This window comes from Parabacteroides sp. AF17-28, assembly GCF_003479205.1.
Classification (GTDB): domain Bacteria; phylum Bacteroidota; class Bacteroidia; order Bacteroidales; family Tannerellaceae; genus Parabacteroides; species Parabacteroides acidifaciens.
In genome coordinates this window covers 1-57671 of record NZ_QUGV01000020.1, presented here as the reverse complement: position 1 = coordinate 57671, position 57671 = coordinate 1, and the positions used below count along the sequence as shown (strand labels likewise).

General features: G+C 45.2%; 53 protein-coding genes and 2 tRNA genes (1 of these 55 running past the window's edge). 30 read left to right on the top strand and 25 right to left on the bottom strand.

All coding sequences use genetic code 11. The annotated features are described in order from the left end of the window. The 4 genes in view from DWW90_RS14460 to DWW90_RS14445 are tightly spaced (at most 55 nt apart) and all read left to right on the top strand, a layout consistent with a single transcriptional unit that may run on beyond the window. On the top strand, positions 1-23 hold the 3' portion of the coding sequence (locus tag DWW90_RS14460; RefSeq protein ID WP_122345477.1) for a S46 family peptidase. It extends 2134 nt beyond the left edge of the window; 23 of the gene's 2157 nt are visible here — the last part of the coding sequence; the start codon falls outside the window, past its left edge; the stop codon is at positions 21-23. Between the two features lie 55 nt (positions 24-78). Continuing rightward, complete coding sequence (gene dnaG / locus DWW90_RS14455; protein ID WP_122345456.1) at positions 79-2214, top strand: DNA primase; 2136 nt, start codon at positions 79-81, stop codon at positions 2212-2214. 5 nt (positions 2215-2219) lie between these two features. After that, positions 2220-3146 carry an ABC transporter ATP-binding protein gene (locus DWW90_RS14450; RefSeq protein ID WP_122345476.1) on the top strand — a complete coding sequence of 309 codons (927 nt, stop codon included), beginning with the start codon at positions 2220-2222 and terminating at the stop codon, positions 3144-3146. Beyond that, complete coding sequence (locus DWW90_RS14445) at positions 3143-4462, top strand: ABC transporter permease (RefSeq protein ID WP_122345455.1); 1320 nt, start codon at positions 3143-3145, stop codon at positions 4460-4462. The genes DWW90_RS14450 and DWW90_RS14445 overlap by 4 nt, the downstream gene beginning before the upstream one ends. A gap of 47 nt (positions 4463-4509) precedes the next feature. On the opposite strand, the gene DWW90_RS14440 is transcribed toward DWW90_RS14445, so the two are convergent. Together DWW90_RS14440 and DWW90_RS14435 are read right to left on the bottom strand one after the other, a co-directional pair. Beyond that, positions 4510-4580 (bottom strand) — tRNA-Gln (locus tag DWW90_RS14440). A gap of 39 nt (positions 4581-4619) precedes the next feature. Next, positions 4620-4690, bottom strand: a tRNA-Gln gene (locus DWW90_RS14435). 216 nt (positions 4691-4906) lie between these two features. On the opposite strand from DWW90_RS14435, the gene rsfS reads away from it, so the two are divergent. The 3 genes from rsfS to DWW90_RS14420 all read left to right on the top strand — a co-directional run bounded on the left by rsfS (position 4907) and on the right by DWW90_RS14420 (position 8253). Then, a complete protein-coding gene (gene rsfS / locus DWW90_RS14430) occupies positions 4907-5266 on the top strand; it encodes a ribosome silencing factor (protein ID WP_115499869.1) in 360 nt (119 codons plus the stop codon). A gap of 34 nt (positions 5267-5300) precedes the next feature. Then, complete coding sequence (gene ftsH, locus DWW90_RS14425; RefSeq protein ID WP_122333004.1) at positions 5301-7295, top strand: ATP-dependent zinc metalloprotease FtsH; 1995 nt, start codon at positions 5301-5303, stop codon at positions 7293-7295. Between the two features lie 124 nt (positions 7296-7419). Then, the gene (locus DWW90_RS14420; RefSeq protein ID WP_122333005.1) at positions 7420-8253 is read left to right on the top strand and encodes a phosphatidate cytidylyltransferase; all 834 of its coding nucleotides are present in this window, start codon (positions 7420-7422) and stop codon (positions 8251-8253) included. Here DWW90_RS14420 and DWW90_RS14415 read toward each other — a convergent pair. Further along, a complete protein-coding gene (locus DWW90_RS14415; RefSeq protein ID WP_122345454.1) occupies positions 8240-8974 on the bottom strand; it encodes a porin family protein in 735 nt (244 codons plus the stop codon). The genes DWW90_RS14420 and DWW90_RS14415 overlap by 14 nt on opposite strands. A 154-nt stretch (positions 8975-9128) precedes the next feature. On the opposite strand from DWW90_RS14415, the gene DWW90_RS14410 reads away from it, so the two are divergent. Beyond that, positions 9129-9299 carry a DUF362 domain-containing protein gene (locus DWW90_RS14410; protein ID WP_115499873.1) on the top strand — a complete coding sequence of 57 codons (171 nt, stop codon included), beginning with the start codon at positions 9129-9131 and terminating at the stop codon, positions 9297-9299. 101 nt (positions 9300-9400) lie between these two features. On the opposite strand, the gene DWW90_RS14405 is transcribed toward DWW90_RS14410, so the two are convergent. After that, on the bottom strand, positions 9401-9760 hold the full coding sequence (locus DWW90_RS14405; protein ID WP_115499913.1) for a DUF3276 family protein: 360 nt from the start codon (positions 9758-9760) through the stop codon (positions 9401-9403). A gap of 224 nt (positions 9761-9984) precedes the next feature. On the opposite strand from DWW90_RS14405, the gene nusB reads away from it, so the two are divergent. The 5 genes from nusB to DWW90_RS14380 all read left to right on the top strand — a co-directional run bounded on the left by nusB (position 9985) and on the right by DWW90_RS14380 (position 13430). Further along, positions 9985-10911, top strand: a complete 927-nt coding sequence (gene nusB / locus DWW90_RS14400) for a transcription antitermination factor NusB (protein WP_122333007.1) — start codon at positions 9985-9987, stop codon at positions 10909-10911. Between the two features lie 62 nt (positions 10912-10973). Continuing rightward, positions 10974-11285 carry a preprotein translocase subunit YajC gene (gene yajC, locus DWW90_RS14395; RefSeq protein WP_115499875.1) on the top strand — a complete coding sequence of 104 codons (312 nt, stop codon included), beginning with the start codon at positions 10974-10976 and terminating at the stop codon, positions 11283-11285. Between the two features lie 12 nt (positions 11286-11297). Further along, positions 11298-12311: a YbbR-like domain-containing protein gene (locus tag DWW90_RS14390; RefSeq protein ID WP_122345453.1), complete on the top strand. Its 1014-nt coding sequence runs from the start codon at positions 11298-11300 to the stop codon at positions 12309-12311. After that, positions 12304-12885 (top strand): dephospho-CoA kinase, encoded by a 582-nt coding sequence (coaE, locus tag DWW90_RS14385; protein ID WP_122333009.1) that lies wholly within the window; start codon positions 12304-12306, stop codon positions 12883-12885. Before DWW90_RS14390 ends, coaE begins: the two co-directional genes overlap by 8 nt. A 110-nt stretch (positions 12886-12995) precedes the next feature. Then, positions 12996-13430 (top strand): DUF5606 domain-containing protein, encoded by a 435-nt coding sequence (locus DWW90_RS14380; protein ID WP_115499914.1) that lies wholly within the window; start codon positions 12996-12998, stop codon positions 13428-13430. 340 nt (positions 13431-13770) lie between these two features. Here DWW90_RS14380 and lon read toward each other — a convergent pair whose 3' ends face one another. Further along, a complete protein-coding gene (lon, locus tag DWW90_RS14375; protein WP_115499915.1) occupies positions 13771-16233 on the bottom strand; it encodes an endopeptidase La in 2463 nt (820 codons plus the stop codon). Between the two features lie 128 nt (positions 16234-16361). Here lon and DWW90_RS14370 point away from each other — a divergent pair, with 128 nt between their 5' ends. Then, a complete protein-coding gene (locus tag DWW90_RS14370; protein WP_122345452.1) occupies positions 16362-17078 on the top strand; it encodes a tRNA1(Val) (adenine(37)-N6)-methyltransferase in 717 nt (238 codons plus the stop codon). Here DWW90_RS14370 and DWW90_RS14365 read toward each other — a convergent pair. Next, on the bottom strand, positions 17063-18034 hold the full coding sequence (locus tag DWW90_RS14365; RefSeq protein WP_115499879.1) for a diacylglycerol kinase family protein: 972 nt from the start codon (positions 18032-18034) through the stop codon (positions 17063-17065). The two genes, DWW90_RS14370 and DWW90_RS14365, sit on opposite strands and share 16 nt — an antisense overlap. 195 nt (positions 18035-18229) lie before the next feature. Here DWW90_RS14365 and DWW90_RS14360 point away from each other — a divergent pair, with 195 nt between their 5' ends. The 3 genes from DWW90_RS14360 to gldH all read left to right on the top strand — a co-directional run bounded on the left by DWW90_RS14360 (position 18230) and on the right by gldH (position 21529). Continuing rightward, a complete protein-coding gene (locus DWW90_RS14360; RefSeq protein WP_122345451.1) occupies positions 18230-19417 on the top strand; it encodes an aminotransferase class I/II-fold pyridoxal phosphate-dependent enzyme in 1188 nt (395 codons plus the stop codon). Between the two features lie 152 nt (positions 19418-19569). Continuing rightward, positions 19570-21078, top strand: a complete 1509-nt coding sequence (locus tag DWW90_RS14355; protein WP_122345450.1) for a regulatory iron-sulfur-containing complex subunit RicT — start codon at positions 19570-19572, stop codon at positions 21076-21078. After that, positions 20993-21529, top strand: a complete 537-nt coding sequence (gene gldH / locus DWW90_RS14350) for a gliding motility lipoprotein GldH (RefSeq protein ID WP_122331335.1) — start codon at positions 20993-20995, stop codon at positions 21527-21529. The genes DWW90_RS14355 and gldH overlap by 86 nt, the downstream gene beginning before the upstream one ends. A 2-nt stretch (positions 21530-21531) precedes the next feature. Here gldH and rodA read toward each other — a convergent pair whose 3' ends face one another. The 14 genes from rodA to DWW90_RS14280 all read right to left on the bottom strand — a co-directional run bounded on the left by rodA (position 21532) and on the right by DWW90_RS14280 (position 37370). Continuing rightward, positions 21532-22980 (bottom strand): rod shape-determining protein RodA, encoded by a 1449-nt coding sequence (gene rodA, locus DWW90_RS14345; protein WP_115499882.1) that lies wholly within the window; start codon positions 22978-22980, stop codon positions 21532-21534. Further along, positions 22970-24844, bottom strand: a complete 1875-nt coding sequence (gene mrdA, locus DWW90_RS14340) for a penicillin-binding protein 2 (protein WP_122345449.1) — start codon at positions 24842-24844, stop codon at positions 22970-22972. Before mrdA ends, rodA begins: the two co-directional genes overlap by 11 nt. After that, positions 24834-25352 (bottom strand): rod shape-determining protein MreD, encoded by a 519-nt coding sequence (gene mreD, locus DWW90_RS14335; RefSeq protein WP_115499884.1) that lies wholly within the window; start codon positions 25350-25352, stop codon positions 24834-24836. The genes mrdA and mreD overlap by 11 nt, the downstream gene beginning before the upstream one ends. Continuing rightward, entirely contained in the window at positions 25345-26199 is an 855-nt protein-coding gene (gene mreC, locus DWW90_RS14330; RefSeq protein WP_115499885.1) for a rod shape-determining protein MreC, read from the bottom strand. Before mreC ends, mreD begins: the two co-directional genes overlap by 8 nt. Positions 26200-26306: 107 nt before the next feature. Next, complete coding sequence (locus tag DWW90_RS14325) at positions 26307-27326, bottom strand: rod shape-determining protein (RefSeq protein ID WP_115499886.1); 1020 nt, start codon at positions 27324-27326, stop codon at positions 26307-26309. 90 nt (positions 27327-27416) lie between these two features. Next, positions 27417-28940: a bifunctional phosphoribosylaminoimidazolecarboxamide formyltransferase/IMP cyclohydrolase gene (gene purH, locus DWW90_RS14320; protein ID WP_122345448.1), complete on the bottom strand. Its 1524-nt coding sequence runs from the start codon at positions 28938-28940 to the stop codon at positions 27417-27419. A 145-nt stretch (positions 28941-29085) separates the two neighbouring features. Continuing rightward, a complete protein-coding gene (locus tag DWW90_RS14315) occupies positions 29086-29280 on the bottom strand; it encodes a hypothetical protein (RefSeq protein WP_115499888.1) in 195 nt (64 codons plus the stop codon). Positions 29281-29374: 94 nt separating this feature from the next. Further along, on the bottom strand, positions 29375-30286 hold the full coding sequence (locus DWW90_RS14310) for an outer membrane beta-barrel protein (protein WP_122345447.1): 912 nt from the start codon (positions 30284-30286) through the stop codon (positions 29375-29377). Between the two features lie 20 nt (positions 30287-30306). After that, positions 30307-30771 carry a hypothetical protein gene (locus DWW90_RS14305; protein WP_115499890.1) on the bottom strand — a complete coding sequence of 155 codons (465 nt, stop codon included), beginning with the start codon at positions 30769-30771 and terminating at the stop codon, positions 30307-30309. A gap of 15 nt (positions 30772-30786) precedes the next feature. Further along, a complete protein-coding gene (locus DWW90_RS14300) occupies positions 30787-31323 on the bottom strand; it encodes a hypothetical protein (protein ID WP_122345446.1) in 537 nt (178 codons plus the stop codon). A gap of 17 nt (positions 31324-31340) precedes the next feature. Beyond that, on the bottom strand, positions 31341-31835 hold the full coding sequence (locus DWW90_RS14295; protein WP_115499892.1) for an RNA polymerase sigma factor: 495 nt from the start codon (positions 31833-31835) through the stop codon (positions 31341-31343). 95 nt (positions 31836-31930) lie between these two features. Further along, positions 31931-33811, bottom strand: a complete 1881-nt coding sequence (locus DWW90_RS14290) for a WG repeat-containing protein (protein WP_122345445.1) — start codon at positions 33809-33811, stop codon at positions 31931-31933. A gap of 758 nt (positions 33812-34569) precedes the next feature. Continuing rightward, on the bottom strand, positions 34570-35331 hold the full coding sequence (locus DWW90_RS14285) for a LytTR family DNA-binding domain-containing protein (RefSeq protein WP_115499900.1): 762 nt from the start codon (positions 35329-35331) through the stop codon (positions 34570-34572). Continuing rightward, positions 35328-37370 (bottom strand): histidine kinase, encoded by a 2043-nt coding sequence (locus DWW90_RS14280; RefSeq protein WP_122345444.1) that lies wholly within the window; start codon positions 37368-37370, stop codon positions 35328-35330. The genes DWW90_RS14285 and DWW90_RS14280 overlap by 4 nt, the downstream gene beginning before the upstream one ends. A gap of 189 nt (positions 37371-37559) precedes the next feature. Here DWW90_RS14280 and DWW90_RS14275 point away from each other — a divergent pair, with 189 nt between their 5' ends. From DWW90_RS14275 to DWW90_RS14255, 5 genes are all read left to right on the top strand, one after another. Then, positions 37560-38243 (top strand): response regulator transcription factor, encoded by a 684-nt coding sequence (locus tag DWW90_RS14275; RefSeq protein WP_122331343.1) that lies wholly within the window; start codon positions 37560-37562, stop codon positions 38241-38243. After that, the gene (locus DWW90_RS14270) at positions 38240-39511 is read left to right on the top strand and encodes a HAMP domain-containing sensor histidine kinase (protein ID WP_122345443.1); all 1272 of its coding nucleotides are present in this window, start codon (positions 38240-38242) and stop codon (positions 39509-39511) included. The genes DWW90_RS14275 and DWW90_RS14270 overlap by 4 nt, the downstream gene beginning before the upstream one ends. 60 nt (positions 39512-39571) lie before the next feature. Further along, positions 39572-40024: a PepSY-like domain-containing protein gene (locus DWW90_RS14265; RefSeq protein ID WP_115499904.1), complete on the top strand. Its 453-nt coding sequence runs from the start codon at positions 39572-39574 to the stop codon at positions 40022-40024. Between the two features lie 27 nt (positions 40025-40051). Beyond that, on the top strand, positions 40052-40999 hold the full coding sequence (locus tag DWW90_RS14260) for a PepSY-like domain-containing protein (RefSeq protein ID WP_122345442.1): 948 nt from the start codon (positions 40052-40054) through the stop codon (positions 40997-40999). A gap of 171 nt (positions 41000-41170) precedes the next feature. After that, positions 41171-41620 carry a PepSY-like domain-containing protein gene (locus DWW90_RS14255; RefSeq protein ID WP_122345474.1) on the top strand — a complete coding sequence of 150 codons (450 nt, stop codon included), beginning with the start codon at positions 41171-41173 and terminating at the stop codon, positions 41618-41620. A gap of 9 nt (positions 41621-41629) precedes the next feature. Here DWW90_RS14255 and DWW90_RS14250 read toward each other — a convergent pair whose 3' ends face one another. Continuing rightward, on the bottom strand, positions 41630-42262 hold the full coding sequence (locus tag DWW90_RS14250) for a DUF3256 family protein (protein ID WP_122345441.1): 633 nt from the start codon (positions 42260-42262) through the stop codon (positions 41630-41632). 82 nt (positions 42263-42344) lie between these two features. Here DWW90_RS14250 and DWW90_RS14245 point away from each other — a divergent pair, with 82 nt between their 5' ends. Together DWW90_RS14245 and DWW90_RS14240 are read left to right on the top strand one after the other, a co-directional pair. Further along, positions 42345-42542 carry a transcriptional regulator gene (locus DWW90_RS14245; protein ID WP_122345440.1) on the top strand — a complete coding sequence of 66 codons (198 nt, stop codon included), beginning with the start codon at positions 42345-42347 and terminating at the stop codon, positions 42540-42542. Next, entirely contained in the window at positions 42530-42811 is a 282-nt protein-coding gene (locus DWW90_RS14240; RefSeq protein ID WP_122345439.1) for a virulence protein, read from the top strand. The genes DWW90_RS14245 and DWW90_RS14240 overlap by 13 nt, the downstream gene beginning before the upstream one ends. A 3-nt stretch (positions 42812-42814) precedes the next feature. Here DWW90_RS14240 and DWW90_RS14235 read toward each other — a convergent pair whose 3' ends face one another. After that, entirely contained in the window at positions 42815-43711 is an 897-nt protein-coding gene (locus DWW90_RS14235) for a DMT family transporter (RefSeq protein WP_122331348.1), read from the bottom strand. A 33-nt stretch (positions 43712-43744) separates the two neighbouring features. Continuing rightward, positions 43745-44494, bottom strand: a complete 750-nt coding sequence (gene truA / locus DWW90_RS14230; RefSeq protein ID WP_122331349.1) for a tRNA pseudouridine(38-40) synthase TruA — start codon at positions 44492-44494, stop codon at positions 43745-43747. Positions 44495-44620: 126 nt separating this feature from the next. Here truA and DWW90_RS14225 point away from each other — a divergent pair, with 126 nt between their 5' ends. Continuing rightward, a complete protein-coding gene (locus DWW90_RS14225; protein ID WP_115499909.1) occupies positions 44621-46219 on the top strand; it encodes an aspartate:alanine exchanger family transporter in 1599 nt (532 codons plus the stop codon). Positions 46220-46377: 158 nt separating this feature from the next. Continuing rightward, on the top strand, positions 46378-48510 hold the full coding sequence (locus DWW90_RS14220; RefSeq protein WP_122345438.1) for an HRDC domain-containing protein: 2133 nt from the start codon (positions 46378-46380) through the stop codon (positions 48508-48510). Positions 48511-48592: 82 nt separating this feature from the next. On the opposite strand, the gene DWW90_RS14215 is transcribed toward DWW90_RS14220, so the two are convergent. After that, positions 48593-49171: an RNA polymerase sigma-70 factor gene (locus DWW90_RS14215; protein ID WP_122331352.1), complete on the bottom strand. Its 579-nt coding sequence runs from the start codon at positions 49169-49171 to the stop codon at positions 48593-48595. Positions 49172-49708: 537 nt separating this feature from the next. Between DWW90_RS14215 and DWW90_RS14210 the strand changes: the two genes are divergently transcribed. From DWW90_RS14210 to DWW90_RS14195, 4 genes are all read left to right on the top strand, one after another. Further along, the gene (locus DWW90_RS14210) at positions 49709-50596 is read left to right on the top strand and encodes a FecR family protein (RefSeq protein WP_115501370.1); all 888 of its coding nucleotides are present in this window, start codon (positions 49709-49711) and stop codon (positions 50594-50596) included. 173 nt (positions 50597-50769) lie between these two features. After that, a complete protein-coding gene (locus tag DWW90_RS14205) occupies positions 50770-54153 on the top strand; it encodes a TonB-dependent receptor (RefSeq protein ID WP_122345437.1) in 3384 nt (1127 codons plus the stop codon). Positions 54154-54164: 11 nt separating this feature from the next. Next, complete coding sequence (locus tag DWW90_RS14200) at positions 54165-55931, top strand: RagB/SusD family nutrient uptake outer membrane protein (RefSeq protein WP_122345436.1); 1767 nt, start codon at positions 54165-54167, stop codon at positions 55929-55931. Between the two features lie 77 nt (positions 55932-56008). After that, on the top strand, positions 56009-57481 hold the full coding sequence (locus DWW90_RS14195; RefSeq protein WP_122345435.1) for a sulfatase: 1473 nt from the start codon (positions 56009-56011) through the stop codon (positions 57479-57481). A gap of 91 nt (positions 57482-57572) precedes the next feature. On the opposite strand, the gene DWW90_RS20855 is transcribed toward DWW90_RS14195, so the two are convergent. Next, on the bottom strand, positions 57573-57671 hold a 99-nt coding region (locus DWW90_RS20855), incomplete at its 5' end, for a putative oxidoreductase C-terminal domain-containing protein (protein WP_147382438.1).

Sequence of the window (57671 nt, the reverse complement as noted above, 5' to 3'; positions counted from 1 at the left end):
TGGATGAGATGGAGATCGAATAGAACATAAAGAATATTTATTGATTATATTTGCCGTCTAAATGAAGGAAGGAACTAAATGATAGATCAACCTACCATAGACCGGATATTGGATGCAGCAAACATTGTGGATGTTGTCTCTGAATTTGTTACACTCCGGAAACGAGGGATAAACTATGTAGGATTATGTCCGTTCCATAGTGACAAGTCGCCCTCTTTCTATGTGTCGCCGGCAAAGAACATCTGTAAATGCTTTGCCTGCGGCGAAGGCGGTACGGCTGTTCACTTCATCATGAAGCATGAACAGCTGACTTATTTTGATGCGCTACGCTATCTTGCCAAGAAATATAACATCGAGATACAGGAACGGGAGCTGTCGGAACGCGAAAAACAGGTGCGCAGCGATCGCGAAAGTATGCTGATCGTCAACAGTTGGGCGCAAAAATATTTCACCACCCAGCTGTACGAACACCAGGAAGGGAAAGCTGCCGGCCTGCGTTACTTTGCCGAACGCGGTTTCCGGGAAGATACCATCCGCAAATTCCAGTTAGGCTACAGCCTCGACCAACGGGACGCCCTCTATAAAGCGGCTACTAAAAGCGGTTACAAAAAGGAATTTCTCGAAAAAACGGGTTTGGTGATTGCCTATGACAATGGCGGTGTGAACGACCGGTTTCGCGGACGTGTCATATTTCCGGTCCATACGCTAAGCGGCAAAGTGGTTGCTTTCGGCGGACGTGTCCTGAAGAAAGACGAAAAGACCGCCAAATATGTCAACTCGCCCGAAAGCGAGATTTACCATAAGAGTAACGAACTCTACGGCATCTATTTTGCCAAACAAGCCATCGTCAAGGCCGACCGCTGTTTCCTGGTGGAAGGTTATACGGATGTGATCTCCATGCACCAGGCAGGTGTGGAAAATGTCGTTGCCTCGTCGGGAACGGCCCTGACACAGGGGCAAATCCGCCTGATCCACCGTTTTACCAGCAATATTACAGTCCTCTATGACGGCGATGCAGCCGGTATCAAGGCCGCCTTGCGCGGTATCGACCTGCTGCTGGAAGACGGGATGAACGTAAAAGTGGTGCTCCTGCCGGATGGCGAAGACCCGGATTCGTTTGCCCGCAAACATAATGCAACCCAGTTTGCCGAGTTTATCAAACAGAACGAAACGGATTTCATCCGCTTCAAAACCCGGCTGCTTTTAGACGATGCCGGGACAGACCCGATCAAACGTTCATCGCTGATCGCCGACATTATCAAAACGGTTGCCATCCTCCCCGACAACATCGCCCGCTCCCTCTATATCCGGGAATGCAGTGCCATGATGGAGATAGACGAGATGCTCCTGTTGAACGAAGTAAACAAAATCCGCCTTAACAAGGAGGAAAGGCAGGCAAACCAGCCGTCTTCATTCAATCCGGCGCCTCCGGTCAGCAACATACCCGAATATCCGGATATTCCCGGATATCAGCCGTATCCGGAAGAAATACCGTCAGGACAGGAACCGGAAAGTTTCCTCCCGCCCGACGATACGATCCCGCCGCCACCGCAGGAAGAATACGAGTTGGGTGGGACGGATAACAACATGCCGCCTCCACCGCCACCGCCCGCCGCTCCATCGGTAAACATACCGGTGCAGCCGAAGCGCTCGCCCTATGAAGTGTATGAAGTTGCCTTACTGCGGTATATCGTACGCTATGGCGAACGCATCCTGTTCCAGTACACGGACGAAGAGACAAATGAAGAGGTGGTTATCCGTGTTGCCGAATATATCCGTTCGGAGTTGGAGCGCGACGACCTCACCTTCTACACGCCTCTTTTCAAAGGTATGATGGATGAAGCGGCCGACCGTTGCCAGTCGGAAGGGTTCGTGGCGCACCGTTATTTCCTGGCCCATCCGGATCCGAATGTGAGCCGCCTTGCCGCCAACCTGATCAGTGAAAAGTATCAGCTCAGCAAGTATCACACCAAATACAGGGAACTGGAAACGGAAGAGGAGAAACTCGATTCGTTAGTGCTCCGCGAACTCTACGGCTTCAAGGATGCTTACATCCTCAGCCAGATCAAGGAAGTACAGGCACAGATCAAAGAGGCGCAAACGAAAGGGGACATGGACCAGGTATTCGAGCTGATGAAAAAGCTCACCCGCCTGAACGAGATAAAAAATGTATTAAGTAAAGAATTGGGAGAAAGAATCATATTAAAAATGTAATGCCTATGAACTTTTTAGAAACGGAAGACGTGGTAAAGCAATACGCCAACCATCTCGCCCTTAACAAGGTCAGCATCCAGGTCCCCGAAGGGAAAGTCTTCGGATTGTTAGGGCCGAACGGCGCCGGGAAGACCACACTGATCCGCATCATCAACCGCATCACCGCCCCCGACAGCGGCCTTGTCCGCTTCAACGGACGCGAGTCGCAACCGGAAGACATCTACCAGATCGGCTATCTGCCGGAAGAACGCGGCCTTTACAAGAAAATGAAAGTCGGTGAACAGGCCATCTATCTGGCACAGCTCAAAGGACTCTCCTACCAGGAAGCACGTACGCGGCTGACGCACTGGTTTGAGAAATTTGACATCATGCCTTGGTGGAACAAGAAACTGGAAGAGCTATCCAAAGGGATGCAACAAAAGGTGCAGTTTATCATCACCATCATCCATGAGCCTAAACTGCTCATATTCGACGAACCGTTCAGCGGTTTCGACCCGGTGAATGCCGAATTGCTGAAAAAAGAGATACTGGAGCTGAAAGATGGCGGACACACGATCATCTTTTCCACACACAACATGTCGTCCGTTGAAGAGATATGCGATAATATCGCCCTGATCAACCGCTCGCAGGTGGTTCTTTCAGGCAATGTGACAGAAGTGAAAAGCCGTTTCCGTACCAACAATTTCACCGTCCGTTTCCATACCGAATCGGGAAGATTGCAGGAAATACCGGAAATGTTCAGCCTGCTGACAGAAAAGGACCTCGCCGGAACAAGTGAAGTGCGCATCCATAAAGAACCGGAGATATCCAACTCCGCCCTTCTTTCCGCATTGGCCGGACAGACCGAGATTATTTCCTTCACGGAAGAGATTCCTTCGATGAACGACATATTTATTAACACCGTTTCCGGTACAAATACTACGCAAGCATGAATAAGATAGGACTTATTATCAAAAGAGAATACCTTCGTCGTGTCAGCAAAAAATCATTCCTGCTGCTGACTTTCCTGACGCCGTTCCTGTTTGCCGCCCTGGTGTTCGTCCCGTTGTGGCTCTCTACCATCAAAGGGGATGAGGCCAAACAGGTAGCCATTATCGACGCAACCGGCAAATATGCGCCTCTGTTCAAAAACACGGAAGAATATACCTTTATAACCGAAAAAGGTTCCAGCCTGGAAGAGTATCGTAAAAATCCGGACAAGGAAATATTCGCCTTTCTGAATATCACAGACGATTTGTTGCAAAACCCGGCTGCCGCCACGCTCTACTCCAAGAAGCAAATCCCGATGGGGTTGAAGAATACGATCGACAAGACATTGTCCGAATATCTGAAAGATGAAAAACTGGCTTCATACAACATCGACAACCTGAAACAGATCATCGAAGACAGCAAGATCAATTTCAATATCAAGACGATCAAATGGGATGAAGACGGGGGCGAGAAAAGCACCTCTGCCGAAGTCGCTTCAATCTTAGGCATGATCCTGACATTTATCATCTATATGTTCATTATTATGTACGGTTCGATGGTGATGCAAGGCGTGATGGAAGAAAAGACGAACCGTATCATAGAAGTCATGATCTCGTCCGTCAAACCATACGACCTGATGATGGGTAAAATCATCGGTATCGGTTTCGTCGGGCTGACACAAGTATTCCTGTGGGGCATCCTGACAAGCGTTCTGATATCCGGAAGCCTCTTCTTCTTCGGTGGCAGCGCTTCGCCTGAAGATGTCATGACGGCGCAAATGGCCGCGCAAGGTGTAGGAGACATGGCTGCCGGTTCTTCCGACATAAGCATTCAGATACAGGAAATTATCAATTCCATCAACTTCGGTATGATCGGCATTTGTTTCGTACTCTATTTTATCGGAGGATATTTGCTGTATGCAGCTCTGTTTGCCGCTATCGGCAGCGCCCTGGAACAGCAGGAAGACACGCAACAGTTCATGACACCGATTATGCTTTTGATGGCGTTCAGCTTGTATGCCGGCATCTACAGTATGAATAATCCGGACGGTCCGTTGGCATTCTGGTGTTCGATGATTCCGTTTACCTCTCCTATCGTGATGATGGTCCGCCTGCCATTCGACATTCCGGTATGGGAACTGGTCGTTTCATTTGCCTTGTTGTTCGCAACGGCGATATTCATCGTTTGGTTCTCTGCCAAAATCTACCGTGTAGGAATCCTGATGTATGGTAAAAAGCCGAGTATCAAAGAAATGATCAAATGGGTAAGATATAAATAACCCGATAAAAAAAGTCCGTCACTCAAACGAATGACGGACTTTTTTTGTTGTTCAACCAGGACTCGAACCTGGACTAACAGGACCAGAATCTGTTGTGCTGCCATTACACCATTGAACAAAGTGTTTCTGACTAAAGGAATCGTTTATTTTCGTAAAGTTGTTCAACCAAGACTCGAACTTGGACTAACAGGACCAGAATCTGTTGTGCTGCCATTACACCATTGAACAATTTGAAATAACTAACTCCCTTGTTAGCGAGTGCAAAAGTACATACTTTTTCAAAATAAACAAACGTTGCGACAATATTTTTTCATTCATAAACTTTTTTCTTTGCCTGCTTGTTTTGATTTTGCAAGTATATACATATATTAATAGGGGGAAATCACCGACATAATAAATTTAAGAAGTATATTTGCGTCCTTGAATATTACTAATAAAAAATAGATGGATCAAACAGAAGCATTAGTTAAAACGATTGTAGAAGGCCTACAGGAAAAGAAAGGCAAAAATATTGTAACCGTAGACTTAACCCGATTATCCGGCGCAATTTGCCAACATATGGTGATCTGCGAAGGGAACACTCCTACCCAGGTTTCCGCATTATCTGATTCAGTTTGGGATTTTGCCCGTCGCGAGGCAGGTGAAAAACCGCTTTCGATAGATGGTTCACAGCGGGCCGAATGGATCGGGATGGATTATGGCACGGTTCTTGTACATATATTTCTACCGGAACTACGCGAGTTTTATAATTTGGAGAACCTTTGGTCGGATGCCAAATTGACTCAAATTGCCGATCTCGATTAATCACCGGTCTCACATAGCATAGAGATAATCATATATGGAAAATAAAAACGACATGTTTAACAAAGCACCGAAGAACAATAAGCAAAAGATGTTCAAATTCAATCTCTATTGGATGTACGGACTTATCTTTATGATGCTTATCGCTTTATATCTTACAAACGATTCTTCGGCTTCTAAGGAATTAGGCTGGACAGAATTTCAAAAGCTGGCTCAAGAGAACGTATTTGACCGGATGGTCGTCTACAATAAAAAGAATTTAGTTGAAGCGACAGTTAAGAACGGCCAGAAAGGTCTGGTTTTTAAAAGAGACAGCGCAGCATTGGGCACCAACCCGAAAGTGTATGTCAAAATACCATCGGCTGACAAATTTTCGGATTTCTACGACAAGGCTGTCGCTGATAACCATATCAATACACAAGTCAGCTTTGAAGAAGGAGACGATGCGATCTGGAATTTCCTTGTTTCGTTCGGTCCGATCCTGCTGATCATCGTTGTCTGGATCTTCCTGATGAGGCGTATGTCGGGAGGAACGAGCGGCGGTCCCGGCGGTGTATTCAGTGTTGGAAAAGCCAAAGCGCAACTATTCGACAAGGATAACGACGGGAAAGTGACATTCAAAGATGTTGCCGGCCTGGCCGAAGCCAAACAGGAGGTGGAAGAGATTGTTTCCTTCCTCAAAAACCCTGAAAAATATACGGAATTAGGAGGTAAGATTCCTAAAGGCGCATTGCTCGTGGGTCCTCCGGGAACAGGTAAAACACTATTAGCTAAAGCTGTAGCAGGAGAAGCAAACGTTCCGTTCTTCTCGTTGTCAGGTTCCGACTTCGTGGAAATGTTCGTCGGCGTGGGCGCATCCCGCGTACGCGACCTGTTCCGCCAAGCCAAAGAGAAAGCTCCTTGTATCGTTTTTATCGACGAGATCGATGCCGTAGGTCGTGCCCGCGGTAAGAACGCGAACATGAACAGTAACGACGAGCGCGAGAACACATTGAACCAGTTGCTGACGGAAATGGACGGTTTCGGTTCCAACAGCGGTGTGATCATCCTGGCTGCAACCAACCGTGCCGATATTCTGGACAAGGCGTTATTACGCGCCGGACGTTTCGACCGCCAGATACATGTGGAATTGCCGGACTTGAACGAACGTAAGGAAATATTCGGCGTACATCTGCGTCCGATCAAAATAGACGAAAGCGTAGATGCCGAGTTTTTGGCACGCCAGACACCCGGTTTTTCAGGTGCGGATATAGCCAACGTATGTAATGAGGCCGCTTTGATTGCCGCCCGTAGCGGTAAAAAGTTTGTCCAGAAGGACGACTTTATGAATGCGGTGGACCGCATCGTCGGAGGTCTGGAAAAGCGAACCAAAATAACGACAGCCGACGAACGTCAATGTATCGCCAACCACGAAGCAGGGCATGCGACATTGAGCTGGTTGTTAGAACATGCCAATCCGCTGGTGAAAGTGACGATTGTTCCCCGCGGCAAAGCATTAGGTGCCGCCTGGTACTTGCCGGAAGAGCGCCAGATCACAACCCGCGAGCAGTTGTTGGACGAAATGTGTGCGACTTTGGGAGGACGTGCCGCCGAAGAACTTTTCTTAGGAAAAATATCGACCGGTGCTTCCAATGACCTGGAGCGCGTAACCAAGCAGGCCTACGCAATGGTTGTTTATTTCGGTATGAGCGAACGGCTGCCGAACCTGAATTACTACGATTCGAGCGGCCAGGACTGGGGCTTCACCAAGCCATATAGCGAAGAGACGGCACGTCTGATCGACCTCGAAGTACAGAAGATCGTCAACGAACAGTACGAACGGGCCAAAAGTATCCTGAAGGCATATGCCGAAGGACACAATCAGCTGGCACAGGTATTGTTGGAACGCGAAGTTATTTATACGGAAGACGTCGAACATATCTTCGGTAAACGCGCCTGGGTTTCCCGTTCGGAAGAAATCCTCGAACTACAGGAAAAAGCCAATGGCAAAAAAGAGGAAGCAAAAGAAGCAAATATAGCAGAAGCAAACTAACAAATAATTCCATGCCCATCCGTCTTCGGTTTCATGGGCATCCATTTCCGGTTTCATGGGCATGGAATTAATTTATTCCTTATATTTGTACCGATAATAAATCAATAAACAAAACACTACTGCCTTGAGAAATCTGATTATACGAGCGTTAACCGGCATAATATTCGTAGTGGTACTGGTCAGTGCCATTTGCGTCCATCCTATTTTCTTCCTCATTCTCTTTTGTGTCATAACAGGATTAACCCTTTGGGAATTCGGTGGGCTGGTCAAACATTATGAAAATGCGGACCTGCAACGGACGATGAACGTTGTGGGCGGCGTCTATCTGTTCATAGCGACTTTCGTCTATGCGAACGGGCTGGCGGACGGAAAAATATTTCTTCCTTACCTGCTTTTCATTATGCTGACGATGATTGCGGAACTTTATTATAAAGCGCCGAACCCGATCAACAACTGGGCATTTACACTGTTTGCCCAAGTATATTGTGCCGGATCTTTTTCCATGCTGAACTTTATCGGGGCGGAACCCGGAACACCCGGCGTCATGAGCTATACGCCGCTTTTCATCATGGCCATTTTTATTTTTGTCTGGCTGGACGACACCGGAGCTTATCTGGTCGGTTCCCTGATCGGAAAAAGAAAATTGTTTGAACGCATCTCCCCTAAAAAGTCGTGGGAAGGTTTCTTCGGCGGGTTAATCCTCGTATTGGCTTCTTCACAGGTCTTTGCCTGGTATGCACCGGAAATCAGCCGGTATAACTGGCTCGGGCTGGCTGCGACAGTCGTTATATTCGGGACTTGGGGAGACTTGATCGAATCGTTGCTGAAACGTACGCTCAGTGTGAAAGATTCCGGAAACGTATTACCGGGTCACGGCGGAATGCTGGACCGTTTCGATAGTGTCATGCTGGCTGTTCCGGCCTGCTACATCTATATCGAACTCTTTATTCGAAATTGAAGGTCAACGTCACCATCCGGGAAGTTGCCTTGGAAAGGGAATTCGGATATTTGATCAATTCCGGGTCCGTCAGGTCGCCTCTGTCTTTTTCCAGCAAGTCGACAAGTCCGAAGCTGAATTTAAGTTCCGGACATAGTTTAAAGAACGGAAGATAAATATCACATCCGATACCGAACTCAACGCCGAAGTCCGTTCCTTTCAACAGGATCGGATTTCCTTTTTTACGTCCTAAGTCGAACGCGCCGTAGATACCGCCAATCAGATAAGGCCGGTAGTTATTCACACGAAAAGCGCTGTACTTCACATCCAACGGGAAAGTCAGATAATTGGAACGGACAGATGTGGAATACTGGCTTATCACCGGATTATCTTCTGTCCCCTCTACTCCTTCCATCTCCGGACGACGAAACACAAATTTCTTATCGCCAAAATGGATTGTCGGCGTAAAGCGCAGGCTGAAATAAGGATTCAGGTACATATCTCCGATCACACCGACACTGAATCCGGGCGAATAGCTCGGAATCTCGGCAAACCAGGTTTCACCATCCGCGGCAACACCGGTATTGGTCAATATCAGATCCTGTGCATGAATACCCACATGAAAGCCCAAATGGAACCACTTCAAATCCGCATAGGGCTGGTTCTTTACCTTTTCTTTCTGCCCCATCACAGTGGTAACAGTTAGAAAGAATACACATATAATAAATAGTAGACGTCTCAATTCTTTTCGTAATTTTGAATTATAACGGGAAAGAACCCGACTTATTGCAAAAATGCATTTATTTCGACAAAATAAAGGGGCAGATCTTTTTTTAATACAAAGAAAGCTCTATTTTTGCACGAACTAATAGTTATCAATTTAAACGTTTAAAAAAATGGCTTACGTAATTAGTGACGATTGTATCGCTTGCGGTACTTGTATTGACGAATGTCCGGTAGGAGCAATTTCAGAAGGTGATAAATATCATATCGACCCTGAAATGTGTACTGATTGTGGAACTTGCGCAGATGCTTGTCCTACTGAAGCAATCCATCCGGAAGCATAACCGCAACAAAATAGGCTTCCTTTTACAGGGCCTATAAAGATAACGGGCTGTTTCCTTCCGGAACAGCCCGTTATTATTTTACTCCATTTTCCCCAATTCCGTCAGAAATCGATATCCAGCTTTATTTCATCTGACTCATCAGCCAGCTGGTCGTTATCCGACACTTCTACCGGGCTTCCTCCCGCCCTGCATTGTTTAATGTAATTGATTACATCATTCATTCCATCCATGAACTTATCAAAGTCCTCTTTGTACAGGAAAATCTTATGTTTTTCAAAAGAGACCTGAGTACCGACCTTCGGCTGCACCTTCTTACTTTCCGTCACAGCCAGGAATAAATCGTCTTTCAGGTTCTTCTTTACATCCAGATAATAGATTCTTTTTCCTGCTTTAATGGTTTTAGAGTATAAAATCTCTTTGTCACCACCTTCAACCTGCATTTTCTTCACCGAGTCTTCCATTATAGCAAACATTCGTTAAACACCCACCCATTTATCATAACTTGCTTCAAATATGTGCATTTTTTTTTAAACAACAACTATTTTAACGCATCAAAATGCACATAAAAAATCAAGTTCTTACAAAATAATCGCGAATGCGTATAAAATTAAGCGAAGCAAAGAGCTTTTATCAAAAGAATGACTAACTTTGCAGCCTAATTTATAACAAGTAGTTCCTTCAAACGATGATCAACAGAATTTTAATCCGCATTAAAGTTTTACAGATAGTATATTCTTACTATCAAAATGGAAACAACGACCTCAAAGTAGCGGAAAACGAATTGCTTTTCAGTCTTAGAAAGTCTTATGACTTATATCATTATTTCCTTCTTCTAATTGTCGCTGTAACTAATCTGCAAAAACGCATCCTGGACGTCCGTAAGAACAAATACATGCCGACAGATGCGGAACTGAATCCGAACACCCGTCTGGTAGACAATCGTTTCGCCGCCCAGATTGCAGAAAACGAAGCCTTGCAGAAGTATGTGGCCGAACAGGGTATCTCATGGGATAACGACGAAGACTTCATCCGGATGGTGCTCGATCTGATCCTTTCATCCGAACAGTACAGCGAATATCTGAACAACGAGAACGATTCATACGAAACAGACAAGGAGTTCTGGCGTACCGTGTTCAAGAAACTGATCTGCGGCAACGAAACCATCGACGATTACCTGCAAGACAAAAGCATCTACTGGAATGACGATATCTCCATCATCGAAACATTCACGCTGAAAACGATCAAGCAATTCGATGAAAAGGCCGGAAGCAAACAAAAATTGTTGCCGATGTTCAAGGATCTCGAAGACCAGTCGTTCGCCATCAAACTGTTCCGCCAATCACTGATGAACGGCAGCCAATACCGCGAACGCATCAACAGACACATGAAGAACTGGGAAACCGAACGTATCGCCAATATGGACCTCATTATCATGCAGGTCGCACTGGCCGAAATCATGACATTCCCGTCGATCCCCATCAATGTGACACTGAACGAGTATATCGACACCGCAAAATACTACAGCACACCCAAAAGCGGCACGTTTATCAACGGCATTCTGGATTCTGTAGTCAGCGAGTTAAAAAAAGAAAAGTTATTGCTCAAAGATTAATTATTATCCTTACATTTGTGACAGTATCGAATTGATATTAACTTATTAATGTTTATAGTTATATGAGCTTACTTACTATTTTACTCCAGGCAGCTGCTGGAGGTCAGCAGTGGTCTGGTATTTTGATGATGGTTGTCATTGTTGCGATCTTCTATTTCTTCATGATCCGTCCGCAGCAAAAGAAACAAAAAGAAATTCAGAAAGCCCGCGAAGCATTGAAAGCGGGAGACAAAGTGATCACAGCCGGAGGTATCTACGGAAAGATTAAGGAAATCGGTGACACATATATGTTGATTGAAATTTCTGATGGTGTACGCATCCGTGTAGACAAAACTTCTGTTTTTGCATCTGCAGAAGACGCACAGCAAAAATAAACAACGGGACCTATGTCACGACTTGGACAAATAAATCAAACATTCAAGTCTATCCGGATAGAGATTAAGGCTTTTCTTCACCGACAGAAGTGGAAAGAAGCCTTGATCTTTTTCTTTTTTGTACTGCTTGCATTAGGTTTCTGGCTACTCCAGAGCTTGCAGCAAGAGTATGAAATAGACATCAACATTCCGGTCAAATACAAGAATGTACCGCCTGACATCTCTTTTACGGAAACGCCGCCTGAAGCCATTACCGTAAAAGTGAAAGATAAGGGGAGTGTGTTGCTGAACTACTCCTTCGGACGGTCGTTTGCCCCGATCGAAGCGAACATGAAAGATCAACCGGAAAAGACCGGAAAACTGGTCATCAACCGGAAAAGCATCGAGAGTGACATAAAGAAACAACTGATCGCTACCACTTCACTGGTCAGTTTCGAACCTCAACAGATCGAGGTGGCTTACAGCAAACGTATCAAAAAGGATATACCGGTCGTATTCAACGGAACGATCCGGACAAACGCGGGCTTCAAAATATCCGGCGATATTACCATTACGCCTCATAACATCAGCGTCTATGCCAGTGACGTCGTGCTGGATACTTTGAAAGAAGTCAAAACGGTCTTTACCGAAATCAAGAAAGGGAACAAGACCATCACACGCAACGTCCAGCTACAAAAAATAGACGGTACGACATTCGATCCGGCAAGTGTATCCGTGACTGTTCCGATAGAGGAATATACGGAAAAGACACTGGAAATCCCGGTTATCTGTACCGACTTGCCTCCCCATTATACGCTACGTACATTCCCGTCTGTCGTAAAGGTAAGCTGCAGTGTGCCTCTTTCCCGTTTCAAGAATGTCTCGGCCGATGATTTTGAGATACGTATCTCCTTTGCGGACCTGGAACAAAACGTCTCCGGCACCCTGCCTCTCAAGCTGAATAAGAAACCGGCAGGAGTGGACATTGCCACGATTGCCCCCGACCGGATCGAATTTATACTGGAACAGACCAAATCAAATGATTAAGATCGGAATCACAGGAGGGATAGGAAGCGGTAAATCGGTTATCGCTTCACTGCTGGAATTGTCCGGTGTACCGGTTTACATTGCCGATACGGAGAGCAAGCAACTGACAGAGACATCCCCTGTCATACGCGAAAAGTTGACCGCCCTGTTCGGCGAAACACTTTATACCGCTGAAGGACTGGATAAAAAGCAACTTGCATCCCATATATTCGGCAATCCCGAACGGCTGAAAGAGGTAAACGCCATTATCCATCCGGAGGTAAACCGCCATTTCCAAGCCTGGGCAGATAAGCAAAACACACCGCTATGTGCGATCGAGTCGGCCATCCTTTTTGAATCGGGCTTCAACCGGGCCGTAGACGTAAGCCTGATGGTGTACGCCCCGATGGAAGTGCGCATCCGGCGGGTGCTGGAACGCGATGCCGCGTCGCGTGAAGAGGTCATACGCCGTATCGGCAGCCAATTACCGGACGAGGTGAAAAAAGAGAAATCGGACTACGTAATCTTCAACGACGGCAAGCAGGCATTACTCCCGCAGGTGACTGCCTTTCTGGAAAAACTGCGTTCCCGATAGTGAATAATCATTAGAAACAAGAAAATATGCTCAAAACTGCCGGATATTCCCGTCAGTTATACTACATTTGCAGCACGAAAGTTAAACACTATTTAGAAAAACGAAGTATTATGTTGAAGACGATTTTGTCTATCTCGGGTAAACCGGGATTGTTTAAATTGGTTTCCCATGGGAAAAACATGCTGATTGTTGAGTCGTTAGCAGACAAGAAAAGAGTTCCTGCATACGCAAAAGATAAAGTAATCTCACTGGGAGACATCGCGATTTACACCGATGACGCGGAAGTGCCTTTGCATGAAGTGCTGACCAGTGTCAAGAATAAGGAAAACGGAGAGAAAGCATCGATCCCTACCTCCGCTAAACCGGACGAACTGCGTGCCTATTTCGCAGAAGTTCTTCCGACCTTCGACCGCGAACGCGTTTACCCGAGCGACATCAAGAAACTGATCTCCTGGTATAACATCCTGATCGGTGCCGGCATCACAGATTTCACCCCGGAAGAACCGGCGGCAGAAGAAACTCCGGCTGAAGAGACAAAAGAATAAGCCAGATTAAACTGAACCATATAACAAAGAGGCGTATCGGATTCCGGTACGCCTCTTTGTGTATTTTACAAGCAACCTTATTAAAGGGATAAAGTCTACTGAGGAATAGACATTGCCTCTAAGCTCTAAAAAGAGAGCCTGCAGCATGGGGCTATGTGCCGTAAAGGAAGGAATAACCCGGCAGATAGAATGAATGATGCGGGATGTGCGCCCCCTCCATACCTACCCGCTATTCATGTCACAGCCGTGAAACAAAAGAAATCCAACTGTAACATAGTAGGAAGACAGTTGTGACATGCAAAGAATACAGCCGTAACATGCAATAGAGGACCGGCGTTTATCAGAACAGCGGATTCGCCACCTTCTCTTTCAGCAAAGCCAGGTCAACCACCTGACGGATGTCTTCCACATAGTGGAAAGTCAGGCCTTTCAGGTAATCGGGCTTGATCTCGTCGATATCCTTTTGGTTTTCCTTACAGAGGATCAGTTCTTTGATACCTGCACGTTTGGCAGCCAGAATCTTTTCCTTGATGCCGCCAACCGGAAGCACCTTGCCACGCAACGTGATCTCGCCGGTCATAGCCAGGTTACTGCGTACTTTACGTTGCGTAAAGGCAGACACCAACGAAGTAACCATCGTAATACCGGCACTCGGACCATCTTTCGGAATAGCTCCTTCGGGCACGTGGACATGGACATTCCAGTTTTCAAACATTTCTTCGTTGATATCGAACAGTCCGGCATGCGAATGGATATACTCGAGTGCCAACATGGCAGATTCTTTCATCACATCTCCTAAATTACCTGTCAAAGTGAGCTTCGAGCCCTTTCCCTTGCTCAAGCTGGATTCAACGAACAGGATCTCGCCGCCGACAGCCGTCCAGGCAAGACCGGTCACGACACCGGCATAGTCATTGCCCTGGTATTTATCGCGGGTGTATTCGACAGCCCCTAAATATTCATGCAAATCTTCCGGGCGGATCTGTGCCGGGAGCGACTCGTCTCCCGCCAGCTTGCGGGCCAGCTTACGCATGATCTTGGCAATCTTCTTATCCAACTCGCGCACACCGCTTTCGCGGGTATAAGACTCGATTATAGCCTGCAAAGTCTTTTTCGGGAACTTCACTTTACCCTTCGGCAAGCCGTGAATCTCCAACTGTTTCGGAACAAGGTGGCGGGCTGCAATCTCGACTTTTTCCTCCATGATGTAACCGCTCACCTCGATCAGTTCCATACGATCCAGCAACGGCTGGGAAATCGTATTCAGATTATTGGCAGTTGCGATAAACATAACCTTGCTCAGGTCGTAGTCTATATCTAAATAGTTATCGTGGAATGCGTTGTTCTGTTCCGGGTCCAACACCTCGAGCAAAGCAGAGGCAGGGTCACCCTTGAAGTCGTTCGTCACCTTATCGATCTCGTCAAGGATAAAGACAGGATTGGATGTTCCGGCTTTTTGCAGGTTCTGGATGATACGTCCCGACATCGCACCGATATAGGTACGACGGTGGCCGCGTATCTCCGCCTCATCGTGCAGGCCACCCAATGAAACCCGGACATACTTGCGGTGCAATGCTTCCGCAATGGATTTTCCGAGCGAAGTCTTACCTACTCCCGGAGGGCCATACAGGCAGATGATGGGCGATTTCATATCTCCCTTCAGTTTCAACACAGCTAAGTGTTCGATGATACGTTCCTTCACCTTCTCCAGTCCGTAATGATCGCGGTCCAACACCTTCTGGGCATGAGCCAGATTGAAGTTATCCTTGCTGAACTCGTTCCAGGGCAGGTTGATGATTGTCTGCACATATTGTGTCTGTATAGAGAAATCCGGCGATTGCGGATGCAGACGTTCCAGTTTACGCACCTCTTTCTCGAAAGCTTCGGCTACGACAGGCGACCATTTCTTTTTTGCCGCCTTCTCGCGCAGTTCCTTTATCTCCAGTTCGTTGATATTGCCGCCCAGTTCTTCCTGGATCGTCTTGATCTGCTGCTGGAGGAAGTATTCCTTTTGTTGCTGGTTGATATCCTCGTGCGTTTTCATCTGGATGGAGTTTTTCAATTCCACCAACTGATATTCGCGGTTCAGGATGAACAGAAGGCGGTACGCCCGATCCTTCAGATTGCCGATCAACAGCAATTCCTGTTTTTCAGCCGATCCGCTGGGGATATTGCTACAGGAGAAATTAATCAGGTAAAGGACATTCTTATTATTCTTTATTGAAAAGATCAAATCGCGGGGAGGTTCTGATACAGCTCCGAGCATCTTGATCGTCAAGTCTTTGATTGTTGAAATAAGCGCTTCAAATTCCCGGTCGGATTTATCCGGCATAACATCTTCCTGCAACTTGATTTTCCCGATCAGATAAGGATCGGTAGCAGAGAGTTCTTGCAGTTCGAACCGTTTTTTACCTTGCAGGATTACAGTCGTCGTCCCGTCCGGCATTTCCAGCACGCGAACGATATCGGCAACTACTCCGGTCGGATACAGGTCATCTATTCCCGGATCTTCCGTATTCATATCCTTCTGGCAAACAACACCTATCAGTTTTTTCTTATGGACAGCCTCCTTGATAAGGCGCATAGATTTAGGGCGTCCGATCATAACCGGCATGGCTACGCCAGGAAACAATACCATATTCCGAAGCGGAAGGATTGGCAATTCTTCCCCTACTTTTTCTACTCCCTCAGTAAAGTCTTCATCAACGTCACATTCCGTCAGGATAGGCATTACAATACCTATGTTATCATCCAGATCGTTGTAAGACTCCTCGGCAAACATCGTCATTTTATCTCTCTTCATATATTCTTTATCATAGTTGCGGAATATTCTTATCGCCCGCAGTTCTATTTTGTACAATAAACGTGCCAAAGTTACTATTTTTAACTCAAACCGACTACTTTTGCAGTTGAAAGTTGAAATATAAAAACATGCCGAACCCCTATTTTCAATTCAAACAGTTTACCATCCGCCACGATAAGTGCGCGATGAAGGTAGGAACCGACGGTGTTTTGCTCGGCGCATGGGCAGGCACCAAGGGATGCAACCGTATCTTGGATATCGGTACGGGGACCGGACTGATCGCCCTGATGCTGGCACAACGCAGCAAGGCTGATATCGACGCAATCGACATAGATGCCGAAGCCTGTTTGCAGGCAGAGGAAAATGTGGAAGCCTCTCCCTTTGCCGGACGGATACATGTCATCCATTCCGCACTGGCAGATTTTGCATCCGTAGCCACCCGCAAATATGATCTGATCGTTTCCAATCCCCCTTATTTCGCCGATTCGCTGAAATGTCCGGACGGACAACGCAGCATGGCCCGCCATACGGACACCCTTCCTTTGGATAAGTTGCTGCACGACAGCCGCGCACTGCTTGCCCCCGGAGGACACCTGGCCCTCATCCTGCCTTACGACCGGAAAGAGTACCTCACGGAGTGCATCCGAAAGGAAAATCTTTTTCCTTCAAAGGAAATTTCAGTTATCCCCGTACCCGGCGCACAACCGAAACGCATCCTGATCGAGCTGACAGCCGAACCATCTGCATCGCCCATGCTGACCGGCCGGCTGACCATCGAAATTGCAAGGCATCAATACACGGACGAATACATCCGGCTGACCAAAGATTTTTATCTGAAGATGTAAGGAAGTTTCTTATCGAAGAAACGGGTTACTTCGCCAAACAAATTCTGTACCTCTGCCGTAAATGAAACAGTTTCGGGCGTCAATACGTTCAATGATTTGGGAAGAATTGATATTTCAATACGGCTGTCCGCCATGATCGGCTCGCCGTCGAGGTGCATGACTCCCGGTTTCTGGCGGATAATCGTCACCTCTTTTCCCGTGAATGTCTTGATTTTGCTGTTACGGTCGATCTGTTTGGTAAACAGTTGGATGGCCAGCGGAGCAATGTCCAGCGGACCAAAAGGAGAAAGGATGGTGATATCCATCTTTCCGTCCTGTATGTTGGCGTGGGGAGCGATAAAGGCATTATTCCCGTATTGGGAAGCATTGCCGCAAGCAACCAGGAAAGCCTTTTCCTTGACTGTCTGGCTGTCGATCTGCAGTTCGTAAGGTTCCGGCTGGTAACTCAGGTATTCTTCTACCGTATTCTTTATATAAGTAAGCGAACCGCGGCGTTTCTCACCGGCAAACTTCTGGCTGACCGCCGCATCGAATCCGACTCCGCAGGTACAGAAAAAGATACGTCCGTTTGCCTTGCAACAGTCGATTGTCGAAATATGTCCTTTTCTGATCAGGTCGATCGCACGGCGCACATCCATCGGAATATGCAATTCGCGTGCCAGGCCGTTTCCCGAACCTTTCGGGATAATTCCCAACACGGCGTCCGAATGGATCATGGCACGGGCAATCTCATTTACAGTCCCGTCACCCCCGACAGCAATCACGCAATTAACGCCTTTATCGATAGCCTGCCGCGTCAGCTCGCTGGCATGACCGGGATATTCGGTAAAAGAGATTTCCACAGAACAATTCTCCCTTGCGAACGCACGTTCGATCATTTTCGGAATCTTTCTCTTCGAACCGACACCCGAAATCGGGTTTATTATGGCCTGTATACTGATTGATTGTCCCTCCATCCTTGTTGTTACTTATTTTGAAAGGACAAAAATAATGCTTTTGTAAAACTTTTAAAGCATTTCGGCTACTATAAGTTATTTTTTTACTACTTTTGCAGCTGGATTTGCCGAAACATAGATATTTATGTAGGCGGTAAACCTGAGATCTTTTAGAGTAACAACGTAGCGAGAAAATCATTCTCTGTTAATTATAATATGAAACTTTTACAAGAGAAACTATCAAAGTACGATGCACCTCAGCGAGCTATGGCCGCAGGAATTTACCCATACTTCAGAATGATTGAAAGTGATCAGGATACAGAAGTAATGATCAGCGGTAAAAAGGTTCTGATGTTTGGTTCCAATGCCTACTTAGGCTTGACGAATCATCCGAAAGTAAAAGAGGCGGCAATTGATGCCATTAAAAAATATGGTACGGGTTGTGCCGGTTCACGCTTCCTGAACGGAACGCTGGATTTGCACATTCAGTTAGAAAAACGTCTGGCGGAATTTGTCGGAAAAGAAGACGCAATTGTGTATTCTACAGGATTTCAAGTGAATTTAGGTGTTGTTTCCTGCCTGACAGGACGTGAAGACTACATTCTTTGGGATGAACTGGACCACGCATCTATCATTGAAGGACACCGTCTTTCATTCTCCACTAAGCTGAAGTTTAAGCACAACGATATGGATTCGCTGGAAAAGCAACTCCAGAAATGCGAGCCGGACAAGGTGAAACTGATTGTCACCGATGGCGTGTTCAGTATGGAAGGAGATGTTGCCAACCTTCCGGGAATCGTTGAATTAGCAAAGAAATACAATGCAAGCGTCATGGTTGACGAAGCACACGGATTAGGTGTTTTCGGAGATCACGGCCGCGGAACCTGTAACCATTTCGGCGTGACAAACGATGTCGACCTGATCATGGGTACATTCAGTAAATCGTTCGCTTCTATCGGCGGATTCATTGCTGCCGACGAATCGATCATCAACTACCTCCGCCACCACTCCCGTTCTTATATCTTCAGTGCAAGTAATACGCCTGCCGCTACTGCTGCCGCAGATGCCGCGCTGGATATCATGTTGAGCGAACCGGAACGCATCCAGCACTTATGGGATCTGACCCACTACGCATTGGAAGGTTTCCGTAGCATGGGTTGTGAAATCGGACATACATCGACTCCGATCATCCCGCTGTTCATCCGTGACAACGACTTGACATTCCTTATTGTTAAGGAATTGTTTGAAGCCGGAGTCTTCGTAAATCCGGTTGTTGCACCGGCGGTTGCTTCGGAAGATACGTTGATCCGCTTCTCGCTGATGGCTACTCATACAAAAGAGCAGCTTGATTACGCATTGGAAGCTATTCATAAAGTATTCAAAAGTCACGGTCTGGTCGACTAAAATCAGAGCTGATAATGATATCGGAAAGGGCAAAACGGAGTACTCTGTTTTGCCCTTTCTCTTTATAATTCATGCATCATTTGCTACAAACCAAATATTTTGACTATTTTTGCGTAATTGTACGCGCAATAAACATTATATATACCAGACAAATGGATTTCAAATTAAATACAGGAAGTTGCTGCATGGGTAAAAAAGGATGCAGCAAAATACAAAATAATAAACTGAACACCTACGATTGGCTTTGCGATGTGCCCGATGCGGCAAACGCAACCGATTATGTAGAAGTCCAGTTCAAAAATACCCGCAAAGGGTATTATCTCAACAGTTCTAAAATTCCTCTGGAAAAAGGAGATATAGTCGCAGTTGAAGCCAGTCCCGGACATGACATCGGGACCGTCACACTGACCGGAAAACTGGTTCTTCTCCAGATGAAAAAGAACAATGTCCGCACCGGCGAAGGAAACGAGCCCAAGAAAGTCTATCGCAAAGCCAAACCGACCGACATTGAGAAATACGAGGAGGCAAAAGCTAAGGAACATGCAACTATGATCCGTTCCCGGCAGATTGCCGCCGACCTCGGGCTGAACATGAAAATCGGTGACGTGGAATACCAGGGAGACGGCAATAAGGCGATCTTCTATTACATTGCCGACGAGCGTGTGGACTTCCGCCAGCTGATCAAAGTACTGGCCGAAGCATTCCGGGTGCGTATCGAAATGAAGCAGATCGGTGCCCGCCAGGAAGCCGGACGTATCGGAGGTATCGGACCTTGTGGACGCGAGTTGTGCTGTTCCAGCTGGATGACAAGCTTTGTATCCGTAGCTACCGGTGCTGCACGCTATCAGGACATCTCTATGAACCCGCAAAAGCTGGCCGGACAATGTGCCAAGCTGAAATGCTGTATCAACTACGAAGTGGATGCCTATGTGGAAGCACAAAAACGCCTGCCTTCCCGTGAAGTGGTGCTGGAAACGAAAGACAATAACTATTATCATTTCAAAACGGATATCTTCAAACGGGAAATCACCTATTCTACGGACAAGTCATTTGCTGCCAACCTGGTTACCATCTCTGCCGACCGTGCTTTCGATGTGATCAATATGAACAAAAAAGGGACGAAACCCGTTACGCTCGAAGCCGATACCAAACCGCAACCGCCTAAACGCGATGCGCAGGATATTCTGGGACAGGACAGCGTCACCCGCTTCGACTCTTCCCTGAAAAAGAAGAAAAAGAAACGGAACGGAAACGGAAACAAGGAAGCTAACGGCAATAGGGATAACCAACCGAAAGATGCAACAGCCGGTAACGAAGGAAACAACAAACCGTCCAACGGAGAAAAGGCTAACAGCAACAACGGCGGCGAAAACAAAAACGGAAACCGCAACAGTAGAAGCGGGAATCGTAACGGGAACCGCGAAAACCGGGAACCACGCGAAAATCGGGAGCCCCGGGATAACAACAAGGAACGCGGCAATCGCGAGAATAATCGGGAAAACCGGGATAACAATCGCGAGAACAACCGTAACAGACAGCGTCCTAATCGAGTAAACAACGATAAGCAACCGAATAATGACAAACCTCAGCAACAAGCTAAGCCTGCTGCAAAACCGGAAACTAAACCGGAAAGCAAGCCGGATACGAAGCCAGAAGCTTAAAGGAATCATTGCCGCATTGATTTGTTCCCTGTTCTTTTCCTGCGAGAACGAAGCCTTGTACGACCAATACCAGGCAATCGATAAGACCACGTGGGAAAAGGACAAGGAATATTATTTCACCTTCGAGGTGGAAGATATATCCGTACCTTACGATCTGACGCTGAAAGTAAGGAACAACAATCTGTATCCCTATCAAAACTTATGGATTTTCTGTAACGAAGAACAACCGATCGGTCCGCTCCGCCGCGATACGATCGAATGTGTGCTTGCCGATGAGTTCGGCAAATGGTACGGACATGGTATCTCTTTATATCAAAGCAGTTTTCCCATCCATACGCAATACAAATTCCCGCATGCGGGACAATATACCTTCAGCTTCCGCCAGGGAATGCGCGACGATGCTCTGAAAGGCATACAGGAAATCGGGTTCTCGGTCAGTCCGTCCAAGTAGTACTACCGTTCCCGGCGGGAAGCATCCAGGCGAAGGAAGATAAAGAGAAGAATAGTAAATCCCCAGAGGGAGGAGCCGCCGTAACTGAAAAACGGAAGCGGAATGCCAATTACAGGCGTAAGTCCTGTCACCATGCCTATATTAATCACCAAATGGAAAAAGAAAATAGAGGCGACACTATATCCGTACACCCGGTTAAACGTGGAACTCTGCCGCTCGGCCAATGCTATCAGGCGCAGGATCAGAACGGCAAACAGCAACAAGACGATGGAAGCGCCGACAAATCCCTGTTCCTCTCCCACCGTACAAAAGATAAAGTCAGTATCCTGTTCCGGCACATATTTCAACTTAGTCTGCGTACCGTTCAAGAAACCTTTTCCGGAAAGTCCACCCGAACCGATTGCGATCTTCGACTGGTTTACATTATAACCGGCACCACTCGGATCATCCTCCAAACCCAACGAGACCTTGATACGCACCTGCTGATGAGGCTCCAATATATCCGTAAACACATAGTCCACGGAATACATGAAAGCCAACGATCCTAACGCAAAAACGGCAATCAGCACATAATGCCAGACCCAGTTGCGGACAGACAGGAAAATCAGGTAGCAGGCAATCAGTAAGACCAGCCCCATCGATATCCAGGAATAATCGACCGGAACAAAGAAAGACGCAACATATCCTCCCAGAAAGGCAACTGCCGTCGCAGCCAACATAATCTGCACGGCACGGGTATCTTTTCTCTCCACCTGCACCAAGATAACCGTAATCAGCAGGATCATAGAAGAAACAAGTAATTCGCCCAACGCCGTCGCACCGACCGTTACATCCGAGAATTTCATACTGGTCACAAAGAAAATAACCGCACAAACTCCCGCCAAAAGAATATACCCGGACATTCCCTCCCTGTACAACATAAGAAAGAAAGCCAGATAAACCAGTGCCGAACCAGTTTCCTGCTGTAACAAAATACAAACCATCGGCAGGAAGATCAGTGTCAACACCAGGATAAAGTTTTTGGGCGTAGTTAACTTGAAGCCATACGTATTCATCACTTTGGCTACTGCAAGCGCCGTCGCAAACTTGGCAAACTCCGCCGGTTGCAACCGGATAGGCCCTAAAACGAGCCATGAATGGGAGCCTTTTATATTGGGAGCCAGAAAGATTGTCGCGATCAGCAAGACAATGATAGCCGCATATATCAGATAGGCAAATACATCATAAAACTCGCTCTCCAACATCAATATCACAAAGATCAGCCCGAACGACAGCCCCATCCAGATCAACTGGGAGCCGGGGCGGCCCGACGGATCGAACAACCCCACGTTGTCGAACTCATAGCTGGCGCCACAGATGCTGAACCAACCGGCCACGATCAGAATCACATACAGCAGGATCGTCCACCAGTCTACTGTCTTCCATATTTCAGTCTTCCTTCTATAATTCACGATTCGGTAAAGATAAAACGTTTGGTGATACTACTGCATTCGACATCGTCTCTTCCAGCAGTTTATTTTCTTCTGATATCTCACCCTTCAGATACTTCTCCATCATCAGCTTGCCTATCGGCACACCGTAAGTAGCGCCGAACCCGCCGTTTTCCACATAGACGCAGATAGCTACTTTCGGATTCTGGTAAGGAGCAAACCCGATAAAGGCCGAATGGTCTTTCCCATGCGGGTTCTCGGCCGTACCGGTCTTACCGCAAACTTCAATACCCGGAATGGCTGCACCCCGGCAAGTTCCTCCTATAACGGCATTCCGCATACCTTCAGCCACGATCTCGTAGTTCTTACGTTCAACCATCGTATGCCGTTTCTCGGTATAAAGCGTATCCAGCGGCATATCCTGTATTTCCTTCACAACATGCGGAGTGACAAAATAGCCCCGGTTGGCAATGGTCGCCGCCAGGTTACAGATCTGCAAAGGAGTTGCCAAGACTTCTCCTTGCCCGATTGCGATCGAAATGATCGTACTGGAACTCCAGCGGCTGTAATACTTATCATAGTATTTGCTATTCGGAATAAAGCCTCTTTTCTCACTTGGCAAATCCACACCTAACTGGTATCCGTATCCCATTGAAACCAGATAGTCCTTCCAGACTTCAAAAGCCTCTTCTACATTCGGATAACGTTTCCGACTGTCGATCATATCACGCAAGCCCCAACAGAAAAAGGAGTTACAGGAAGTTGCCAGCGCATACGTCACATTCAAAGGAGAGGCATGACCGTGACAAGCCGGTTTTCCGTTTCTGGAACCTGTATATCCATGTGCACAAGTGTACAGCGTTTCTGTCGTAATCACTCCTTCTTGCAGGAAAGTGAGTGCCTGAGTCGGTTTGAAAGTCGATCCCGGAGGGTATTTCCCCATAATGGCACGGTTCAGCAAAGGCGTATCCGAATTCTTTGCCAGCATCACATGGTTCTTTCCCCGCTGACGCCCAACCAATAAGCTGGGATCGTAGGTCGGAGAAGAAACCATACACAGGACTTCGCCTGTCTCAGGCTCGATCATGACAATACTTCCTCTTTTATTACGCATCAGTTTCTCACCCAATGCCTGCAGTTCCATATCGATGGAAAGTGTCAGGTTCTTTCCGGAAACGGGAGCCACATCGTGCCGTCCCTCTTCATAACGTCCTTTTATACGTCCATGTGCATCCCGTAGCAGAATCTCAACACCCTTAACGCCCCGCAAGACCTTTTCATAGGACTGTTCTACCCCTGAACGTCCGGAGTTATCTCCCTGCACATAATAAGGATCTTTCTCTATATCCCCACGATTCACCTCCCCGATATTCCCTAACAAATGGGCTCCATACGGATACTCATATTCCCGGACCGTCCGATTCTGGATATAAAAGCCCGGAAATTTATATAGCTTCTCCTGTAAAACGCCACATTCCTGTGCGGAGAGGTGATTCATAAACACCTGCGGCACATAAGAAGAATAACCCGGATTAATCCTCCGGTTCTTGATATCGGCTATACGCTTTTCAAACTGTTCTTTTGTGATACTGAGGATATTGCAGAAGTCAAGCGTGTCGAACGGCTGTATCTCGCGCATAATCAGCATGACTTCATAGGAAGGCTGGTTGTAGACCAGCAGTTTCCCGTTACGGTCATAGATGATACCCCGGGAAGGGTTTAAAGTCTTTTTCAGAAACGCATTACTATCAGCCCATGCTTTATAATCGTTGTTCACTACTTGCAGGAAGAACAGACGGATGATAAAGATGAGAACCAGCAGAACAACGGCGCCGCCAATCACATAGCGCCTGTTCTCAAGTGCATACTTCACGTTATTCTCCACTTTTCTGGGACTCTATATTAAATGCTTCTATCGTACAAATCAATAAAATCGTCGTCACCACACTCGCCCCGATACGAAGCGCCAGGAACAACGGGTCGAAAAACGTCAGCGACTCGATCAGGAACAACGTCACATGATGAATCACTACAAACAAGAGTGTGTAGCGGAAAAAACCGCCATATCCGAATGTCTTATAAGAAGGATAAATTCCTTCCGGCAGATCTTTCCCCATAAACAAGCGGATCAATGGCTCACGGATAAAGCCGGCGAACGTACAAGCTGCCGCATGCATCCCCGGTGTATTGGAGAAGATATCGATAACCAGCCCGATCAGGAATGAGAAAAACACCACATTCGTCCGCGATGTCCCCACCGGCATTTTCAGTATAAAATAAAGATACAGGAATGGTGTCGCCACACGCAGGAAATGGATGTTGTTCAGGACTAACACCTGTATCAACACCAACACCACGAAATAAAAGAAACCCCGCAGTATATTGTTAATCATTCCTTTTTGCCTCCTGCTCTATATTTTTTTGCTCCGCCTGACGATAGTTCTTTATAATGCGCACATTGTTCAAAGCCTGGAAATCAGTTGCCAACTCCACTTCAAGCGAATAGAAGTTATCATCATGCTGCTTCTCGAAATCCACCACTTTGCCGACAATTATCCCGGCAGGAAAAACAGCAGAATAACCGCTTGTTACAATCGTATCTCCTTTCTCAAATTCCACATGACGGGGCAATTCGTCGAGGTTGGCAAACCGTGCATTACGCCCGTTCCAGCTCAAAGTTCCGAAATAGCTGCTTCCCAACACTTTGCAGCTCAACCTGAATTTAGGATTCAACAAAGGGATAACTACGGCAAAATGATCGGAAACAGTCGATACAATCCCGACCACACCCCGTTCCGAAACGACGCCCATATCGGGTTCGACGCCATCTTTGCGTCCCCTGTTAACCGTAATATAATTAGACAAATGCGTAACACTGTTATTCACAACATTCGCCATCACGAAACTATACGGAAAATGCTCGGTCGAATCAGGGGCAAACCCGGAAAATGTCACCGTATCGGCACGCATCATATCCAGTTGGTCCTGCAATTCGAGCAACTCCATTTCAAGCTCCCCGTTACGCTCCAACAACTCCCGGTTTATCTCCCTTAAATTCAGGTAAGAACTGACATAGCCGGAAACAGAAGCAATATGCCCGGTTATTACATTCGCCGAACTGAACATGATATTCCGTTGATACGCATTATTCTGATAAACCAGCATCAGCGACACAACCTCGAGCAATATGAATAAGAACCAATGCCTCTTTCTGACTAAAAAATCCAGGAGTTTACGCATAATAAATAATGTGCCAATAGACTAATGTGCCAATATGCCAATGGACTAATATGCCCACGGGCTAACCTCAATTGGCATATTGGCACATTGACATATTGGCATATTATTTACCGGATAAGGAAATTAAACTTGTCGATATTCTTCAAGGCAATCCCCGTTCCTCTTGCAACTGCATGCAGAGGATCGTCTGCCACATGGAACTCGATGCCCATCTTATCGCGCAAACGTTTGTCGATACCACGCAGCAAAGCACCGCCACCTGCCAGATAAATACCGTTCTTCACGATATCGGCATACAATTCGGGAGGTGTCTGTTCAAGCGCGCTCAACACGGCTGCTTCGATCTTGGAAATCGATTTGTCCAGGCAATGTGCAATCTCCTGATAGGAAACAGGCACTTTCATCGGAAGAGCCGTCATCTGGTTCGGACCGCAGACTTCAAAGTCTTCCGGTGCATCTTCCAGAATGCTCAAAGCAGAACCGACATTGATCTTGATACGCTCAGCCATACGTTCGCTGACACGTATATTGTGCTGGCGACGCATGTATTCGACAATATCATTAGTCAAGTCATCGCCTGCCATCTTGATAGATTTGTTGGAAACGATACCGCCTAATGAGATCACAGCGATCTCGGTCGTACCGCCGCCTATATCGACAATCATATTCCCTTCGGGAGCCAACACATCCATTCCAACCCCGATAGCAGCAGCCATCGGTTCAAATACCATATAGACTTCACGGCCGCCCGCATGTTCGGCAGAGTCACGTACGGCACGGATTTCGACTTCCGTACTTCCCGACGGAATGCCGATCACCATACGAAGTGAAGGAGCAAACCAGCGTTTACGTCCGCTTGCCATCTTTATCAGTCCGCGCATCATCTGCTCGGCAGCATAGAAATCAGCAATGACACCTTCGCGAAGCGGACGGACCGTACGGATATTCGGATTGGTCTTTTCGTACATTGCGCGTGCCTGGCTTCCTACCGCTAACACCTTTTCCGAACGAGCATCCAGAGCGATCACCGAAGGCTCATCCACTACCATCTTATCATTACAGGTAATAATGGTATTGGCAGTCCCCAGGTCCATTGCCAATTCTTGTGTGAAAGAAAATAATCCCATTTTAATAATGAATCAATTTGCCAATATGCCAATGTGCCAACAATAGTACCTCAATTGGCACATTGGCACATTGCCGTATTGAATAATTATTTAATGTTTAAAGTGACGGACACCCGTCTTCACCATAGCCAAGCCATGTTCGTTGCAATAATCAACGGACAGCTTGTCGTTAATAGAACCTCCCGGCTGGATAACGGCAGTGATACCGGCCTTATCGGCGATCTCCACACAGTCGGCAAACGGGAAAAACGCATCCGAAGCCATAACGGCGCCCTTCAGATCGAAATTGAATGAAGTTGCCTTCTCAATGGCCTGCTTCAAGGAATCCACACGTGAAGTCTGTCCGATACCGCTTGCGCAAAGTTGTTTGCTCTTTACCAGCGTAATAGCGTTAGACTTGCTGTTCTTCACAATCTTGTTGGCAAACAACAGGTCTTCCACTTCCGGAGCGGTCGGTTTCTTTTCCGTCATCGGCTCCAGATCGGCTTCACTCTGAATGCTAAGGTCTTTCTGCTGCACCAGCACACCGTTCAACAGCGAACGGAACTGCATCGGGCAGGTCTTGCATTCCTTGCGGACCAATATGATACGATTTTTCTTTTGTTTCAGTACTTCCAGGGCATCGGCATCGTAAGCCGGGGCAATGATCACTTCGAAGAAAATCTGGTTGATTTCTTCTGCCACTTCCTTGTTGACAGTCGTGTTCGTGATCAGGATTCCACCGAAAGCAGACACGGGGTCACCGGCAAGAGCCGCCTTCCATGCGTCCACCACGTTGGCGCGGGATGCGATACCACAGGCATTGTTATGTTTCAGAATGGCGAACGTCAATTCGTCAAACTCATCAATCAGGTTAACGGCAGCATCGACGTCGAGCAGGTTGTTGTAAGAGATTTCCTTACCGTGAACCTGTTCGAACATATCGTTGAACTTGCCATAGAACTTAGCAGCCTGGTGCGGATTTTCACCGTAACGCAGGTGCATCGGAGCGTCTACCGTAGCGCGAAAGTGCGAGCCTTCGCAGCCATCGAAGTAGTTAAAGATCGCAGAGTCGTAGCCGGATGAAACAGCGAATGCTTCTTTCGCAAACCATTTACGGTCTTCGATAGAAGTCTCAGCGCCTTTCTCATTCAGCAGCTGCATCAACGGCTGATACTGAGCCTTGGATGCAACGATCACGACATCTTTGAAATTTTTCGCAGCGGCACGGATAAGTGAAATACCGCCTATATCTATCTTTTCGATAATTGCCTGTTCTTCCGCACCGGAAGCAACTGTTTCCTCGAACGGGTACAGATCGACAATTACCAAGTCTATTTCAGGAATTTCGTATTGGGCAATCTGAGCCTGATCGCCTTCATTATCACGACGGTTCAATATACCGCCAAACACTTTCGGGTGAAGAGTCTTCACGCGTCCACCCAGGATAGAGGGATAACCTGTCAGGTCCTCTACAGCGTCACACGGGAGTCCCAAATCTTCTATAAACTTCTGAGTACCACCTGTTGACACAAAACTAACACCTTCGCGGTGGAGTTTCTTTAAAATTTCGTCTAATCCATCTTTATGGTATACCGATACCAATGCACGCTTAATACGTTTTGTTGCAGCCATCTTCGTTGGGTTTGTTTTAATGTTTTAGAGCACAAAAGTAGGGATTTATTTTCAATATGTATATAAGGTAAGAAAATAATTTCCTACCTTATACTATTAAAGAATGCTATAAAACATAGAGAAAAACGGGCTGACTGCCAAAAGATCATTTTTTATCCGATACCTTCAATGTTTCATCGATGATTTCGTCATCTTCTTTCTGGTCATCGATCACATCGTCCAGCCCTTTTTCATCATCGGACGGAGATGTGTAATCGTCCGACAAGATTGAATGCGGAGTAAGCGTTTCGTCTTCCAGCTCCGAACTTTCGTCCCATAAAGTTTTCATTATTCCAGCCATAACTATTTGTGTTTTATTTATTAATACAGCAATAAAACATCCCGGAGGAACAATTTGTTGAAAACTTCCGACAGCTTCGTTAAGACGAAACTTTTTAAAGGTGTATCTGTACTCCTAACGAAACGGGATGCACTTTCGGACCTTTGTCTTTTTCAAACAGGCCCATCGGCGAATACTTGGCGTAGAAACCGATGCAGCCGACACCTGCCTGGAACAGGAAATCCATTGTCACCGGACGGATGTTCATGCCCCGGTCCATCTTTTTCTTGCGCTTGTCGCCATCTGCATCATGATAAACGATCTTGGAAGAGGAAATTGTTTTAACAACACCTACGACACCGCCCGAAACAAAGAAACGGGGAGACTTGCGGCGATGTTTGGCAGATTGCCATTCTAACAATACCGGAATCGTCAAGCTGGTAATATTCAATTTGCTGGCATCATAAACGATACCTTCGGGAGCAGGCACCAACTGTGTCACTCCGTCCACCTCCTGGAAATGCGCATTCATATCCAGCCGGTAACGGCTCCAACGCATACCGGCACCTGTCACAACCGCCCATCTGTAGCGGGAAAACGGGAAACTGAATTCCATAAAGTTCAGATTATATTCCAACGAGTTACCGCTGCGAAGTGAAACACCATCCACATCGTTAACCCCGTCGCTACCGGAAAAGTTTGCAAAGCCCATGCCGAACCCAGCCCAATGCGGGTCGAAATCTTTATCCCAGGACGGGATCGGGATGTTGATCGACTTGATATGTTTGCGCCGTTCATAGCTCTGTCCGTCGAGATAATGTCCTTCAAAGATCATTTCACCGTCTATCGAGTCGCCCTCTTCGGTCAGTTCATACACTTTCACCTTCATCCGGTCGCCGTTCTCCTTCACTTCGATACGCTTGTTATCCAGTTTGATAACAGTGTCGGCAGGCATCAATTCAACATTTACAGCCAGCAATCCAAGGGCAGGAATGCATGCGGCTATAATCAATAGAAATCTTTTCATATTCTTTATTGTTTATCAGTTTATAATTTCTTTTCTGTGAATAGCAAGGTGATCAAGTCGTCACTGTCCAGTTCACCTTCGATATAGACCAGCGTAATGACACCTTTGGAGTTGACCTTAAACAGGACAAAACGGTTCACATCCGGACTTTTCCCCGGAAGCTGGTAATAAGCGGAAACCACTCCCCCGTCATCCGTCACCTCCTTGATCTTACGGGCGCCCTGCTGGTCGGCTTCGAGACACTGGCGGGTAAAGCGCAAGGCTTCCGGATCATTCTTGATCGTAATGCTCTTATAACGTGTCATCCCATACGTTTCCAGCATTTCGTTGGAAAGTTCCACCATCGTGACATTCTTGCTTTTGCCATAGCGTGTAAAGACATCCTGTATCTTCAGGTCTTTCTGCGCTTCGACAGCTCCGGCACCAGCGGGCAGCAACAACAGGGCTGCCAGCATGATTAATAATGTATATTTCAACTGTTTCATCTTGACATGTTTTTTTTATTCGTCTTCACTAAAAAGGCTTCCTAACTCTTTTAATTGATTATCTATTATCTGACGGTCAGCTTCATCCTGATCCTCTGCTGGGAAATATTCGTCGGCGGGAGTGGCCACCTCCTGCAACGCTTCAAATGCCAGCGAACGGACTGTATGAATATCTGTATAGCAACGGCCGTTTATCACGACATAGTTATCGGAACAGAAACAAGGATCGGCCGGATACAGCAGCCGGCTGAAACTCAGCAAAGCTAACACACAGGCAGCCACACCCGAAAGCGTATAAAGGATAGCCCGCTTAACGCCGGCTTCGCTTTTATGCGATCCCACATGGAGCACGGGAACAGGGGCGGCTTCCTCCTCCTTCAACTGTTCGATCTCTTCATCAAAATAAGCAAACAGAGGCTTATAGGCTGCCAAATGCTCCGGCACATCCCCGGATGCAAAAAAGGCACGAATCCGCTGCTCTTCACCGGCCGAAGTTTCACCTTCAAAATACCGGTCCAGCAACTCTTCCATATATTTAATCCTCTCTTCCATAATTCATAATTCAAAATTCATAATTCCTTAACCAATTGTTCCCGTATCTTTTTTCTCGCTCTCGAAAGATTAACCCGGACAGCTTCGACCTGCGTACCTGTTATTTCTGCTATCTCCGCTAACTCGTAACCTTCTACGTCTTTCATCCGGATAATGGTCTGCTGGAGCGAGGGCAGTTTGCCTATCAGCCAACGGATGCGGGCAACGGTGTCTTGCTGTTCCAGTTCTTCCGCCGGATTCCGGCTACCCGAATCGAGCGAGAGCTGCGTTATATCCGTCCCTTCGGGCCGGTGCTGTTTCAATTTATCTAATGCCAGATTTTTGGCAACCTGTATCGCCAATGCCTCGACACTGTTATAACTGTCCAGCTTCTCGCGTATCTGCCACAACTTGAGAAAAGTCTCCTGCACAATATCCTCTGCATCAGACCTGTCTTCCATCATCCGCCTGGAAATATTGAACAACTTCTCCCGAAGCGGCAATACGGTTATTTTAAATGTTTCGAGTTCCATTTCTGTTATTATGACGACAAAGAAACGAAAACATAACATGAGGAATGGAAAAAAATTAAAAAAGGCCGGAAAAAATTTCCAGCCTTTCTTACTTCTTAGAATGTGCATCCGGCTTGTCGCGCCTTCCTCTGCATCTGCTCCAATGATTTCGCGTATGTATTGTTTAAGCGATCCGAGCTATGGATTACCCGGTAATCACCGGCGGTTGCTCCATCTGCCAGATCCGGAGAAATCGAATGGGCTGCATTCTTTCCTGCCGCACTTCCTTTTCGACCGGCATTCGCTTTAGTCCCGTTCGCCAGACGAGATGAAAGTCGTTTTATTTCGGAACGGTAGAAGGCACAGTTATTTCCACCGCCGCCACCGGAACCGCCGCCGCCACCGTAATTGCCACCATCACCGGCATGGGCTGCCAACGACATATTACTTGTTGCCGACACATATCCCGCAACATCACCTTCCGCCAGACTACTAACCGCCTGTCCGATCGAGGCGACATCGCCCCCGCCGTTCTTCACGCCATCTACCGCCAATGCCGTTCCGGCTGCAACTCCGATAATGTTTGCTGCGGTCATGAATCCTTGTTCCACCCGGTTCCATCGCCGTTCGCGTCGGTCTTTCTTGGCTTGTTTCAGATTTGCTTCTATCTCTTTGTTTTCCGGGTCCAGTTTATTGGCGATTTTCAGGCGGTTCATACCTTCTTTATAGTTTTCTTTTTCAATGTCCATTATTCCAAGATTATTATGAACCATTGCATAAGTCGGATCGATACTCAGTATTTTCTTATATTGTACACGCGCCTCCGCAGACATTCCGGCTTCATCGTACACGACAGCTTTTGCAAACGCCCTGTCCAGCAAATCATCCATCACCAAACCATCCGCACCGATCTGTCCGTGTTCAAAATTAATCCAACCGACCGATGTTCCGGCGACAAAAGGTTCGATCCGGTCATAACTCGGCGGAACAACCAAAGCACCCGTCCAACTATACAGCCCGACCTCTTCGTCCTTATAGACCGCAAACACTTCCCCCTCAGGCATATATTCGATCATATCGAACTGACAAGGAATCACCAGCCGCCCATAATGATCGACCGCCCCCCATTTGTCGTCTTGCGCAACCAGAGCGAAGCCATCGCCCACGCGTGCGATCTCTTCATAGCGCATAGGTACGGACCAAAGCGAATCGGCCGGAACCGGAGTGCGGTAAAGGCTATCCATAACCAACATATCAGCAGCTTTCCCTGCTTCTTCTATTTTAGTTAACAGCTCGTCATATAATCCATTCCCCCGATCGGCCTCCACTTTTTTTGCCGTTTCTTTATAAAGCTTGTTTGAAGTCGGAAGTTTCGTCATCATCTCCTTCAGTTTATACTTGCAAGGAACGACAATTTCTCCTTTCAAGTCGATCGCCCCTATCTTGCCGTCCATCTTAACAGCAGCCAAATCATTCTCCTCAAAGTTCTCCGCCCACTCAAATTTAGGCGGGATCACAAAATTCCCTGATTTATCGATAAAGCCAAACATCCCGTCTTTCTTGACCGCCGCCAATCCCCGGCTAAATCCAGCCAGTTTGTCAACCGGTTCAAACTGCGGTTCGATGATAAAACGGTTATACCGGTCGACAAAACCGACCCGCCCATTCAACTGTACGCCTGCCAGATTCTCCTCAAACCGTTTGGCTACTTTTTCATATTGGGCAGGAATCGCCCATTCCGTCTCATAACCGACATGCAGAATGTCATCCAACTGGTTTCCAAACGAAATGCCAGTTCCCAAAATCCCGTTATTGGAAAGCGTAGCCGCCTTCTGCCACCAACCGCTTTTCTCCCCCTTGTTTTCAAAGCCCCATCTCTTAGCTTCATTCGCTTTGGCAGCCAGACCGGAGCCGTCTGTTTGTGCATAGCCCAAACCAGAAATTACCCAAACCAGAACAAGGCTCCACTTTATCTTTGTTATCCAATATTTTTTCATACTCCTATATTTTATTATTTGTTTACCACCCCACTTTTACTTGTCTTACCCTTTCCTCTGTTTTTAAGCAAACCTCTATATGGTTTTCAAATGTAAAAAAACACAAACACCCCGGCAACGGGTAAAATCTCCATGGTCGGACAACTTATCGAATTTACCGTTAAGCGGTAAAAAACAACAGACAAAATAAAAAGAATTTTAGCTATAGAAGTGACAGAGAAATATCGTCTATGATTCAGGGTTATTGTAAAAAACGTTTTTTACAGACTCGAAAGACGCCTAAAAGAAAACAAATGTTAACCCACTTTTTAGACGTCAAAAAGGGGCTTTTTCTCTTTTTTCGGGAGTTTTTTGCCGTCACGACCGTCCTCTTTGCCATTACGACCGTCCTAATCTTCGCGAGCTGCCGAGTGCACTACACATTAGCACGGTCATCGTGGCGATTACGACCGTCCTCTTTTGACAAACGACCGTTTTCAGGGCAAAAAAGCCCCTAAATTTCCTTGGGATATTTGAGACGCCGTCCGTTTTATTTTGCTACAGGCGATTCTCCGGGAGTTAAGCTTTATCACTTTGACGGCATTTTCATCTTTCGATAATCAAATTGCACGCTTTTTGGAATGGGCTCGGCACCTCATTTTCCCTGTTGTCAGCCGTAAAGGCCTAAACAGCAAAAAGAGTCAATCCAAAATCGATCAAGATTTCGGACGAAATAGAAAAATGGCTAAAAAGAGGGTTATTGTACTTTTCCCGATCTACTATATAATCTCCAGCAACTCCTTCACCCTCCCATAATACCGGCGCGAAGCGACCAGCTCGATGTCGTTGAAAGGCGGATAGAGACGGCATTCGAGCGTTTTATTTTCGATGGAACACAGATAGTCCATATTGACAATACAATTCTGGCTGATCTGGACAAACGAGACGCTCATATTCAGTAAATCGCGGGCGGAAATATTCATACGAAGTTTATAGTCAGTCCGGTTGGCAAGGTAAAGCTGCCAACAACGATAAGTATCGGAAAAACGGAACATCAGAACATCCTCGCGTTTCAGGAACAGCAAGCCTGTTACCGTCTGAATCGCAAATTTACAATCGTCCGCCAGCAAACGGCGCATAGACTGTTCCATATTGACTTTACTCCGGTAAAAAACACACCGGAAACGTTCGATGACAGCATCCAGTTCCTCCGGCAGATAAGGCTTCAACAGATAATCGAAAGCAGACGCCCGCAAAGCGTCCAGGACATATTTATCGTATGCCGTGTAAAAGATCACCCGCATATCAGCATGCACATCGGCACGAATGCTTTGCCAAAGGTCGAAGCCGGACATCTTCGGCATTTCCACATCCAGAAAAAGCAGGTCGGGCTGTTGGCGAATGATAATCTTACGCGCCTTCTCGACTGATGTTGTCGTTTCCAGGATACGGATATCGGAATAAGCAGACAAATCATTACTCAAATTGCGTATAGAAGCTATTTCGTCATCGACAATAACTACTGTAATTTCTTCACTCATAATTCAAACGTATAATCAAACGGGACTACAAAAGAGACTAAAGTACCGTGGCCACCCGGTTCAAGCCGGCAACGGTCTTGTATAATAAAGTTCATTTTATTCTTATTCCGCCTGTTCAGAATATCAATGGTCTGGTTCAAAATCTTCAAACCATATCCTGTACTCTGCTCCTCTTTCTGCAAATGCCCGTCATTGGAAAAACCAATGCCGTTATCTTCTATCTCGATATAAAGACATTGTTGTTTCTCGGTGACTTGTATCCGTATGCAGGCATCCGCATCTTCCGGGTCAAAAGCATATTTCACGGCATTTTCCACCGGGATTTGGACAGACATGGAAGGAATCAACCAGGTCTCCGGTATTTCGGAAGGCAAATCCCAAATAATCCGGATTCGTCCGGGATCACCTAACATACGGAGTTGCAAATATTCCTGAACCAATTGTATTTCGTCTTTCAACGGGACAGCTATTTGTTCGGAAAAGATCAAGTTCCCCCGCAGCACCTTTATCAGCAAGCGGATCGGCTTGTCCAACCCCTCATATTGCCGGAAAGTCGGCAATATGATATTTAATGCATTAAATATGAAATGGGGAGAAATACGGTTCCGGACTACAGCCATACGCAAGCGGTTTACTGTTGCCATCTGCATCCAATATTGCTTCTCCTCTTTCCTCCGCTTATACAAAATCCAGCAAAAAGAGGCAGACAGAAACAAAAGTAACAACAGACCGCAACAGAGTGCAACTATTTTCCAGCGCCCCACCTCGTTGCGAACACCCATAAGCTGAATATCCTTTTTCAGCAAAGTCGTATCCTGCCTGTACCGGAAATCGATCTCCGCTAAACTGTTTCTCACCTTTACATTCCGCAGCGAGTCATTAAACATATCGGCCTTCGTCTTAAATTCATAGGCTCTGCGGTAATCCTTCTTCTTATCATACAATTCCTGCATCCGGCGGTTATTATAATATATGTAAAGCGGGTTGACCAGCTTCAGATCATAAGTACGCGAAAGCAGTTGCTCCGCCTGGGGAAGATCGTTCTCCAACAAAGCTAAGGAACCATACAAGCCATCCATATAATAGCGGAAAGAAGGATGTTCATAAGCTTTTCCGAACAGTCGGCGAGCGTCATCCAGATAGATATGGGCCGAATCCGGCTGTTTGTCCAGGATAAATATTTCACCCATATTTCCACGGACAATCGCTTTATAGAGCGGCTGGGGAAAAGCATTTGTAACCCGGTCCGCTTTGCGGAACCAATCGAGGGCCTTCCCATATTCCTTTGTATTATAGTAGTAATTTCCCCGGGTGTTGGAAAAGAAATAACGTTCATAAGGGGTACACAGGCTATCCATTTGCTCCGCCTTTGTAAAATACTCATCCGCTTCGGGAAAGTTTTCCAGTTCCACATACAACTTGGCCAGACCGGAATAAATGGCAAAATGATCCCGCGCTCCCGTCCCTAACGAATCTGCAACAAAAAGAGCCTTCCGGTAATAAAAACCGCACCATGAATAATCCCCGTTCTGCAAATATGAATCGGCTAAATTCATATAAACGGATGGTAACACGCTTCTCTTTTTTGTCATATGCAAAATTTCGACCGCCGATTTTAGAACAGTAATAGCCGAATCGCGCTCACTCTGTTCCTGCCAATAGACTCCCCGGTTATTATAGGCTTCTGCCAGCAAGGACAAATAGCTGTCCGAAGGTTGTTTTTCACGACAAAAACGAATCACCTCTTCATTTGTCCGCAAGGCATCCTCCATCCGGTTCTGATAATAATAACATTTGGATTCGTGAGATAATAGCATACAGATGCACAAGCTATCCTTCAAAAGCGACCGGTTTTCAGAAAAAACTTCGATTACTCTCTGCGGAGATTCAGTCATCGAATCCTGATAAAGAGCCAACAATGAATCTGTCATAAGCATTTCTCTGTCAAACTCTCCGGACTGTTTATAAGAACAACTGCCCAACCCCCAGAATATGACTAATCCGACCAAATATAGTTTTAGCACATCTTTCCTCTCCATTTAACCTCTCTTAAAAATATCTTAAAGAAACTGTTTTTTGTTGAAACTGACAAATAAAAAACGCCCTTCTATCAGACAAACTGTCAATTTTAAGGATAAGCGGCAATTTTTCATGTTTTTCTGAAATTCTTTGATTCCAGAATTTTGCCAGAATATTTCAGTATCTTTGTTTTTCAAAGCTACGAGGATATGAAAATACTAATTGTTGAAGATGAAAACTCATTACGCGACATCATGGTCTGTTCTCTCGAGAAAGAACGCTATGTAGTGGAAAGTGCAGCCGACTATCGGGAAGCTTTACTCAAAATCAACGATTACGACTACGATTGTATCGTGTTGGACATCATGCTACCCGGAGGAAACGGCCTGTTACTGCTGGAAGAACTGAAGAAGATGAAAAAGAAGGACAGCGTCATTATCGTTTCCGCCAAAGACTCACTTGAAGACAAGGTGAAAGGGCTGGATCTCGGTGCAGACGATTACCTGACCAAACCTTTCCATCTGGCCGAACTGAACGCGCGGATCAAATGTGTCTTACGCCGAAAACAACAAGATGGGGAAATGGACATCACAATTGCAAATATCACCATGTATCCCGACCGTCACGCTATCTATATAGATGGCAACCAACTCATATTGAACCGGAAAGAATTCGACTTGCTCTATTATTTCGTAACCAACCCGGACCGGCTTATCAGCAAAACGGCTTTAGCCGAATCCGTATGGGGAGATTATATAGACCAGGCGGATAATTTCGATTTCATCTACAGCCAGGTCAAGAATCTCCGGAAAAAATTGAAAGCGGCCGGAGCCTTGCCTGAAATCAAAGCGGTATATGGCTTCGGCTACAAAATGATATACGAAGAGAGATGAGACTACGCCAATATACACTGCGTAACCTGTCCGTTCCCCTGCTACTGATCCTGTCGGCATGGGCATGTGCGTTCTACATAACCATTATCCGGGAAATAAACGAGGAAACGGATGAAAGCCTGACGAATCACAAAATGCTGATCATCAAAGCTGCATTGGCAGACAGTACGTTATTGACAGACCATGTGGATATATTGACACAATATTATATACATGAAATTCCTCCGGCAGAGGCAGACCTGTCAAAGGACATATTCTTCGATTCCACGCGGGTTGTTCCCCTCGAAATGATCTCCATCCCGGTACGCGGATTGAGGACTTGCTTTCGCACATCCGACGATAAATACTACGAACTGACAATCATCACCTCCATTCTTGAAAAAGAAGATATGGTAAGAGCTACGGTTATAGGGCTCGCCATCCTCTATTTTTCATTAGTGTTCTGTATCTTGCTGGTCATACATCTTGTGTTCAGGAAAAGCCTGCACCCTCTATATGTACTGTTCGACTGGTTGAAGAAATACAGGCTTGGAAAAACCAACATCCCGTTGCGGAACGAAACAAAGATTGAGGAATTTCACATCCTGAACGAAGCGATCGAAGACGTGGTCCGCCGGAACACCAAGCTATATAATATGCAGAAACAATTTGTCGAGAATGCCGCCCACGAGCTTCAAACACCGCTTGCGATCTGTATTAACAAACTGGAGCTGATGAGTGAAAATCCGGATTGCACCGAACGGCAACTATCTGATATAGCCAGCCTGCATCAAACCCTTTCCGGGATTGTCAAAATGAACAAATCACTCCTACTCCTGTCTCGCATCGAGAACCGGCAGTTCCCGGAAACATCACGTATAGAGATGAACAAGCTGGTCTCCGGGATACAGGAAAACCTCGACGAAATGTACGAACACAAGCATATAACAGTCACTGTTAAAAACTCGGCACAGCTATTCACGACCATGAACGAATCGCTTGCCTCCACCCTGCTCACAAACCTGATAAAGAACGCATACATCCATAACTGCCAGGACGGCATTATCCAGATTACAATAACCGCCCATACCCTGACAGTTGCCAATAGCAGTAATGCCCCCCGGCTGAATGCCTCCACCCTGTTCGACCGCTACGAACGGCAAAGCCGGCACAAAGAGTCTACCGGACTGGGGCTTGCCATTGTCAAATCGATCGCAGCGCTGTATGAAATACAAGTAGAGTATAACCATGACAAACAACTTCATGAGTTCAAATTAACATTCAAATAGCCGGGATTCCCAAATCTTTCCCAAATCGTTTCATTCCTTTGTCACGTAAATAACGGAAGAATGAGAAAAAATACAGAGTGGATACTGATTTTGCTGTTCGCGATAATAGCACAAAACGCGCTTGCGAACGGACCATCCACTCTCGAAAGCCAGAAAAAGTTCCCTTCTGCCTGCCGGATGTTTATACTAAAGCATTTCCCGGAAACAGAAATAGCTCACATCGAGTTGGAGAACGGCTTTTTTCAGTCCAAATGTTATCATGTGATCCTGACAAACGGCATCGATATCCATTTCAGGCAATCCAACGGAAAATGGATACAAATAAAAGGGAAGCCCGGGACCATCCCGGAAAAGATATTTCCCGATCACCTGATAAAATATCTGGAAGATTTCTATCCGGCCACCCGGATCGTTATTGCAACTAAAGAAGAGAACAGATACCGGATCAAACTGAACGACGAAACCGAACTGGCATTCGATTGTTACGGAAACCCGGCAAAAGATAATTTCTAACAGTATATGTAATTAAATTAAGTAATTATGAAACTAAAAAATTTGATTCTGGCATTCGCTTGTTGTGCCTTGGTGTTTACTGCTTGTAGTGACGACGATGACGATAAAGTCATTCCGTCGGATGTTCCCGAAGCTGTCTTGAAAGCTTTTGAAAACAAATATGGAGACATTAAAGATGTAAAATGGGAAAAGAAGAACAATTATAACGTTGCCCGCTTCCAGACAGGCGCTATTACAAAGGCAGGCAATAGCTATACCACTTCTGCCTGGTATGATGACAATGGCTCTGAAAAACAGGTTAACCAGGATATTCCGTTTGCCAACCTGCCGGAAGCCGTAAAAACAGCATTCGATGCTTACCAGAAAAAAATGTATGCAGACTGGAAAGCGGACGATGATGTAGACGTTGTGAGTCGTCTCGATATGGGACTTATTTATATCATCGAAATTGAAAAAGGAAAAGAAGAAAGAGAACTCTCCTTCTCTCCTGACGGTGTCCTGCTGAAAAATGTTTTGGATACTGACGACGATGATGAAATCCTGCCTGTTATCGTATCTGACGAGATCAAAAAGAAAATCGCCGAACTGTTCCCGAATAGCAAGAGTGTCGTGATCTTAGAAATCGACGCGGACGACGATGACAACGAAACAGAAATAGACATTCTGGACGACGGCATTCACAAAGAAGTCAAACTGGATGCCAAAGGCAATTGGATCAGTACCGAATTTGAAACGACTTTGCCGAAAGCGATGGAAATCATGAATGCGCTAAACCCTGCAATCCTGGCTAAATTGGTTGCAATGGCCGGACAAGCCGGTATCGACCTGACAAAACCGGAAATTATCCGTAATACGGAAGTAACCGTTGTCGACCATGTAACAAAAGGCATGTATTTCGAGGTTGAAATAGAAATCGGCGACAAAGATCTGGAAGTAATCATCGACAAAGACGGAAACATTTCCTTTGACAAATAGAAACTATATATAAAATCCATATTTTAGCATCCCGGCATCCGTTCCCCCTTTGCCGGGATACTTTTTTTATTCTATACGGACAAACCTTACCGGCAAAAGAATTGTTTCTACCGAGACAGAGTCTTCTGACAAAGACCCGCAATGAACAATAATTATAAAAAACAACAAGTCATGAAAACTAAATTATCCGTATTACTCTTGTGCCTGTGCAGCCTCACCTTGTTCGCCTCATGCAACAACAGCCGGCAAAAAGTATCAACTGAAAACATCTCAACTTCCATTCTGAATTTTCTGAAGCACAAATATCCGACCGCCACAATCCTAAAAACAGAGAAAGAGCACGACGGGACGGAAGTCGATATCCGGGAAAAGAATATACATAAGGAAATTTGGTTCGACACAAGAGACCAATGGGTATCGACAAAATGGGAAATCGGCAGCCGGGATGTGCCTGTCGCCATTATGGATGCACTGTTGAGTTCTGCCTACAGCGGATACAGGATAGATGATATTACGGTGATCGAAAAGCCTGACGGGCTGTTCTATGATTTCGAGCTGAAACAAGATAACAACGAAATACACGTCGTATTCGATTCCGAGGCACAGATCGTCATTAAATGAACGGACCTTTTATTTGAAATGGAATTTCTCCCATGTATATACTTTAGGAGTATTTTTCAAGAAAGGTTCAACCCGCTTGCGTTCTGCCTGCGACAAATATTGAGGAGTCGTATATTCGACAGTCAACGTTTGGTTGTCAGAGCTAAGTGAATACTTCCTCAAATCCATATCCAGGCGGGTTGTCGCTTCTGTAAAAGAGATGCTGTTTTTATCCGCATCGTCTTTAATAAACCATTCTGCCGGTACGGGAGTGTACAGGTCTGCGGCTTCCAGCGGCTTCCAGTCTGTCGTAAAAAACTCGATCTGGCTGTCGGGAACCGGACCATAAACAGTTGTTATCATACAAACAACATAAGTATCGTTGACCAACGGAAGCAACTTCATTTCTACCGTACTGCGATCCGTCACCTGCAACAACAAATAGTCATCCGTCAGCTTCTTCAGCATTGAAAAGCCGTTCATCGTATTTTTCAACTTCGCCTCTTTCCCTGTGTTATACAAATCGATCAAATCCTTACGCCAGGCATTCTCCAATTGGGGAACATACTGGTCCGGCATAACGACAAAAATAGCATCCATCTGCTGCGCCTTCATCCCCCACACAAACACACAAAGCAATATAGTCAGTAAAAATCGTTTCATTTCTTAATTTGAATTTAGCAGGACAAAGATAAAAATAAAATACCTACCTTTGCCATAAGTAATCGTAAAAGGTAACACATATATGAAAACAGTAGGAGATAAAGTATTAATTTCCCCAGATCTTACCCACTTACCGGATTGGATAGAAGGGACAGTTATTGAAGTGGAAAATAACCCATTCGTGGGAGTTGTCATCTCTGCTGAGACGGAAGACGGAAATGTCTTCTTCGGAAAAGAAGACTTGTTCAAACCTCAAAATCGGAAAGTATGTTTGCCATAAGCTTTGACATGTCGGTTTCCGTACTTGAAGAATCTTACGGAAAGCCCTATAACCGTGCTTATTTCGAAATAAAAGAAGTTTTGAAGAAAAACGGGTTTGAGTGGATTCAAGGAAGCACCTACCTCACAGCAAGTGACGATTTGGGAAACCTCTTCAGAGCAATAGAAGCTCTGAAAAAGATTCAATGGTTCCGGGAATCAGTCCGTGACATCAGAGGCTATAAAGTTGAGAACTGGTCAAACTTTACTGATATAGTCAAAGACATTTAGAGCTTAGCGCGTACCGAGATACAGGAATATCATTCCTAATAATACTAAAAACAGATCGATCGCTTTGCTTTTGAGGTTCTTCTCGTGGAAGAATAAAGCACCGGCTATAAAGGTTACGAGGACATTGCTGCGGCGTACCATCGAAACGATCGAGATCATCGAACCGGGGAAAGTCAATGCATAAAAATAAATCCAGTCCGCTATACACAAAAAGACAGAAATAAAGATGATGTTCCAGTGCCAGACAAACGGCGTCGTGTTTTTCCGGCGCGGATACCAAAGAAACAACAGGATCGGAAGCATCATCAGGCATTGATAGACATTAAACCAGACCTGTACTGTCATCACATCCAAGCTGCCCATCAGGTGTTTGTCATACAAACCGCTTGCCGCCCCGGTAAGGATGGACAATATGGTAAAAAATATCCATTTATTATGCGTAAAACGAATTCCCTCTTTTTTCCCCGACGAAGAAAGGAGGTAGAAAGAAGCGATGGAAAGAATCACCCCGATCCACTGGTACAGGTTCAGCCGCTCGCCGAAGATAAGCATGGCCCCCACCAATGTCACGACCGGTTGTGTCGCCTTGATCGGTCCGGTGATAGTCAGAGGCAGATGCTTCAGGGCAAAGTAACCGAATATCCAAGACGACAGCACAATCACAGCCTTTATGAACACAGCCACATGCGTCTCGAACGGGACACGCGGCACATAGAGCATCGTCCCGTCGAGCACATCCGTACAAAAAGACAGGATAATAAAAGGTACGAAAATAAGACTGCTTATCAACGTATTGAAGAACAGGACCGGAATAACAGCATTCCCGTCCAATGATATCTTTTTATTTACTTCATAACAACCTAAAAGGAAGGCGGACATGAAGGCTAATGCGAGCCACATAATAATTGAAAATTGAGAATTGACAATTGAAAATTATATAAAAACGGTTTCGGGATAGGTGACGTCGACCAAGTACAAGGCATGGCCAGGAGCGGAGGTGCCGGCGCGGCCGCGGTCTTTGGCTTCGATTACCTGGCGGAAACCTTCTATAGAGAGCTTGCCCCGGCCGACTTCCAGCAGAGTACCGACAATGGCACGCACCATATTACGCAGGAAACGGTCGGCCTGTATGGTGAAAACCCAAACGTCGCCTTCTTTCTCCCATCCGGCTTTATAGATACGGCAGTTATTTGTTTTCACGTCCGTATGCAGTTTGCTGAAACTGGTGAAATCTATATAGTCGAACAAAACCTGACAGGCACGATTCATCGCCTCGAAATCCAGTTTGCCGGACATCTTATAGACCAGCTCATAGTTGAACGGATCTTTCTGTGTCGTAATATAATATTTGTAAGTACGCGAAGTGGCATCGAAACGGGCATGCGCATCCGGACACACCGGTACGATCCGGTAGACCGCAATATCTTTGGGAAGAAGGCGGTTCAGCTTTTCCGCAAGAAAAGCCAGGTCGGCAATCGGCTCCGCCCAATCGAAATGAGCCACCATGAGGCGGGCATGCACACCGGCATCCGTCCGTCCGGCTCCCACTATCGGGACCGGCTGGCGCAAGATGGTTGCCAACGCCTCCTCTATACATTGCTGCACCGTCACACCATTCGGTTGCACCTGCCAGCCACAAAACTTCTTGCCGTTATAACCTAAATAAATAAAGTATCTGTTCACGTCGGAATTTCCTGCTACTGTTTAATTTCGGATACAAAGGTAACAGAAATCTCACCAGGAGATTGCCCATAAAAAGAGAAAAGTGTAATTTTGCAAACATAAATCTTCACAACAAAACTATTTGACATGTTTGAAACATTGCTTCAATCGTCTTATTTTGCCTTGTTCCTGATTATCGCCTTAGGGTTCATGTTAGGCAGAATACAGATCAAAGGTCTCTCACTCGACGTATCGGCTGTTATCTTTATCGCCCTTCTTTTCGGGCACTACGGAGTAGTCATTCCGAAAGAGTTAGGTAACTTCGGTTTGGTATTGTTCATCTTCACGATCGGCATACAGGCAGGTCCCGGGTTCTTCGACTCGTTCCGATCAAAAGGGAAAACGCTGATTATACTCACCTTGCTGATTGTCGGCTCCGCCAGCCTCACAGGCCTGATATTGAAATATGTGATGGGGATCGACACGCCGAGCCTGGTCGGGCTGATCGCCGGTGCACTGACCAGTACGCCGGGGCTTGCCGTCGCGATAGACAGCACGCATTCGTCTTCCGCCTCCATTGCCTACGGTATCGCTTATCCGTTCGGGGTAATCGGAGTCATTCTTTTCATCAAACTGCTGCCGAAGCTCCTGCGTAAAGACCTGATCGCCGAAGCCAAAGCACTCGAGGCACAGCGGAGAGGGAAATATCCGCCCCTACATACGGCCACATTCCTCGTTTCCAATATACATGTTTTCATGAAATCATTGGCACATTTACAGCTCCGAACAATGACAGGCGCCGTCGTTTCCCGTGTGGAGCACAACGATAAAATCAGTATTCCCACGGCAGACACCATCCTGCACGAAGGGGATATGATCAAGGCTGTCGGAAACGACAAGTCTTTGGAACAACTATCGCTGCTTATCGGAGAACGGGTGAACAACGACTTGCCCTTCGGCAGCACCCAGGAACTGCAATCCATGCTGGTGACCAACAAAAACGTAATCAACAAAAGCCTCGGCTACCTCAACCTGCAAAGCACCTTCTGCTGTACCGTCACCCGTGTACGCCGAAGCGGGATCGACCTTCCTCCCGAACCGGACCTGCTGCTGAAATTCGGTGACAAACTGATGGTTGCCGGAGAGAAAGAAGACCTCAAAGAGTTGGGACAGGTTTTAGGCAATGACGAAAAAAGACTTTCCGACACGGACTTCTTCCCGATTGCGGCCGGTATCGTACTCGGCGTTTTGTTCGGAAAGCTGAACATATCGTTTTCCGACTCTTTCTCTTTCTCGCCGGGACTGACGGGAGGAATCCTGATCGTAGCCCTCATACTGAGTGCAATCGGCAAAACGGGACCGATCATCTGGTCTATGTCCGGTTCGGCCAACCAGTTGCTGCGCCAGATCGGATTGCTGCTGTTCCTTGCCGAAGTCGGAACATCCGCCGGTGTCAACTTGGTGTCGACATTCCAGGAAAGCGGTTGGACACTGTTCGGCATCGGTATGGCGATCACAATGGTACCAATGATTGTAGCCGTAGTGTTCGGACATTTTGTCTTTAAAATCCATATTCTGGACCTGATCGGTACGATTGCCGGAGGAATGACCAGTACGCCGGGGCTTGCGGCAGCCGATTCGATGAGCGACAGTTCCGCCCCGAGCATCGCTTATGCGACTGTCTATCCGATCGCAATGGTCTTCCTGATCCTTTTCATCCAGTTCATCGCCGCATTAGTAGTTTAAGAAATAGCGAAACGGCAGGCTTCTCCGATGTAATGTTTGGAGAAATCTGCCGTTTTTTCGACTTCGCAAAGCAATAAAATACAAAAATTGCACGTAATTTCTTGCCCAAAGCCATAAACTTTAATACATTTGCAATGTATCATTAATTTCTAAGTACCATGCAAACAAACCAACAATTTGACCTCGCCTTCAACTTACTGCAGAATACCGGAACCAACCTCTTTCTGACAGGTAAAGCCGGAACGGGCAAAACTACATTTCTAAAAAGACTAAAAGAGGTGTCTCCCAAACGAATGATCGTCGTCGCCCCTACCGGAGTCGCCGCCATCAATGCAGGAGGAGTCACAATCCATTCTTTCTTCCAGCTACCGTTTGGGCCCTACATTCCGTCTTCTCCTGAATACCAGGGAGGCAAACAGGATTTCAAGAACCAGTTCCGCAAAGATAAGATCAATATCATCCGCAGTATGGACCTGCTTGTGATCGACGAGGTCAGCATGGTACGTGCCGACCTGCTGGATGCAATCAGCGACGTCCTGCGCCGGTATAAAGACCATAATAAACCCTTCGGCGGTGTCCAACTGTTACTGATCGGCGATTTGCAACAGTTAGCCCCTGTCGCCAAAGATGATGAATGGAACCTGCTGAAAGAGCACTATCCGTCAACTTTCTTTTTCGACAGCAAGGCCCTGTCGGAAAGCAATTATTTCTGCATCGAACTGACGCATGTCTACCGCCAGAGCGACACGTCATTCATCAACCTGCTGAATAATATCCGCGAAAACAAATTCGACGATGATACATTATACCGGCTGAACCAACGATACATTCCCGACTTTCAGCCGGACGAACGCGCCGGCTACATCACGCTGACGACTCACAACTACCAGGCGCAGCAGATCAACAACCGGAAATTAGCGGAACTGTCCGGTCAGGCTTACACCTTTTCGGCCGAGATCAACAACGATTTCCCCGAATACTCTTATCCGACGGACGACAAGCTAACACTGAAATGCGGCGCGCAAGTCATGTTCGTCAAAAACGACTCTTCCCCGGAGAAGCGTTATTACAATGGCAAGATCGGTAAAGTCGTCTTTATCAATCCGAGCAAGATAACAGTTGTTGACAAAGAAGGAAACGAAATCATCGTCGAGAAGGAAACCTGGAACAACGTAAAATACACGATCAACCCGGAGACACAGGAAATTACAGAAACAATATCCGGCACTTTCAGCCAATATCCGCTGAAAACAGCTTGGGCCATCACCATTCACAAAAGCCAGGGGCTGACTTTCGAGCATGCGATTATCGACGCTTCGGCCGCCTTTTCGCATGGACAGGTGTATGTGGCGTTGAGCCGTTGCAAGACACTGGAAGGACTTGTACTGAGCAGCCAGATCACCCGCAACGCCATGATCAGCGACGGACGGATAGAGGCGTTTACCTCATCGGTCGACAGCCGCCGGCCGGGCGAGGACCAGATCCGGAGAGCCCAACAACAATACTTCACAGAGCTGATCTGCGAGTTGTTCGACTTCAATAATCTTCAGCAACGCCTGCAATATGCCGCCTTCACTGTATATGGAAATCTGCAAAAGCTATATCCGGAACTAAGTGTCCAGTATTCCAACACCCGCGATGTGTTTCGCTCGACAATTACAGATGTCGGCGAACGTTTCATCCAGCAATTAAAACGGATGATCGCAGAGAATCCTGACAATTACCTGCATGACGAGAGAATCCAGGAACGGGTCCGCAAAGGCGTCGCTTACTTCCTGGAACAGATAGACCGTCTTTGTACGCCCCTGCAAGAAGCATCCGATAATGTGGAAATCGATAATAAGGAAGTCCGCAAGACAGTCACCAACGCATTCAACAAACTGAACGAAGACCTCCGCATCAAGCTATCGGCACTGCAAGGATGTAAAGACGAGTTCACGATCTCGGGCTATCTGTCGGCCAAAGCAAAAGCAAGCATTGAACAACCGGCAAAAGCACCTGCCCGCAAACGCTCTGAAAGGTCTTCCAAACAGGAAAAACAGGAAATATCGACAGATATCAAATATCCGGAACTATATGCCCGCCTGAGACAATGGCGCTATGAACTTTCCGTCGAAAAAGACCTCCCTCCTTACACGATCCTGCAGCAAAAAGCATTGATCGGTGTGGTCAACACTTTACCGGTCAGTGGCCGCGACCTGCTCAGCATACCCGGTATCGGGAAAAAGATCGTAGAAAACTATGGCGCAAAGCTCTTGGAGATTGTCGATGAATTTAAAAGGGATCAATAGAGAATCTTTCCGGTATAAGGACTGTTACGATTATCCGTATATCTGCTAAAGACACAAAAGATTTTTGATTATATCCGGAAGACTAAAGTAAAAGGAGCATAAAGCCTTTTACCTGCTTATATTGCTGGTTTACATACTCAGCAATACGTTTATAAGCTTTTGCGATATGAATATTAACAGTCTTTTCACTAATACTTAAAACATCCGCAATTTCCCGGTTCTTTAATTTATCTGATAAGACAAGACGAAATACTTCTTTGCATTTCGGAGGTAAAGAATCAATGGCCTGCTGAACCAATATCTGATATTCTTCATCCAACAAACTTTTTTCCGGAGAATCAGAATCTGGTATCAACTCTATTTCATATAAAGAATAAGAATCTTTTTCTTGTACATATCCTCTTCTTATATAATGCAGAGCCTGATTTTTCACGGATATATACAAATAACGTTCCGGTTCTTTCACATAGGATAGCGTTTTCCCCTTCTGCCAGACAACCGTAAAAACATCCAAGACGGCCTCTTCTGCCAATTCACGAGAGTGCAGATAATAATAAGCAAGATGAAACAAACGCCGGGAATAAGTTTCAAACAATAGTCTGAATGCCGTTTCATCTCCTCTGATTGCTTTATTAAAAAGGGATATGATACTCTCCTCCATCTCAGATATAGTTTCTTCAATAATATATTAAGGTGGTAAATGTAAGTAAAAATTTTAAACTCAAGAAGGGACTTACTAAAATAAACGCTATCCCTAACACTTAGCTCTGGTTGTATGTTTCACTTTTTCTTACAACTGTATCTGTATAAGCAAGCGGAAAGGTCTTGGCTTGGCAAGATCGGCTATAAAATGGTATTGCAGTACTTCATGGGGTTATAGTGCCGTAAAGGAATGAATAACCCGGCAGATAGAATGAACGATGCAGGATGTGTGCTCCTTCCATACCTACCCGCTATTCATGTTACAGCCGTGAAACAAAAGAAATCCAACTGTAACATAGAAGGAAGACAGTTGTGACATGAAAAGAATACAACCGTAACATGCAATAGAGGACCGGTGTTTATCCGTTATTGATTCACTTTTTGCCAAAAGTGAATCAATAAATAAATACAATCACCCTTCAATTATTTTTTATACTTCGAATAGGAGTTTTTCACTTCACTTGTCATCTCTATTTATACAAAGTATCAGAACAAGATGGAAGATAGACAAAACAATAATGAACTCGAATCACTGGCAAAGCGTATACATTTCAAGTCTTTGCCATTTGATGAAAAACAGGCATTCAATCGTTTAACAGACAGAGCAAAATGGCCTGTCGTTATTTCTTATGCCGGAAAAGGGAATCCGGCATGGAAATATTTATCCATAGCAGCTTCCATTGCCTTTCTGTTGGTTACAAGTATCCTCTTGATTGACAAGGCCCCCAAACCCGAACTTGTCTATTATGAAACAACGGCCGTTCCTGATGCAAAAACAAAAATAACACTACCGGACAGTAGTGTCGTATGGTTAAATGCCAATGCCTGCCTGCGTTATCCGAGAGAGTTCAGCGAACATACCCGCCAGGTTGAAATAAAAGGAGAAGCATTCTTTGAAATCCGGAAAGATGAAAAAAAGCCCTTTATCGTTCAAACAGACAGGATCGGAATCCGGGTATTGGGTACGACTTTTAATGTAGACGCAGAGCCGGATAAGACAGAAGTAACTCTTCTCACCGGGAAAGTCAGTTTATATAGAAAAGAGAACCTGTCACAAATAGCAGACCGGATATTATCTCCCGGTGAACGGGCCGTCTTTTACAAGTCCAATAATAATCTGATAGTTTCAACCATACGTCCAGAAAGTATTACTTCATGGATTACCGGCAAATTTATATTCAGAGACAGTTCTTTAGAAGAAATCATGCAGGAACTTCAAAGGGCTTTCCACGTAAAAATACATATTGAAAGCGAAAATCTGCGCAAACAGACATTCAATGCCGACTTCACCGGGAAAGAAACATTAGATGAAATATTGTCTATTATGCAAATATCCGCCCGCTATCAGATAGAAAAGCAAAAAGGAGAAATCTTTTTAAAATAAATACAATGTCAAACCACAAAATGTAATAAATATGGATAGTACATGAGAAACACGTATTAATCCGCACCGCCGGATATAAAAAAGAATTGGGAATGTTGCGACCATTTCCCAATTCTATTGTCAACCGACAGGGATATCCCTGTCAAGTATAAAAAATTAATACCCACAAAATTATGGATAAAATTTTATTTATCAGGCAAAATCATAAAGATTTTACCTGGAAGGAATATTATACCTCATCGAAAAAGGTTTTTAAACATAAAATCTGTGTTACAACTTTTTTATTGCTTCTACTTATGAATCTTTCATTTGTACACGCACAGACTATAAAACTCTCCCTGAACAGGCAAAATGCATCATTCGAAGAGATATTCAATGAAATAGAAGAAAAAACCGGATATAAATTCGTTTATAAAACTTCTGATATTGACCGAAATGAAAGGACCTCTATCCAGGAAACCAATCTGGATTTAAATGAAATCCTACGAAACTTATTCCGAAGCAAAAGAAACATTTCTTTTCGCATTTCTAATAAACATATTGCCTTATTCAAGACCCAAATCAAAGCTGTTTCCGGAACCGTTCTCGATTCACAGGGAGAACCTGTCATCGGAGCCAATGTCATAATCAAGGGAACCACAAATGGCACTATCACTGATGTCGATGGCAAATTTAGTATGGAAGCTACTGAAGGAGACATCTTACAAGTCTCTTATATTGGTTATAACACACAAGAAATTACCGTCAACCAACAATCTGTACTGAAAATAATTTTAAAGGATGATCAGCAAATACTGGAAGAGGTTGTTGTAATCGGTTACGGAGCTGTAAAGAAAAAAGACCTCACCGGAGCTATCGCCCAAGTAAAAACAGATAAATATGCAACACAGCAAAATACAAATGTACTGGATATGTTGAATGGAACAGTGGCAGGTTTTAATTCTAATATCGGGACATCTGCTTCGGGTGCAAACGAGATGGAAATTAGAGGCCCGGCTTCCCTTTCTGCAAACAACTCACCTCTGGTTGTTTTGGACGGTGTGATTTTTAACGGCTCCATAAACGATATTAACCCCTCTGATATTGAAACAGTCGATGTACTGAAAGATGCCAGTTCTGCTGCAGTTTACGGTTCCCGTTCTGCTGCAGGTGTCGTAATCATCAATACCAAACAAGGAAAAGGTGAAAAAATGAGTATCAATTTCTCCGCCCAACTGGGCTTGACCGATTTCACTAAGAATATCCGCCCTAATGATCTGGATGGCTTCCTTCAACGCAGACAAGACTTCCAACGTAGAATAAACCCGGACAAACCTGAAGGATATTATAATAACCCTAATCAATTGCCCGAAGGTATCGACGTAAATACCTGGCAAAATTATGATGCATCATACCAGTCCGACCCACTTATGACTTGGATGACACGCTTGAATCTGCGCGATATCGAACAACAAAATTATCTGAATGGAAATACCTATGACTGGTATGGAGAAGCAACCCGCCCGGGGCTGAGACAAAATTACAATGTCAATATATCCGGAGGCATCGGAAAAACTAAATATTACTGGTCACTAGGCTATACAGACAACCAAGGATATATAAAAGGAGATGAATATAAAACAATCCGCTCCCGTATCAATGCAGACACTAAAGTCGCTGAATTTCTCACGGTAGGGATCAATGCGCAATTCAGCAATAAAGATGAAAGCTATGAAGCTATCAAATTATCTAATATAAGGCGTCAAAGTCCCTTAGGACAACCTTATGATGAAAACGGAGATTTAAAATGGTATCCTCATGATGATTCCGGAATTGAACAAAACCCATTTCTCCTTTACGAAATGAGAGATAAGTTTAATGTCACCCAAAATCTATTTGCTACCATATATGCAGATTTGAAACTACCATTTGGCTTTAGTTATAAAGTGTCTTTTATTAATCGCTACGATTGGCAAAAAAACTATTATTATGATCCGTCAACTATCCCAAGCGGAAACAAAACAGGTGGATTTGGACAACGAATCAACTATTCTCTCTATGAATGGCAAATAGATAATATCATTTCCTGGAAGAAGACTTTTGGAATTCATGATTTCTATGCAACATTCTTATACAACGCAGAAAAGAAACAGACTTGGAAAGATACCAGCGAGAACATAAACTTCACACCCAGCGAAGCCTTAGGATTTCACCAATTAGGAACCGGAGGATCACCCACCATTAAAAACGAAGATACCTACTCGACCGGTACAGCAATTATGGGACGCTTGAATTACACACTCATGAATCGCTATTTGCTGACACTATCCATACGTAGGGACGGATATTCGGCTTTTGGAATGGAAAATCCGTACGCGACTTTCCCATCCGGAGCATTAGCCTGGAATATGTCTGACGAATCTTTCTTTAATGTCAAATGGATAGACAATCTTAAGATCAGAGCTTCATATGGAATAAACGGTAATAGGGACATCGGGATTTATGATGCCCTGGCAAAACTCGAAACGAATAAATACCTGACTGAAAATACTTTAATTTCGGGTATTTATAGTAGCTCGCTGGCCAACCAATATCTAAAATGGGAAAAAACAAAAGCTTTGAATTTTGGTTTGGATTTCTCTATTTTAGGCAATCGCTTAAATGGTTCAGTCGATTATTACAGCATGATCACTAACGACTTGCTACTAAAACGCAGCTTGCCTACAATTATCGGATATGATAATGTCATGTCAAACATGGGTGAATTACAAAACAAAGGATTTGAAATGACTCTTAACAGTTATAATATCCAAAATAAAGATTTCAATTGGAATTCAACATTGACCTTTTCTTTTAACAGAAACAAGATCAAACATCTTTATGGAGAAATGGTTAACATATTGGATGAAAATGGCAATGTAATCGGCCAAAAAGAAGGAGACGATATCGACAACGGATGGTTCATCGGACAGTCTATAGACCGGATATGGAATTACAAATTTTTAGGTATTTATCAACTTGGAGAAGAAGAACAAGCCAAGTCATTCGGAAAAGCTCCAGGTGATGTCAAATTATTTGATCCTAATGGAGACGGTGTGTCCACACAGGAAGATAAAGTATTCCAGGGTTACACAAAGCCCCGTTTTCGCTTAGGACTTCGAAATGACTTTACCCTTTTCAAAAACTTCCAGATATCCTGCTTTATTCGTGCAGACTTAGGACATTGGAGAGAGAACGATCTGCTAAGCAGCAAGTCTGAAGTTGAAGACAGAAGCAACAATTACGCACTCCCCTATTGGACTCCAGAAAATCCGACAAACAAATATACCAGATTAAATACAGTAAACACTCCCGGATACAGTATTTATGAAAAAAGCAGCTTTGTTCGTCTACAAGATCTATCCATCGCTTATAATATCCCGGAAAATATTATCAAGAATCTAAAAGTAGGACATTGTAAAGTATATTTGAGTGGACGTAATCTAATAACATTTACAAAATGGTCCGGATGGGATCCTGAATCAGGAAATACTCCTATGCCTCGGATCTTCACTTTCGGAATTGATGTAACACTATAAATAATCACATTATGAAGAATTGGATAAAATATATTATTTATGCATCTCTATTTACAACTATTTCTTGTGGAGATGATTTTCTGGAAATAAAACCTCTATCTATTTTCACTCCTGAATCTATATATACGGATAAAGCCGGATTTGAAGGTGTATTAGTCAACCTTCGCAAAAACTTACGTCCCGATTTTTATGGAGAAGGAGGAGGATTAGCATCTGAACTGATAGCTTCCGATATTGCAATCAGTGCCAATAAAGCTGCCAGTGCCATTCATAATTTCGATATTCAAGTATTGCCGACCGGAACCGGCACAACCTACGATTTTCACGAAATCTGGACAAGAGGCTATAACCAGATACGAAATGCAAACGTGATTCTGTCACGTATCGATAACGGCAAATTTGATACGGAAGAGATTAAAAATGCAATTATTGCCGAAGCTTATTTCCACAGGGCTTACTGGTACTACAGGTTGGTACATCTATATGGAGACGTTCCTTTCTTGAATATCGAGCACACTGCCCCCAAAATAGACTTCTACACTCATTCAAGAAAAACGATTTTGGCAAAAATAGAGGAAGATTTGATCTGGGCTGTAAAATGGTTACCTCAAACCGCAGTACCGGGAGCCGTATCGAGAGCGGCCGGGAACCATTTATTAACCAAAATATATTTAGCTAACGGGAAATTTACCGAGGCAGTCGAATCTTCATCTTTAGTTATTAATGACGGTATTCACTCCCTGATGACCGACCGCTTTGGAGTGGATGCATCCGATCCGAAATACAATACGATTTGGGATTTGCACCAAAAAGACAATAAAAGTTCATCTTCAAACAAAGAGGGGATTCTGGTTGTACAAGAACGCTACGGGTTCCCAGAAGCGGAAATTAAAGGTGGAACTCAGGCAATGCGCCGTTATGTTCCTTCTTGGTGGAATGCTTCCTACATGAAAGATCCTGACGGGAAAAGAGGTACTATCGATACTCAAGGGAATGAATTTGTGATAAAAGTTGGAAGAGGCGTCGGCTATGTTCGTCCGTGCAGCTATTATAACTATGAAATATGGGATAATTGTAACAAAGATTTACGGCACGATAACCAAGTGAATTGGTTCTCTGTTGATAAGTTTATTTACAACAATCCGTCTTCCAAATACTTTGGGCAACCCGTACAGATACAATATACAAATCCCAAAGATACAATCCACTGTTGGTATCCCTTTCCTTATTACAAAGTATATGTAGAAGACGAAGAAAGACCCGATCAACCCTACGGAGGACATTCCGACTGGTATCTATTCAGATTAGCAGAAACTTATCTTTTAAGAGCTGAAGCGTATTTCTGGTTAAATCAGACAGATAAAGCCGCAGAAGATATCAACACAGTAAGAGTACGCGCAAAAGCCGATCCCATTACAGCTTCCCAAGTCTCAATAGGATACATTTTAGACGAAAGAGCCAGAGAACTATTTGCAGAAGAATTCCGTAAAACAGAATTAACCCGAATTGCTTTTATCATGGCAGATAAAGGATTAAATGGTTATTCTTCTGATAACTTCTCCGAAAAAAATTTCTGGTACGATCGTACAATGGCAAAAAATGAATTTTATAAAGCCGGTAACGTATTATGGGGAACAAATGTATTCAACCACGTTCTTTGGCCCATTCCGGCAAACGCTATCGACAGCAATCAGGGAGGAACTATCAATCAAAATAAAGGGTATATCGGATATGAGAAAAATATACCTCCACTAACTGTCATAGACGATCAACAATAAGTTTCCAGCCAACCGGTACATAGCAACCGGTTGGCTATATTAACAATACATTTTTATTCATGTCTAAATTATGCATCATGAAAAATAATTATCCTCTATTATCTGCTTGCCTGCTGACCTTATCTCTACAAAGTCATGCACAACAAAAAATAAATAATACAAAACCCAATATTCTTTTTATATGCGTGGATGACCTCCGCAGGGAATTGGGTGCTTATGGTTCTATTGTGAAAACTCCGAATATCGATCGGCTGGCTTCACAGGGCAGTTTGTTTTTTCAACACTATGTACAAGTCCCGACAAGTGGAGCATCACGAGCCAGCATGCTAACAGGACATTTTCCTAAAGACAAATCGGATCTTTCCAACGAAGCATGTCGAACAAGACTGTCAGACAAACCGGAAGGGGAAATCCCCGAAACGATGTTCCACCACCTGCGAAGAAACGGATATTATACTGTAGGTATCGGGAAAATAAGTCATTATGTAGATGGATGTCTATACGGCTATGAAGCTCCCAAGACTGATAAGCCGGAGCTTCCCTATAGTTGGGACGAAATGTTATTCGATGCAGGGAAATGGGGAAATGGCTGGAATGCCTTCTTTGGATACGCAGACGGAAGTAACCGGCAAAGCCATAAAAAACAAGTAAAGCCATATGAGTGTGCAGATGTTGCAGATGAAGGTTATCCCGATGGGTTAACTGCTAATTTGGCGGTCAAGAAGATAAAGGAATTAACGACAAAAAATGAGCCATTCTGTCTGGCAGTCGGCTTTTTTAAACCTCATTTGCCTTTTACATCTCCTAAAAAGTACTGGGATATGTATGAGGAATCATCTATCCCCATCTCCCCTATGCCAGATATTCCGGAAGGGTGTGATCCTATCAGTCTGCATGAGAGTGCAGAGTTCAAAAGTTATCAATTAGGAGATGAAATGCCATTCATCGAAAAAAGAGTTTCGGATGATTATGCCCGCAAACTTCGACATGCCTATTTTGCTTGCGTAAGTTATATGGATGCCCAAGTTGGAAAAGTTTTAGATGCTCTCGAAGCCAGTGGAAAAATAGATAACACGATTATTATTTTATGGGGAGACCACGGATGGCACTTAGGAGATCTTCGTGTTTGGGGAAAACATACCTTACATGAAACATCTCTAAGCAGTGCACTCGTAATAAAAGCTCCCGGATGCAAGCAAGGGATAAAAAATAAACGGATCGTCAATTCTATCGACATTTATCCAACTCTCATGGAACTTTGTAAAATTCCTTTACCTGCAGGATTGGACGGGCTTAGTTTTGCGACCTTGCTAAACAAACCGAATGACAAAAAATGGATCGATGCAGCTTATAGCTATTATCGGAACTGCATTACACTCCGAACTCCGGAATATCGCTTCACACGCTATAACAAGAAAGGAGAAATCATTACCGAGCTCTACCAATATGATGAGGACCGCATTGAACGAAAAAATATAGCAAAAGAAAAGCCTGACGTTGTACAAAAGCTACTACCACTATGGGAACAAGGTGTAAGATTTGATTTTTAATCACCTGGCTCTCGAAAAAACAAAAAATGGAATTGTTATAAAGCATACAAACATTTATAACAACTCCATTTTTTTATTATTATAGCTAAATCTATTTCGTTTTCGCTTTTGCCATATCCAAAGCAGAAGTCGTTGTATAATACTTAGCCAGCATATTCGGAACTTCCCATTCCGGCAATTTGCCATCCTT

What these genes read in the sequence shown, in the direction of transcription:
- dnaG (WP_122345456.1), top strand. Translation starts at nt 79, where the DNA reads ATGATAGATCAACCTACCATAGACCGGATATTGGATGCAGCAAACATT.
- coaE (WP_122333009.1), top strand. Translation starts at nt 12,304, where the DNA reads ATGATTAAGATCGGAATCACAGGAGGGATAGGAAGCGGTAAATCGGTT.
- DWW90_RS14235 (WP_122331348.1), bottom strand. Translation starts at nt 43,711, where the DNA reads ATGTGGCTCGCATTAGCCTTCATGTCCGCCTTCCTTTTAGGTTGTTAT.
- DWW90_RS14380 (WP_115499914.1), top strand. Translation starts at nt 12,996, where the DNA reads ATGTTGAAGACGATTTTGTCTATCTCGGGTAAACCGGGATTGTTTAAA.
- DWW90_RS14390 (WP_122345453.1), top strand. Translation starts at nt 11,298, where the DNA reads ATGTCACGACTTGGACAAATAAATCAAACATTCAAGTCTATCCGGATA.
- DWW90_RS14205 (WP_122345437.1), top strand. Translation starts at nt 50,770, where the DNA reads ATGGATAAAATTTTATTTATCAGGCAAAATCATAAAGATTTTACCTGG.
- DWW90_RS14450 (WP_122345476.1), top strand. Translation starts at nt 2,220, where the DNA reads ATGAACTTTTTAGAAACGGAAGACGTGGTAAAGCAATACGCCAACCAT.
- DWW90_RS14290 (WP_122345445.1), bottom strand. Translation starts at nt 33,811, where the DNA reads ATGAAAAAATATTGGATAACAAAGATAAAGTGGAGCCTTGTTCTGGTT.
- DWW90_RS14445 (WP_122345455.1), top strand. Translation starts at nt 3,143, where the DNA reads ATGAATAAGATAGGACTTATTATCAAAAGAGAATACCTTCGTCGTGTC.
- DWW90_RS14215 (WP_122331352.1), bottom strand. Translation starts at nt 49,171, where the DNA reads ATGGAGGAGAGTATCATATCCCTTTTTAATAAAGCAATCAGAGGAGAT.
- DWW90_RS14255 (WP_122345474.1), top strand. Translation starts at nt 41,171, where the DNA reads ATGAAAACTAAATTATCCGTATTACTCTTGTGCCTGTGCAGCCTCACC.
- DWW90_RS14405 (WP_115499913.1), bottom strand. Translation starts at nt 9,760, where the DNA reads ATGGAAGACTCGGTGAAGAAAATGCAGGTTGAAGGTGGTGACAAAGAG.
- DWW90_RS14280 (WP_122345444.1), bottom strand. Translation starts at nt 37,370, where the DNA reads ATGGAGAGGAAAGATGTGCTAAAACTATATTTGGTCGGATTAGTCATA.
- DWW90_RS14275 (WP_122331343.1), top strand. Translation starts at nt 37,560, where the DNA reads ATGAAAATACTAATTGTTGAAGATGAAAACTCATTACGCGACATCATG.
- purH (WP_122345448.1), bottom strand. Translation starts at nt 28,940, where the DNA reads ATGGCTGCAACAAAACGTATTAAGCGTGCATTGGTATCGGTATACCAT.
- mreC (WP_115499885.1), bottom strand. Translation starts at nt 26,199, where the DNA reads ATGCGTAAACTCCTGGATTTTTTAGTCAGAAAGAGGCATTGGTTCTTA.
- DWW90_RS14310 (WP_122345447.1), bottom strand. Translation starts at nt 30,286, where the DNA reads ATGAAAAGATTTCTATTGATTATAGCCGCATGCATTCCTGCCCTTGGA.
- DWW90_RS14270 (WP_122345443.1), top strand. Translation starts at nt 38,240, where the DNA reads ATGAGACTACGCCAATATACACTGCGTAACCTGTCCGTTCCCCTGCTA.
- DWW90_RS14240 (WP_122345439.1), top strand. Translation starts at nt 42,530, where the DNA reads ATGTTTGCCATAAGCTTTGACATGTCGGTTTCCGTACTTGAAGAATCT.
- DWW90_RS14200 (WP_122345436.1), top strand. Translation starts at nt 54,165, where the DNA reads ATGAAGAATTGGATAAAATATATTATTTATGCATCTCTATTTACAACT.
- DWW90_RS14305 (WP_115499890.1), bottom strand. Translation starts at nt 30,771, where the DNA reads ATGAAACAGTTGAAATATACATTATTAATCATGCTGGCAGCCCTGTTG.
- ftsH (WP_122333004.1), top strand. Translation starts at nt 5,301, where the DNA reads ATGGAAAATAAAAACGACATGTTTAACAAAGCACCGAAGAACAATAAG.
- nusB (WP_122333007.1), top strand. Translation starts at nt 9,985, where the DNA reads ATGATCAACAGAATTTTAATCCGCATTAAAGTTTTACAGATAGTATAT.
- DWW90_RS14285 (WP_115499900.1), bottom strand. Translation starts at nt 35,331, where the DNA reads ATGAGTGAAGAAATTACAGTAGTTATTGTCGATGACGAAATAGCTTCT.
- lon (WP_115499915.1), bottom strand. Translation starts at nt 16,233, where the DNA reads ATGAAGAGAGATAAAATGACGATGTTTGCCGAGGAGTCTTACAACGAT.
- DWW90_RS14325 (WP_115499886.1), bottom strand. Translation starts at nt 27,326, where the DNA reads ATGGGATTATTTTCTTTCACACAAGAATTGGCAATGGACCTGGGGACT.
- DWW90_RS14365 (WP_115499879.1), bottom strand. Translation starts at nt 18,034, where the DNA reads ATGGAGGGACAATCAATCAGTATACAGGCCATAATAAACCCGATTTCG.
- DWW90_RS14360 (WP_122345451.1), top strand. Translation starts at nt 18,230, where the DNA reads ATGAAACTTTTACAAGAGAAACTATCAAAGTACGATGCACCTCAGCGA.
- rsfS (WP_115499869.1), top strand. Translation starts at nt 4,907, where the DNA reads ATGGATCAAACAGAAGCATTAGTTAAAACGATTGTAGAAGGCCTACAG.
- DWW90_RS14245 (WP_122345440.1), top strand. Translation starts at nt 42,345, where the DNA reads ATGAAAACAGTAGGAGATAAAGTATTAATTTCCCCAGATCTTACCCAC.
- DWW90_RS14250 (WP_122345441.1), bottom strand. Translation starts at nt 42,262, where the DNA reads ATGAAACGATTTTTACTGACTATATTGCTTTGTGTGTTTGTGTGGGGG.
- DWW90_RS14300 (WP_122345446.1), bottom strand. Translation starts at nt 31,323, where the DNA reads ATGGAAGAGAGGATTAAATATATGGAAGAGTTGCTGGACCGGTATTTT.
- DWW90_RS14295 (WP_115499892.1), bottom strand. Translation starts at nt 31,835, where the DNA reads ATGGAACTCGAAACATTTAAAATAACCGTATTGCCGCTTCGGGAGAAG.
- mreD (WP_115499884.1), bottom strand. Translation starts at nt 25,352, where the DNA reads ATGATTAACAATATACTGCGGGGTTTCTTTTATTTCGTGGTGTTGGTG.
- DWW90_RS14220 (WP_122345438.1), top strand. Translation starts at nt 46,378, where the DNA reads ATGCAAACAAACCAACAATTTGACCTCGCCTTCAACTTACTGCAGAAT.
- DWW90_RS14315 (WP_115499888.1), bottom strand. Translation starts at nt 29,280, where the DNA reads ATGGCTGGAATAATGAAAACTTTATGGGACGAAAGTTCGGAGCTGGAA.
- DWW90_RS14260 (WP_122345442.1), top strand. Translation starts at nt 40,052, where the DNA reads ATGAAACTAAAAAATTTGATTCTGGCATTCGCTTGTTGTGCCTTGGTG.
- DWW90_RS14210 (WP_115501370.1), top strand. Translation starts at nt 49,709, where the DNA reads ATGGAAGATAGACAAAACAATAATGAACTCGAATCACTGGCAAAGCGT.
- yajC (WP_115499875.1), top strand. Translation starts at nt 10,974, where the DNA reads ATGAGCTTACTTACTATTTTACTCCAGGCAGCTGCTGGAGGTCAGCAG.
- gldH (WP_122331335.1), top strand. Translation starts at nt 20,993, where the DNA reads ATGACAAACCTCAGCAACAAGCTAAGCCTGCTGCAAAACCGGAAACTA.
- DWW90_RS14225 (WP_115499909.1), top strand. Translation starts at nt 44,621, where the DNA reads ATGTTTGAAACATTGCTTCAATCGTCTTATTTTGCCTTGTTCCTGATT.
- DWW90_RS14195 (WP_122345435.1), top strand. Translation starts at nt 56,009, where the DNA reads ATGAAAAATAATTATCCTCTATTATCTGCTTGCCTGCTGACCTTATCT.
- DWW90_RS14410 (WP_115499873.1), top strand. Translation starts at nt 9,129, where the DNA reads ATGGCTTACGTAATTAGTGACGATTGTATCGCTTGCGGTACTTGTATT.
- DWW90_RS14370 (WP_122345452.1), top strand. Translation starts at nt 16,362, where the DNA reads ATGCCGAACCCCTATTTTCAATTCAAACAGTTTACCATCCGCCACGAT.
- DWW90_RS14265 (WP_115499904.1), top strand. Translation starts at nt 39,572, where the DNA reads ATGAGAAAAAATACAGAGTGGATACTGATTTTGCTGTTCGCGATAATA.
- DWW90_RS14355 (WP_122345450.1), top strand. Translation starts at nt 19,570, where the DNA reads ATGGATTTCAAATTAAATACAGGAAGTTGCTGCATGGGTAAAAAAGGA.